Consider the following 57,671-nt stretch of genomic DNA (forward strand, 5'->3'; position numbering starts at 1 on the left):
GGCCATCTTATCGCCGACCTGAATCTTCCGCTTTTGGGTAATGTAGACACGAACCATCATGTTGACACCAGGAGACAACTCATCGCCCGCTTCACGAGTGAAGATCTTGACGTCCTGAATGATCCCGCCGCCGCCATGAGGTACCCGCAATGAAGTGTCGCGGACTTCACGAGCCTTTTCACCGAAAATAGCGTGTAACAATCGCTCTTCAGCAGACAGCTCGGTAACCCCTTTAGGTGTCACCTTGCCGACCAAAATGTCGCCATCACGAACCTCGGCGCCGACACGAACAACACCGAACTCGTCAAGATCCTTGAGGGCTTCTTCACCGACGTTTGGAATTTCACGAGTCACTTCTTCAGGCCCAAGTTTGGTATCACGTGCTTCGGATTCATATTCTTCAATATGAATGGACGTGTAAACATCGTCTTTAACCAACCGTTCAGACAGCACAATCGCGTCTTCGTAGTTGTACATGTTCCAAGTCATGAAGGCAATAATTGGGTTTTGACCCAATGCCAGTTCGCCGTTTTGCATGGCTGGCCCATCAGCGATGATTTCATCAACATCAACGTGATCGCCAATCGTGACAATCGGCCGCTGGTTGTAGTTCTTGCCGGCGTTACTACGCTTGAATTTCATTAAGTTGTAGGAATCCAAGGCACCATCTTCACGGCGAACCCGAATTTGCTTAGCGTCAACATATTCAACCGTCCCGGCATTCGTAGCCAGAACCGCTGTCCCGGAATCATGCGCTGCCTTATATTCCATCCCGGTCCCAACAAGTGGGGCGTGCGGATTGATCAACGGCACCGCCTGACGCTGCATGTTCGCACCCATCAAGGCACGGTTGGAGTCATCGTTTTCCAAGAATGGAATGCATGCCGTCGCAACCGCAACAACCTGCTTAGGCGAAACGTCCATGTAGTCAACTTTGTCTGGAGAAATTTCAATGTTGTTATCTTTGTGACGCGCCAAAACGGTATCGTCAACGAAAGAACCATCATCGTTCAATGGCGAGTTTGCCTGCGCAACGATGTAGTTATCTTCTTCATCGGCGGTCAGATAGTCAATCTTATCGGTAACCTTATGCGTATCCCAAGAAACACGGCGATACGGGGTTTCGATGAAGCCATAAGGATTAACCACCGCATAAGAAGCCAAGCTGTTAATCAACCCGATGTTCGGGCCTTCAGGTGTTTCAATCGGACACATCCGGCCATAATGGGTGTAATGAACATCTCGAACTTCATAACCCGCACGATCACGCGTCAAGCCACCGGGTCCAAGGGCAGAAAGACGACGCTTGTGGGTTAATTCGCCAAGCGGGTTGGTCTGATCCATGAACTGTGACAGCTGGGAACTGCCAAAGAATTCCTTGATCGAAGCAACAACCGGACGAATATTGATCAATTGTTGCGGCGTCACGGTGGCAGTATCTTGAATCGACATCCGCTCACGCACAACCCGTTCCATCCGGGAAAGCCCGATCCGGAACTGGTTTTGCAGCAATTCACCGACGGAACGAATCCGGCGATTGCCCAAGTGATCGATATCATCGACTGAGCCAAGGCCTTCTTGCAAGTTAAGGAAATAGTTCATGGATGCCAAAACATCAGCCGGAACAATATGCTTAACTTTCTTGCCAATGTGGCCGTTGCCGATTAAATTGATTTCTTTATCCGGTGTTACTTGTGAGTAGACCTTAATGCTTTGCAGCACAATCGGATCCGTCACAACGCCTTGATCGGAAGGTTGATAGGTGACGGTCTTGAAATCATCGCGATCCAAATAAGCCCCTAATTTGTCCATCACTTGACGGTCAACTTTGGTTCCCTTTTGGGCAATAACTTCACCGGTATCCGGATCAGCCAACGTTTCAGCCAAAACCTGATTCAACAGGCGCGTCTTCAAGCTCAACTTCTTGTTAACCTTATAGCGGCCAACTGAAGCCAAATCGTAGCGCTTCGGATCAAAGAAGCGCGCATACAAAAGTGACCGTGACGAATCAGCGGTTTTAGGTTCGCCTGGGCGTAGGCGTTCGTAAATATCCTTCAAGGCTTCATCGGTACGGGAATCATCCGTGTTCTTATGCACATCTTTTTCAAGTGTGAGCATCAGCGAATCGTTATCGCCGAACATGTTGATAATATCTTGATCAGACCCGAAGCCCAAAGCACGAACCAGTTCAGTCAACGGGATCTTCCGCGTCCGGTCGATCCGGACATAAGCAATATCCTTGGCGTCTGTTTCATATTCCAACCAAGCACCACGGTTAGGGATGACAGTTGTGCCATAGGTAACCCGTGAGTTCTTATCGGTTTCGCTATGGAAATAAACACCAGGTGAACGAACCAGCTGGGAAACAATAACCCGTTCCGCCCCGTTGATGATGAAAGTCCCTTGTTTGGTCATCAGTGGAAAATCGCCAAAGAAAACATCCTGGCTCTTGATTTCACCGGTTTCATGATTCGTTAAACGTAAGGTTACATGCAAAGGTGCGGAGTAGTTCGCATCGTGTTGGCGTGCTTCCTCGACAGTATATTTCGGTTCCAGCAGTTGATAGCCGACAAATTCCAGTGACAGTTTCCCTTGAAAGTCATCGATCGGCATAATATCGTCGAACATTTCTTTAAGACCTTCATCGAGGAACCATTGGTAAGAATTCGTTTGGATCTCGATCAGATTAGGAAGATCCAAAACTTCCTTGATCCGGGCATAAGACCGGCGTGTCCGGTGCTTACCATAATTCACTAAGTGTCCTGCCAAATTATTCACCCCTTGTAAGATTTTCCGGCTTGGTCGATTGTAAAAATAATGTAAAAATTGTTAAATTTACATGACAATGACGATCTCGCAGACATTTTGAGCAAAAAAAAACCAAAAACAGATCAGCCTTCAACCAGCCTGCTGTTTTTGCTTTTTCCATTAGCCAGAACGGACAATAGATCGTCCTGACAGCCTGTCCAAACCGAAATGCGATTGATTTAATAATACGCGGTGGTGTCAAGAAAGTCAAGCAGTAAAATTTCTTGTACCTGTGCAAAATTTTCGTCGCGTCTGTGCGACCACATCACCATTGCCATCCAATTTAGATCAAATCAACCGCCACATCAAGATGACTGACGCGGCGATTTTCTCTTTCTACTGTACAACTCTCAGCGACTCAAAACGGTAGCCCGATTATCATCCATATACCGTACCGCACGCTGATACTGATCTTCGTTATAAAAGAATCCCGGTCGCCATAAGGTACTTAGGTAGGCGCCCATCTCTTCAATACTAGGCTGACAGTCCTGATTGAGCCAAGTTTTAATAATGCTGACATATGAGGCTGCTAACAGATTCTCCTGAAACGCTAACCAGGGATTCGGTTCTGGTTCCAAGTGCCAGAACCGCAAAGTGTCATGTCGAGTCTTCGCAATGGCCCGCGAGAAGCGATTGGTAAAATCATCCCCCATCCGCGCCGAGAAAAGAATAGTGAAGACTTCCTGATGTTGTTTGATATACGTGAAATACTCCGTGTATATCGGGTAATTACGATGCGTAATGCCTTCATAAAAATAGCCAACCGAATGTTGCCGAACTTTCTTCATGATGCTCACAAAACCGGCAATCAGATCATCTTCGATTTCTTGCAACAACTCATATTTATCCGAGTAATAGCTGTAAAAACAGGATCGACTCACATCAGCTTTTTGAACCAACTGGCGAATGGACACGCTATGCAGATCATTCTCCTTCAGAAGATCCAGAAAAGCGCGCTTGATATATTTTTGCTGCTTGCCCATGGTTAACCTCCCCTAACGACTCGTTTCGCAGCATGAATCGGCATCATAGCAGGCTGCTTATGATATCCAACCGAAGCAGCCGAAAAAATCGCCATAGCATTAAGCGCGTTGCTATGTACAGTTCGCCCATAAGTGTCCAAATTCGCACATTTAGCGTAACACTGGTATTAAAAAATGTAAACCCTTACATTACTATCATAATAGACTTTCCGTTAACAAGTTAAGATTGATCGTTGTGCATAGTTGAGCAATAACCCAATTAATTGGGACAAAAATACAGGAGGATACGTAACTATGGATACATTAAAGATCGCCATTTACGGTGCCGGTTCAATCGGAACCATTTCCGGTGCCTACTTGTCTGCGGCGTATGGTAAAGATCACGTCACCTTGATTGATACTTGGCCAGCAAATGTTGCTGCCTTAAATGCAGAGGGCGCACATGTTATCGGAACAACAGACTTCACCACACCTGTTACCGCCGTAATGGCAGATGAAGTGGTCGATCAATTCGATCTCATCCTGTTGCATACCAAACAAGTCGACAATGCGAAAGTCATTCCAGCGGTCAAGCAGCTTTTGAAGCCTGATGGCACTTTAGTTTCCTTACAAAATGGCGTTCCGGAAAGATATGTTTTGACGCATATTCCGGCTAAAAATCTGATCGCCGGGTCGGTTGTCTTCGGTGCGACGGGAGCAGGCCCAGGTGTGACCGAACTGACAACCGCCTACGATAGCTTTAAAGCCCATGCCTATCAGATTGGTGAAATTGACGGCACCATAACGCAGCGCACGGAGTTGGTCCAAACGATTCTCTCTCACGTCGGAATGACCCTGATTTCAAATGAGCTTATGGGGACGAAGTGGTCGAAGTTACTTGTCAACGCTGCCTTTAGTGGCTTATCAACTATCATGAATCGAACTTTTGGCGAAGTCGCTCAAGATGACATCGGTGTGAAAAGTGCTTTGCACATCCTCAATGAAGGTCTCAACGTCGGGCAAGCAGATGGCATCACCTTCACCCCATTATCGGGGGTCGATTTGGCGGCCACTTTTGGCTTAACCGGTGACGACTTTACTGATACGCAGATTGCAACCCTCCGTTTGATGACCGGCGCTAGCGCTAAACTCAAAGCCAGTATGCTACAGGACTTATACAAACAGCGCAAAACCGAAGTTGATTATATCAACGGTTTAATCACCGCGACGGCTCGCGATCACGGGATTGCAACACCATTTAATGATCTAGTGGTCAAATTGATTACCGAAGCTGAAAGAACACACACAATTCCGACATTCGAAGTAGCTAAAGCCGAACTGCAACAGCTGCTCGATCATCGCGCCGTTGTTTCCTGATCGATGCCAGATTTTGTGAAACACTGATTTTAAACACACAGAAAAAGCAAATGTCCATTTTTGGACACCCATTTTGGTTTGTCATTCCATCGCTAAAGCCTTTTCAATATGCTAACCATGGAAATAAGAAAGCAAGCTTTTTTTAGAAAGGAGTCTCGTTATGGCTGTCGAAACAAAAACAGATAAGTTGATGTGGCCAATTGAAGCCATTCAACCAGTTAAAGACGGCGATACTGTCGTCCTCGGCGGATTCGGACCGCTGGGTTATCCGGCTCAGCTGGTGAAAGCGCTGTATCTTTTCAGCGATGCCAAAGATTTGCATATTGCTTTAAACGCACCTAATGGCATGTATCTGCCGACGCTGGATCGGTTAATTGCAGAACGAGCAAGCCACTTAACCACCACTTTTGTCCGCACAAGTCGCGCAGCAACCAAGTTCTTTAAAGAAGGCAAGTTAACGCTAACGCCACAAGGAACATTTGCAGAGCGTCTGCGCGCAGCCGGTGCTGGTATTCCCGGATTCTATACCCCCGTCGGCATCGGAACGATGGTGGCAGAAGGCAAAGAGGTCAAAGAATTCAACGGCCGCCAGTATTTACTGGAAGAAGCTTTAAATGCTGATGTAGGTTTCATGCAAGCCACCAAAGTCGACTACGACGGCAACTGTTATATCGAAGGTGCCATGAAGAGCTTTGGCGCACTTGTTCCGGCCGCATCGAAGTATACCGTGGTCGAAGCAGAAGAAATTGTTCCGGTGGGCGATATTCCATCTGAGCTCATCACGGTTTCAGGAATCTACATCGATGGCATTGTGAAAGTGGGGATGCGTCATGATCAGTAGAACTTATATCGCCAAACGCGTTGCCGATGAGTTAGAAGATGGTCAGATTGTCAATTTAGGCATTGGCATTCCGACCTTGATACCAAAATTCATCAGTGATGACAAACACATTATCTTCCAAAGCGAAAACGGCATCATTAATATCGGTCCGGCACCAAAACCAGGCGAACCGGAAAATCCCAATATTTTTGATGCTGGCGGTTCGCCGGCAACGATCAAGCCAGGCGGCCAATTCATCGACAGTGCCAAAGCATTCGGTTTGATCCGCAGTGGCAAGGTAGACGTCACAGTTCTCGGCGCAGTGCAAGTCGACGCCCAAGGTAACATCGCCAACTGGATCATCCCGAACAAGATGTTGGTGGGCTTCGGCGGTGCGATGGATTTGGTCACTTGCGCGAAGGAAGTCATCGTCGCGATGGAACACACCGCCAAAGGTCAAATTAAAATCTTAGACGAATGTACCTTCCCATTAACCGGCGCACATTGCGTCAGCAAGATCATCACGGAACTGGCTGTTTTCCATATTACGGATCACGGAATGGTTCTGACCGAAATTTCACCTAAAACAACACTAGATGAAGTGCGGGCCAGAACAGGAGCACACTTTAACGTTGCAGATAATCTGAAAGTCAGCCAAATTGCTGATGAAGCTGTTGAAGTTTAATTGGAGTGCATCTATTTATAACGCGCTCACCAGCGCAGAAGCCAGCCTAAACCTGGCCATGGCCGCTTACGCTCCGGCTTCTACCCGCGCCAGTTCACGCTCACTCAAGGAGGATGTTAACAGCACTCAAATATGACGAACAATATGGAATCAAGTGGTACAACATGGACAGAATAATTAAGTGGAAGCTGTCCGTGTGTTCAAACCAAGCTAATCTGCGAAATATATTGACAAGAGCCTGAATCGGTACTGTATGATGGTTCTTACCAAAGTTCCGCTAGCTAGTATTGGTTTGAACGTCTACTTCAAGCTCCCTCTCGAGCGGCGTTTAACCAGCTAATTGAGAGGAGGTGACAACTTTTGATTAAAACGCATAAGATTAAACTCTATCCCAACGCAACCATGCGGTGTGAACTGGAGCGATTGTTTAACTATCGCCGGTTTTGCTGGAATCAAGCCTTAGAAACGTGGAACGTCATGTACGACGCGTCTCTGGTAATGGCGGATAAAACGCTGCGACCTAATGAGCGCAAGGTTCGCGATGAACTGGTTTGGAACAAAACCGACTGGCAGTACGAACAGTCAGCCCGAGTTTTGCAGCTCGCGGTAAACGATTTAGGTAAGGCTTGGAAGAACTACTTCAATTCGAAGATGCCAGATCATGATAAGCCCAACTGGAAATCTAAGAAGCGATCTCGCAAAACATTCAAAACGGATCGCGCGCGACTTGTGAATGGCAAGTTACGTTTAGATAAACTTCATAGTGCTGGTGCCTGGTATGACATCAAACTAGCCGAGCACCCGCGCTGGCAAGGAGAACTGAAACAAGTTTGCGTCGTTCAAGACGCGGATGGTTACTACGCTTCGTTTTCGATTGAGGTTCAGACTTCTGTTGAAAAGCGTCCGGTTCTAACGGTTACTGGGGTTGATGCCAACATCGGCAAGTTTGACTATCAAACAGCAACTGGCTATGCCACTCAACCCACCTTACCTGAGCGTCTGCCAATACTTTATGCCCGCATTGCTCATTATCAGCGTCAATTAGCCCGCAAACGGAAAGTAAATCCCAAGCATTTTAACTCTAAGGCTTATCGTACAACGAGAACCAAGTTGAAGCGTCAATACCAACGAGTTGAACGGATTCAAGTGGATTTGCTGCAAAAGTTTACGACGAAGCTTATCACTGATTATGACCTAATTGGGATTGAGGATCTGGATAATCACCATATGCGCATGAATAAACGTCTCGCCAAGAATCTGCATCGATCCCTGTTTGGCAAGTTCAAAGTGATCATGCAGTACAAGGCTGACTGGTATGGGAATACGTTAGTGCTAGCGGATCGTTTTTATCCCAGTACGCAACGTTGTTCCAATTGCGGTTATGTGAAGACTGCTGATGAACGGGTCACGCTAAGCGGCAACTTGAAACATCAGACTGGTCACGATGACTATCATTGTTACCAGTGCGGGGTGAAGTTGCGGCGAGACGAAAATGCGGTTGAAAATCTAATTGCTTATGCAAAATCAAAAGTTACGGGGTAGGCTATACCCTTAAAGTTCAAGAGGCGGTCACTGTCGGGCTGATTTATTTCAGTGTGGGAATACCGTTGTTGACGGGACTAAATGAAATGTAGGATTGTCAATCAAGAAAGGAAATATATAAAACCTTTATTGGTGTCAAAGAGACATTCTTCCACGTTTTATATAGCAGGAAAATAAAATGCCTGAAACAAAAGATGCTGTCATTGTCGCTTATGGTCGCTCTGCCGTAGGGCGCTCATTGAAAGGTGCTTTGACGAATGAACACCCGGTTGATTATGCCGCAGAAGTTTTGACTGGAGTTTTGAATAAAGTTCCCCAACTAGACGTCAACGATATTGATGATGTTATGGTCGGTTGTGCATTACCTGAAGATGTTCAAGGACTCAATGTAGCCCGAATGATCTCTCAACGCGCCAACCTGCCAGACTCGGTACCCGCTCAAACCATTAATCGTTTCTGTTCATCAGGAATTCAAACTATCGCAACCGGGGCCAACGCCATTATGGCTAATCAAGCTGATATCATTGTTGCGGGCGGGGTTGAATCCATGAGCCAGGTACCAATGTCCTTTGATATGGCCGGTATCAATCCGACATTACGAGCTGAAAAGCCTCAAGACTATATGCCAATGGGGCTAACCGCCGAAGTAGTTGCCGAAAAATTCCAGGTGCCACGCGAAAAAATGGACGAATTTGCTATGCACAGTCATCATAAAGCTGCAGCGGCTCAGGAAGCTCATGCTTTTGATGATCAGATTATTCCTGTTCACTATGGCGACATCGAAGGTCACACTAAAGTCTTCGACAAAGATGAAGGGGTCCGTGGCAATCTAACGATGGATCAACTAGCCGCTTTGCCGCCCGCTTTTAAAGAAGATGGTGGTCAGGTCACAGCCGGTACTTCTTCACCATTAAGTGATGGGACCGCCTTTGTCATCTTGATGTCAGCAGACAAAGCTGCCGAGTTAGGGGTTAAGCCAATTGCCCGTTTTGTCGGTTATGCCGTAGCTGGCGTCAATCCGGCCGTTATGGGACTTGGCCCGATCTATGCGGTGCCAAAAGTGATGGCCCGGACAGGCTTAACCATTGATGACATGGACAGTATCGAATTAAACGAAGCGTTTGCCTCTCAGTCGCTTGTCTGCATTGATAAGCTCAATCTGCCTGTCGACAAAGTCAACCCACGAGGCGGTGCCTTGGCACTTGGCCATCCGTTGGGAGCAACCGGTGCGATTTTGACCTGCAAGATTCTTTCCTACTTGCAGGCCACCGGCGGCCGTTATGGGTTGGTCACGATGTGTATTGGTGGCGGCATGGGAGCAGCCGGCATTTATGAGATGATTCCAGACGAAGAAACTGCAGAGGCGACTGCGTAATGTTTGACTGCTGGTTCGCGGTTATCCAAGTAAGCTCATTTCGCTAAAGGGGGTGCATTTTGACTGATCGCCAAGTGATTCAGACCCGCTTGGTGTTGCCTGGCGACACCAATGCTCATAACACCTTGTTCGGCGGTAAGTTGTTAAGTTATATTGATGATGTTTCCGCAATTGCGGCGGTTAAATACAGTCAGCGAATTGTGGTTACGGCTTCGACTGACTCGGTAGATTTTCGCCATCCAATTGCTGCCAATGATAGCGTCACACTGACAGCATTCGTCTCCGGAGTCGGTACCAGATCAATTGAGGTTTTCTGTCGAGTCATGGGAGAAACGTTAACGACCGGAAAGACTTATTTGGCAACCACAGCTTTTAGCACCTATGTGGTCGTTGATGGTCAAACAACACCGCTGCCGAGTTTCACTCCGGTAACTGCAGAAGAACGACTCTTATTCAGTGGCTACCCTGAGCGTCGTACCGCTCGCAAAGCGCGCCGTGATCGTAATCGTGCGTTCATCAGCCAGCTAGAGACAGCGGAAGACGACCCACAATCGCTAACCCAGAAAAATTAAAAAGAGGCTCCAAGATCCCGTTAGTATTCAGGATCTTGGAGCCTCTTGCTTTTTTACTTAATTGTTGGCCAGTTTCAGTGTTACGAAAGGTCAATGACCTATCGCTTACGCCTTAACCGGTTCCTTCGAAGCACCGTTTTCTTTATGCTTACCTTTGTTTTCCTTTACGGTAAAAGTCAACTTGCCTTTTTTGGCACCGATTTGGATCAAATCACCGGTCTTAGCTTGGCCTGTCAACAAAAGCTCGCTCAGTTGATCTTCAACATCGGTCTGCAAAGCCCGACGAATCGGACGTGCACCGTATTCAGGATCGAATCCGGCAGCCGCGATGGCATCAATGCCTGCTGGCGTAATTTTGACATCGATTCCCTGATCCTTAATGCGACTGAGCACGGTCTTGGTCATGATCTTGACGATCTCATGCAGTTCTTCCTTGTTCAGGCTGTGGAAGACAACCGTTTCATCAATTCGGTTCAGGAATTCAGGACGGAAACTCTTCTTCAATTCATCTAACATCCGACTCTTCATGGCTTTGAAGTCTGCGGTTGGATCTTTGGCGCCAAACCCAACCGTTTTATCGTCGCGAATGGCAGTTGCCCCGATGTTACTGGTCATGATCAAAATCGTATTACGGAAATCAACCCGACGACCCTTTGCATCGGTCAAGTAACCATCATCTAAGACTTGGAGCAAAATGTTGAAGACATCCGGATGCGCCTTTTCGACTTCATCCAGCAGCACAACGGAATATGGCTTGTTGCGAACCTTTTCCGTCAACTGGCCGCCTTCATCGTAACCGACATAACCTGGTGCCGCGCCAATCAGACGACTGGTGCTGAATTTCTCCATGTATTCGGACATATCAACCCGAATCATGGCATCCTCTGATCCAAACATCGCTTCAGCTAGGGCCTTCGCCAGCTCGGTTTTCCCGACACCGGTTGGCCCAAGGAACATGAAGGAACCAATTGGGCGGGTAGGATCTTTCAATCCAGAACGTGCCCGGCGGATGGCCCGTGCAACTGCGGAAACAGCTTCATCCTGACCAACAACCCGTTGATGGAGAATCTTCTCCAGGTTGACCAAACGTTCGGATTCCTTCTTTTGCAACTGGGTAACCGGCACACCGGTCCATTGTGACACAACTTCTGCTACATCGGCGCCTGTCACTTTGATATCGGTTCGAACGCCACTTTCGTTCACGGGTTCCGGCGTATCGGCAAGTTTGGCCTTAACGTCCGCCTCTTTGGTGCGAATGGTAGCCGCTGTTTCGAAGTCTTGATGATCAATCGCGTCTTCTTTGTCCGCGACTAACTTGGCCAGCTCGTCCTGAAGCTTGTCGGATTTGGTCTCGACATTAGCTTTATCTAATCGTACCTTGGCAGCACTTTCGTCAACTAAGTCGATCGCCTTGTCAGGCAGGAAGCGCGTTGTAATGTAACGTGAGGACAAAACAACTGCTTCATGCAAAGCTTCATCAGTAATCGTGACGCCATGATGCGCCTCATACCGTGGACGCAGCCCTTTCAAAATCTGTTCTGCTTCTTCTTCCGTTGGTTCATCGACTTGGATGGTCGCAAACCGCCGTTCCAAAGCAGCATCTTTTTCAATATACTTTTGATATTCGTCTAAGGTTGTTGCCCCGATCAACTGCAACTCGCCACGAGCTAAGGCCGGCTTGAGAATGTTGGAAGCGTCAATGGCACCTTCAGCACCCCCCGCACCGATTAGCGTATGCAATTCATCAATGAACAAAATGACATTGCCATCTTTATAAATCTCATCAATGATTTTCTTCAGGCGATCTTCAAATTCACCACGATACTTCGTGCCAGCAACCAGTGAGCCCATATCCAGCATCATCAGTCGCTTATTCAGCATGTCATCCGGGACTTTGCCAGCGACAATCTTTTCGGCAAAGCCTTCCGCAATCGCGGTTTTCCCGACACCTGGCTCACCAATCAACACTGGGTTGTTCTTGGTGCGCCGAGCCAGAATCTGAATCAGACGCCGAACTTCCTTTTCGCGGCCGACCACCGGATCCATCCGGTTTTCCCGCGCCATTTGGGTTAAATCGCGCGCAAGGCCATCAAGTGTCGGGGTCCCTTGACTATCTTGGCGCGCACCGCCACGCGCCATTGGCCGGCGTTTGGCAGCGGTGTCCGCAATGCCCATTTTCTTAAACACCATTTGTCGTGTCTTCGAAAGACTGAGGCCCAGATTCTGGAGAATCCGCGCGGCTAGAATATCGTCTTCACGAAGCAACCCCAGCAGAATATGCTCGGTGCCGATCTTCAAAGCACCTAAGCGCTTTGCTTCGTCGCCGGCAAACGCCAGAATTTCCTTACCCTTTGGTGAATAAGGCAAATAACTATCGCTAGCTTGACCGGCGGCATCAACAGTTCCATACCCTGTGAAGCGCTCGATCTCGTCATGGACATCATTCTCTGTGACCCCTAACTGACGCAGCGTCTTACCAGCGATTCCATCTTTTTCCATAACCAACGCCATAAGCAAATGTTCAGTGCCTACAGCATGATGATGGAAATACTTCGCTTGTTCCTGGGCTAAAAGCAAAACATTTTTAGCACTAGGGGTAAATAAGTTGTCCATAAGCACGCTCCTTTTTAGAAAACTAATTATAAACTGTTCTATCTTTCATACCGCAAACGATCCAAAAATGCAAGGAACATGCGCGACCGTAAATGCTCTTCTGTCCCTTGATCAAGAATGCCCAAAGTCTCATGATTCATGACCGCCAACAACAAATTACCTGATTGCTGGGAAATAAGGCCATTGTCAAACAGTTCCTGAATCAAATCACGTGCATCGCGTAACCGCAAGCGCTTGGGAATGTGCTGCCGCATGATTTGAATGAAATCCTGATCATCTGTCAATTTGACCTTCACGATGCGAATGTAGCCCCCGCCACCACGTTTACTCTCAACAATGTAGCCGCGAGCCGGTGTAAACCGGGTCTTAATGACATAATTGATTTGCGAAGGAACGCAATTAAAACGACGCGCAATCTCGGCTCGCCGTATTTCAACGGCGGCCTCCTGTGCCAGTATCGTTTTTAGATAAGCCTCAATAATGTCCGAAATATTCTCACGCTGCATGTCGTTCAATCCTTTTTGACTTTGACCAATCTTGACTATTACACATTATACTGGCATTGGTCAGTTTATACAAATTTCTGCATTTGAAAACGAAAAAAGGACCACGATTTTTCGTGATCCAAGAATCGGGAAGACAAGATTCGAACTTGCGACCCCTACGTCCCGAACGTAGTGCTCTACCAAGCTGAGCTACTTCCCGGTAAAGCGGAAGACGGGATTCGAACCCGCGACCCCCACCATGGCAAGGTGATGTTCTACCACTGAACTACTTCCGCATACCGCATATTAAATTGATCGGCGCCAGCTTAGCTTCATAGGCGATCGACGATGCACCCAGTAGGAGTCGAACCTACAACCTTCTGATTCGTAGTCAGACACTCTATCCAGTTGCGCTATGGGTGCTTCAACAAAATGCCGAGGACCGGGATCGAACCGGTACGGTCATCACTGACCGCAGGATTTTAAGTCCTGTGCGTCTGCCAATTCCGCCACCCCGGCATAAAGTGAAAAGCGGAAGACGGGATTCGAACCCGCGACCCCCACCATGGCAAGGTGATGTTCTACCACTGAACTACTTCCGCATATCAAACCTATTCAATTATGACCGAGGAGCGGCCTTCAAAGACCCGAGCATTCCGTTCAAGATACGATGCGGGTGAAGGGACTCGAACCCCCACGGTCAAAAACCACTAGAACCTAAATCTAGCGCGTCTGCCAGTTCCGCCACACCCGCAAAAGGTGGGTTAAATGAGCCGTGACAGGCTCGAACTGTCGACCCACTGATTAAAAGTCAGTTGCTCTACCAACTGAGCTAACGGCTCAATGGAGGATACAGGGCTCGAACCTGTGACCCTCTGCTTGTAAGGCAGACGCTCTCCCAACTGAGCTAATCCTCCATATGTAAGCGTGGCAGCTTCCTACCCTCGCAGGCAGTTTCCCACCAACTACTCTCGGCGTGAAGAAGCTTAACTTCTGTGTTCGGCATGGGAACAGGTGTATCCTTCTTGCTATCGCCACCACACTTATGAGAACTTTGCGCTCTCAAAACTGGCTATCATTGTTGTTTTTGTGTTGTCGGGAACCAGTGTATTTCATCGAAACGCGTTCGCAGTCGCAGAAACCTCCACATAAGGACCCTGAGTCCATTGGCCAAAACCCGGCCAACGAACTCAGGCCCGCTTATGCTCCGGTTTCTAAGCGCTCCTGCTCACGCTCTACTTGGTTAAGTCCTCGACCGATTAGTACTGGTCCGCTCCATGCATCGCTGCACTTCCACTTCCAGCCTATCTACCTGATCATCTCTCAGGGGTCTTACTTCCATATAGGAATGGGAAATCTCATCTCGAGGGGGGCTTCACACTTAGATGCTTTCAGCGTTTATCCCTTCCGTTCATAGCTACCCAGCGATGCGCCTGGCGGCACAACTGGTACACCAGCGGAACGTCCATCCCGGTCCTCTCGTACTAAGGACAGCTCCTCTCAAATTTCCTGCGCCCGCGACGGATAGGGACCGAACTGTCTCACGACGTTCTGAACCCAGCTCGCGTACCGCTTTAATGGGCGAACAGCCCAACCCTTGGGACCGACTACAGCCCCAGGATGCGATGAGCCGACATCGAGGTGCCAAACCTCCCCGTCGATGTGGACTCTTGGGGGAGATAAGCCTGTTATCCCCAGGGTAGCTTTTATCCGTTGAGCGATGGCCCTTCCATACGGAACCACCGGATCACTAAGCCCGACTTTCGTCCCTGCTCGACTTGTCAGTCTCGCAGTCAAGCTCCCTTCTACCTTTACACTCTGCGAATGATTTCCAACCATTCTGAGGGAACCTTTGGGCGCCTCCGTTACATTTTAGGAGGCGACCGCCCCAGTCAAACTGCCTACCTGACACTGTCTCCCGCCACGATTAGTGGCGCGGGTTAGAGTGTTCATACAGCTAGGGTAGTATCCCACCAACGCCTCCATCGAAACTAGCGTTCCGATCTCTACGGCTCCTACCTATCCTGTACAAGCGGTACCAACACTCAATATCAAGCTACAGTAAAGCTCCATGGGGTCTTTCCGTCCTGTCGCGGGTAACCCGCATCTTCACGGGTACTATAATTTCACCGAGTCTCTCGTTGAGACAGTGCCCAAATCATTACGCCTTTCGTGCGGGTCGGAACTTACCCGACAAGGAATTTCGCTACCTTAGGACCGTTATAGTTACGGCCGCCGTTTACTGGGGCTTCAATTCTGGGCTTCGCTTGCGCTAACTCATCCTCTTAACCTTCCAGCACCGGGCAGGCGTCAGCCCCTATACATCATCTTTCGATTTAGCAGAGACCTGTGTTTTTGATAAACAGTTGTTTGGGCCTATTCACTGCGGCTGACCTTGCGGTCAGCACCCCTTCTTCCGAAGTTACGGGGTCATTTTGCCGAGTTCCTTAACGAGAGTTCGCTCGCTCACCTGAGGATACTCTCCTCGACTACCTGTGTCGGTTTGCGGTACGGGTAGTTTATTTCTCACTAGAAGCTTTTCTTGGCAGTGTGACATCAGGAACTTCGCTACTTTAATTTCGCTCCCCATCACCGCTTGTCCTTATGGTCGCAAGCATTTCACTCGCCACCAGACTTGCGGCTTGGACGCACTTTTCCAGCCGTGCGCTTTCCTTAGCCTCCTGCGTCCCTCCATCGCTTAAACAAAATAAACTAGTGCAGGAATCTCAACCTGCTTGTCATCGGCTACGCCTTGCGGCCTCGCCTTAGATCCCGACTAACCCTGGGAGGACGAGCCTTCCCCAGGAAACCTTAGTCATACGGTGGATCAGATTCTCACTGATCTTTCGCTACTCATGCCGGCATTCTCACTTCTAAGCGCTCCAGCCGTCCTCACGATCGACCTTCAACGCCCTTAGAACGCTCTCCTACCGCGCACCCTGACGGGTGCACCCACAGTTTCGGTATTATGCTTAGCCCCGGTATATTTTCGGCGCAGTGCCACTCGACTAGTGAGCTATTACGCACTCTTTAAATGGTGGCTGCTTCTGAGCCAACATCCTAGTTGTCTGTGCAACGCCACATCCTTTTCCACTTAGCATAAATTTAGGGACCTTAACTGGTGATCTGGGCTGTTCCCCTTTCGACAATGGACCTTATCGCTCACTGTCTGACTCCCGGAGTAAGATCGATGGTATTCGGAGTTTATCTGAATTCAGTAACCCTTGATGGGCCCCTAGTTCAAACAGTGCTCTACCTCCATGATCCATCCTCCGAGGCTAACCCTAAAGCTATTTCGGAGAGAACCAGCTATCTCCAAGTTCGTTTGGAATTTCACCGCTACCCACAACTCATCCCAGCATTTTTCAACATACATGGGTTCGGTCCTCCAGTGTGTTTCACCACACCTTCAACCTGGTCATGGGTAGGTCACTTGGTTTCGGGTCTACATCTGCCTACTCATTCGCCCTGTTCAGACTCGCTTTCGCTCCGGCTCCGACTTTTCATCTTAACCTCGCAGGCAAACGTAACTCGCCGGTTCATTCTACAAAAGGCACGCCATTACCCCTTAACGGGCTTTGACTAATTGTAGGCACACGGTTTCAGGAACTGTTTCACTCCCCTTCCGGGGTGCTTTTCACCTTTCCCTCACGGTACTGGTTCACTATCGGTCACTAGGGAGTATTTAGCCTTGGGAGATGGTCCTCCCGGATTCCGACGGAATTTCACGTGTTCCGCCGTACTCAGGATCCTGGACGGAGGGTCCGCCGTTTCGCTTACAGGGCTTTCACCTTCTATGGCGCAGCTTTCCAGCTGACTTCGACTACGTCGAACTTTGGTAACTCCAATGTCCAGTCCTACAACCCCGAGAAGCAAGCTTCTCGGTTTGGGCTCTTCCCACTTCGCTCGCCGCTACTATGGGAATCGAGTTTTCTTTCTCTTCCTGCGGGTACTGAGATGTTTCAGTTCCCCGCGTCTGCCGCCAACAAGCTATGAATTCACTTGCAGGCAATACACTGATGTGTACTGGGTTCCCCCATTCGGAAATCTCCGGATCAAAGCTTACTTATAGCTCCCCGAAGCATATCGGTATTAGTTCCGTCCTTCATCGGCTCCTAGTGCCAAGGCATCCACCGTGCGCCCTTTGTAACTTAACCTGTACTGACTTGCGTCAGCGGTTATGCGATGCGAATTTCTATATTAGAAACTCATACAAATACGCTGTGTTCTCGGCAATTTAAAACATTTACAACAATGATATCCAGTTTTCAAAGAACAAAGTCGCCGACTTGCGTCGGTGAATTGGCCTGACGGCCAATGGAGGATAACGGGATCGAACCGATGACCTCCTGCTTGCAAAGCAGGCGCTCTCCCAGCTGAGCTAATCCCCCATAAGGGTTGTTCAATTAACAAGCGAACGCTTGATGGGCCTAGATGGACTTGAACCATCGACCTCACGCTTATCAAGCGTGCGCTCTAACCAACTGAGCTATAGGCCCGATAGGCGTAAAAAGAGAGGTCGTCCCCTCAAAACTAAACAAAGTTTCGTGTGTGCAGGTTTCCGTCAGACTTAAAGTCTGTTTCCTTAGAAAGGAGGTGATCCAGCCGCAGGTTCTCCTACGGCTACCTTGTTACGACTTCACCCTAATCATTTGTCCCACCTTAGACGGCTCGCTCCCTAAAAGGGTTACGCCACCGGCTTCGGGTGTTACAAACTCTCATGGTGTGACGGGCGGTGTGTACAAGGCCCGGGAACGTATTCACCGCGGCGTGCTGATCCGCGATTACTAGCGATTCCGACTTCGTGTAGGCGAGTTGCAGCCTACAGTCCGAACTGAGAATGGCTTTAAGAGATTAGCTTGACCTCGCGGTCTCGCAACTCGTTGTACCATCCATTGTAGCACGTGTGTAGCCCAGGTCATAAGGGGCATGATGATTTGACGTCATCCCCACCTTCCTCCGGTTTGTCACCGGCAGTCTTACTAGAGTGCCCAACTGAATGCTGGCAACTAGTCATAAGGGTTGCGCTCGTTGCGGGACTTAACCCAACATCTCACGACACGAGCTGACGACAACCATGCACCACCTGTCATTTTGCCCCCGAAGGGGAAACCTGATCTCTCAGGTGATCAAAAGATGTCAAGACCTGGTAAGGTTCTTCGCGTTGCTTCGAATTAAACCACATGCTCCACCGCTTGTGCGGGCCCCCGTCAATTCCTTTGAGTTTCAACCTTGCGGTCGTACTCCCCAGGCGGAATGCTTAATGCGTTAGCTGCGGCACTGAAGGGCGGAAACCCTCCAACACCTAGCATTCATCGTTTACGGCATGGACTACCAGGGTATCTAATCCTGTTCGCTACCCATGCTTTCGAGCCTCAGCGTCAGTTACAGACCAGACAGCCGCCTTCGCCACTGGTGTTCTTCCATATATCTACGCATTTCACCGCTACACATGGAGTTCCACTGTCCTCTTCTGCACTCAAGTTTCCCAGTTTCCGATGCGCTTCCTCGGTTAAGCCGAGGGCTTTCACATCAGACTTAAAAAACCGCCTGCGCTCGCTTTACGCCCAATAAATCCGGATAACGCTTGCCACCTACGTATTACCGCGGCTGCTGGCACGTAGTTAGCCGTGGCTTTCTGGTTGGATACCGTCACGCCGACAACAGTTACTCTGCCGACCATTCTTCTCCAACAACAGAGTTTTACGACCCGAAAGCCTTCTTCACTCACGCGGCGTTGCTCCATCAGACTTGCGTCCATTGTGGAAGATTCCCTACTGCTGCCTCCCGTAGGAGTTTGGGCCGTGTCTCAGTCCCAATGTGGCCGATCAACCTCTCAGTTCGGCTACGTATCATCGCCTTGGTGAGCTGTTACCTCACCAACTAGCTAATACGCCGCGGGTCCATCCAAAAGCGATAGCTTACGCCATCTTTCAGCCAAGAACCATGCGGTTCTTGGATTTATGCGGTATTAGCATCTGTTTCCAAATGTTATCCCCCACTTAAGGGCAGGTTACCCACGTGTTACTCACCCGTCCGCCACTCGTTTTAAGTTGAATCACAGTGCAAGCACCGTTCATCGACCAAAACTCGTTCGACTTGCATGTATTAGGCACGCCGCCAGCGTTCATCCTGAGCCAGGATCAAACTCTCATATAAATATGAGCTGTTCGAATAGCTCGATTTGTTGTTCTAGCGAATTGACTTCGCAAATGTTACTTTTTGCCTCGATACCGGAGTATCAAGGACCCTGCACATTTAAACGAAACTTTGTTCAGTTTTCAAAGGACGACCTTGTCAAAAGACAACTTTGATATATTATCACAGGCAAGCAATACCTGTCAATAACTTTTTCTGATGCTTTGAAGCACATCAGCGTTGCTCATTTACGACGCTTATTATCATACCAACGGTTTGCGCCATCGTCAACAACTTTTTTAAATAAAAATACTATCCGTATATTATGTGTGCCATTGGGGATTTTCATTCGTGAATAAGCCTATAATAAACTTACTCACAGCGCAATCTTTCGGAAAACAAAAAGTGCCGCCAAAATGGCGACACATAAGTTTAGGTTATGGGCGCAATGTCGGGAACAAAAGGACATCGCGAATTGAAGGCGCATCTGTCAACAGCATGACAAGACGATCGATACCGATGCCTAAGCCACCAGTTGGCGGCATGCCGTATTCCAATGCCTCAACATAATCATCATCGATACCTTGCGCTTCCTCATTGCCTGCGCTCTTTTCTGCTGCCTGGGCTTCAAACCGTTGGCGCTGGTCAATTGGATCGTTCAATTCAGTGAAGGCATTGGCGTATTCCCCACCGCCGACAAAAAGTTCGAACCGTTCGACAAAACGAGGATCCTTAGGGTTTTTCTTTGCAAGAGGGGACACTTCGATTGGATGTCCGGTAATGAAAGTCGGTTGAATCAGTGTTGATTCAACAAACTGGTCAAAGAAGGCACTGATAATGTGACCGACCTTCCAATAAGGCTCGTAATGGACATCATGTTCGTCTGCCAACTTGCGCGCATCATCAACGCTCATTTCCGGCCAAAAGTCCACGCCGGTTTTATCTTTAATGGCGTCGACCATGTTAATGCGGGCAAACGGCGCATCTAGGTCGATGTCCATGCCTTGATAGGTTAATTTACCGGAATCAAGAACCTTATGAGCAGCAAAACGGAAAATGCCCTCGGTTTCAGTCATGACGTCGGTCAGATCCCAGTAAGCTGCGTAGGTTTCAAGCTCGGTGAATTCCGGATTATGTTTGGTATCAATGCCTTCATTACGGAAAACCCGACCAATTTCGTAAACTCGTTCCATCCCACCGACAATGAGCCGCTTCAGATGTAGTTCAAGCGCGATTCGTAGATAAAGATCGATATCCAGTGCATTGTGATGCGTGATGAACGGACGGGCATTGGCGCCACCGGCTTGGTTATGCAACACCGGCGTCTCGACTTCAAGGAAGCCGTGGTTATCTAAATATTCACGAACAGCACTCACAATTTTGGTCCGTTTAACAAACCGGTCAAAACTGTCAGGGTTGGAAATAAGATCCAAATAACGTTTGCGGTACTTCTGCTCAACGTCCGTCAAGCCATGCCACTTGTCCGGTAATGGCCGTAATGCCTTAGCCAAGTGGGTAACATGGTTGGCTTTGACCGTCAGCTCGCCGGAATCGGTTTTCATGACTTCGCCACTGATACCAAGAATGTCGCCAAGATCGGCCTTCTTGAAAATCATGTAGTTCTCATCGCCGACAACATCTTTACGAACGTAGATCTGCATTTTGCCACTACGATCACGGATATCTGCAAATCCGACTTTACCCTTGCCACGTTTGGACATCATGCGTCCTGCGATCGTCACTTTCGGTTTTTCTTCAAGCAACGTTTCCTTGTCGTCTTCACCGAAGTCTTCGCGCACTTGCGCTGCCGAGTGGGTTCGATCAAACCGATGACCGAATGGATCAATCCCTGCTTCGCGCAAGGCTTCCATCTTTTCCCGCCGCGCAATCATCTGATCGTTCATTTCTGGTTGCTGTCCGTTTTCCTTAGCCAACACATGTTCCTCCGTTCCAATTTATAGCACTCTTTGATGATGACAATTTTACTGCGAAAAAGCAACCTTCTAAGCATTAAAAGACGCTCTCAATGATTGATTAGCCAACAAATCATCGCAGAACGTCTTTTTCGTCTAAAGCTCTAGTAAGTTAATGACTGCGCTGACGCTCGCGGGCGCGCGCTTCGGTCTGCTCAACAAAATCGTCAAAAATATGATTTACTTCAGCTTGCGTATCAACCATGTTAACGGCTGCTTTGGTCTTCGCTGAACGCGGGATGCCTTTCAAATAATAAGCTGCCTGCATCCGGAATTCGCGCACGGCCTGATGCTCACCGTGTAAGTCAACCAGCCGTTGTAGCTGTAACTTGGCAGTTGCAATTTTTTCCCGTGGTGTCGGTTCCGGAATCAACTCGCCGTCATCCAGATATGCTGCCATCTGTTTCAAGACCCAAGGATTCCCTAACGCTGCGCGACCGACCATCACGGCATCGGCACCGACTTCTTCAAGCATGCGTTTGGCATCTTGCGGTGTCCGTACATCACCGTTGCCCATAAACGGGATCGTCAGATGTTGCTTAACTTCTTTTAAAATATTCCAATCCGCATGTCCGGAATAAAGCTGCTTACGCGTACGGCCATGCATCGCCAGCGCTGCTGCACCACCACGCTCGGCCGCCAGCGCATTTTGAACCGCATAAATGTGGTCTTCATCCCAGCCGGTTCGCATCTTGACGGTGACCGGCTTGGAAACGGCATCGGTGACTGCCGCAACCATTTCATAAACCTTTTCCGGGTCCAGCAACCAATGAGCACCTGCGTCAGTTTTAGTGACTTTAGGAACCGGGCAGCCCATATTGATATCAATAATATCTGCCGCGGTATTTTGGTCGATGAATTTCGCCGCATTAACTAAGGTTTCTTTGGTCCCGCCAAAAATCTGAATTGAAATTGGATGTTCCCGCGGATCCACAAACATCATACTCAACGTTTTCTTATTCTTGTACATAATTCCACGGTCACTGATCATTTCGCACACGACCAGACCCGCACCGAATTCTTTGGCGGTTACCCGAAAGGCCGCATTGGTAACCCCGGCCATCGGGGCAACAACGAGTCGATTGGGAATTTCAACATTGGCAATATGCCACATACAAGCCACCTCTTTCTTGCTTTCGCGATGCTAACTTTACTTAAAATAAGCAAAAATCGCAACTATTCGTGTCGGGCTATTAATGCTTCAAGATCCGCAACGCTGTAATGATACTGATTACCGCAAAACTTGCAGGTCGTCTCCGCACCGCCATCTTCATCAATCATTTCCTGTAATTGTTCATGCGGCAAGGTTGCCATGATATCGCCAAAATGGGCTTTAGAACAATTACATGCAAACCGCAGTGACTGGGTATCCAGGAATTGCACCGGTGCATCCCCAGCGATACGTTGAATAATTTGCTCTGGTGTCAGGCCGCTTTTTAAAAGTTCCGACACAAGCGGCAATGTTTTGACGTTGGCTTCCAGTGCGGACAATTCTGCATCATCGGCCCCCGGCAACGCCTGTAGCATGAAGCCGCCAGCGACCTGAACCGAGTTGTCGGCGTTGACGAAAACGGATAATCCCACTGCGGCAGGAATTTGTTCGGATTTTGCCAGATAATACGTGAAATCCTCGGCTAATTCGCCTGATACCAGCGGCACTTGGCCGGTAAATGGTTCACCGATCCCGATATCTTTGGTGACTGCAAGCATGCCATGTTTACCGACAGCACGGGCGACGTCGATTTTTCCGACAAGGTTGAGCGGCAAATTGACGTGCGGCTCTTGCACATAGCCGCGAACCGTGCCGATCTCTGTGCCATCGGTGATGATAGAACCAACCGGGCCATCTCCCTTAATGCGCACCGTCAGCATGTCATCACGGTTTTTTAATCCTGAAGCGGACAATAACGCCGTTGCAACCAGCGTCCGTCCCAGTGCCGCCGACGCCGCACTCCAAGTATCATGACGGCGTTGCGCCTCGCGTACTGTCTCCGTCGCATCGACAGCAAAAATTCGAAAATGCGTATCACGCGACAATGCGCTCGCGATATAGTCACTCATGTTGGGTCCTCTTTTCTGAAAGTTAAACGTGGCTATTCTACCAAAAATGTGCGCTATTGAAAAGTCAGTGTACTCATCAGTATGCCCGATTGAAGCCCAACGGCACCATTTAAGTCAAAGTAGGTTTCGGGTTTACACGTTTTTCCCCATTGGCGATGCCTATGCGCACTATGTCAATCTTCATCACGAAAATTGCGCCGAATGCCTTCTTGATTTCGAAAAACGCGTAAAATAAAATTATTAATTAACCTTGAAAGGACTTGGTATTTTTGATCAGTCATATCGGCGTTATCCTAGGTACAACCCGAAAAAATGCGCTAGGTGCACGCATTTTCAATTATTTAAAACAAGCATTTCCCGACACATCAGAGGTTCATTACACGTGGCTTGATCTTCGGGATTATCCGTTGCCACTTTATGACCATCCCGAAACGCCACTCGAAGATCCGATTCAAGAGCCAACCCCAATCGAAACAAAATGGTTAACTGCGGTGGCCAACCAGGATGGTTACGTGATATTAACGCCAGAATACGATCACGCGCTACCCGGCGGTTTAAAAAATGCCTTGGATCTAATCGGTCCGGAAGTTGAACATAAACCTGTTCAAATCATTGGGTATTCGCATTTTTCTGATGGCGGTATGCTGGCAGCAGCCAGTTTAGTGCCGATTTTACAAATGCTGAAAATGATCGTCCTCCCCACGCCGACGTTACTTTGGTCGGCCGATCCGTGTTTTGACGAAAACGGGCAGATCAATTTCGCTGCCGCGAACAGCCAGCATTTTGCCCGGCGCTTGCACGAGACGATGCACGATATTGGCTTTTACACACGCTTACTTAAGGAACACCCGTACCAACCACTAGTTAGCGATACTGCAGCTAACCAAACCTCGGCGACAAAGTGACTCAAACCACAGCTGACCTCTGAAATTTTTCATGATAATGCGTAACAAAAAAACACCGCCCAAGTTGGTGGTGTTTTTTTGTTACGCTTGCGGATCCTGATGTTCATTGTTGTCTGAAGAACCACTGTCAGCCGACGTATCATCTGGCTTTTCGAGGCCGCCTGTATCATCATCCTGGCTGGCATGATCTTGGCTGGCCTGGGAATCAGATTCGGACTTAGCATTGGCTTCTTCATCCGCTTGCTTCTCTTTATCTTTGTGTTCAAGCGCTGCTTTGGATTCTTCGAAAGTAGCGGCCTTTTCGCTTGGGAATTCGTCTTGATCGCGTTCTGGCATCTTGCCATCGTTGAACAAGCTGAGGATTTCCTTTTCGTTTAAGGTTTCGTACTTGAGTAAAGCTTCAGCAATCAGCTTATGCTGCTGACGGTGGGCCTGAATAATCTCGTAAGCCTGCTTATGGGCTTCGTCAATGATCCGCCGCACTTCATCATCAATCGCCGTTGCTGTCGTCTCAGAATAAGGTGGTGTCTGGCCATACTGAGCACCAAGGAATGGCTGGCCCTCGGTTTCGAGTTGAACCGTTCCCAGGCGATCGGACATCCCGTACTGAGTGACCATGCTCCGGGCAATTTGGGTTGCCTGTTCAAAGTCATTGGACGCTCCGGTGGATTCGACCCCGAAGATAATTTCTTCGGCTGTCCGACCACCAAGTAAGCCGACAATCTGTTCGGTCAATTCCTTCTTGGTCAGCAAGAATTGATCATCTTTTGGCAGCATAATCGCATACCCACCTGCACGACCACGCGGAATAATCGTAACCTTACGCACAGTTCGCGAGTCGCTTAAGACCAGACCGACAATCGCGTGTCCGGCTTCGTGGAAGGCCACCATATTGCGTTCTTTTGGACTGATGACCCGGTCTTTCTTCGCCGGACCGGCAATAACCCGATCTTCCGCTTCATCCACATCGGCAGCATCAATGGCTTTCTTGCTTCGTCTTGCAGCAACCAAGGCCGCTTCATTCAGCAGGTTTTCCAAATCAGCCCCGACAAAACCAGGCGTTTGCCGCGCAATTTCTTTAAGGTCAACATTCGGTGCAAGCGGCTTGTTCTTCGCGTGCACTTTCAAAATCGCTTCACGGCCCTTAACATCCGGACGGCCAACCAGAATCTTCCGGTCAAATCGGCCTGGACGTAGCAACGCCGGATCAAGGACATCAGAACGGTTGGTTGCGGCAATGACAATAACGCCTTCATTACCGGTAAACCCGTCCATTTCAACCAGCAACTGGTTCAATGTCTGCTCACGTTCGTCATGGCCGCCGCCCATTCCGGCACCACGCTGACGACCAACCGCATCAATTTCATCGATGAAGATGATCGAAGGCGCTGCTTTTTTGGCTTGGTCAAAAAGATCACGAACACGGGAAGCCCCGACACCCACGAACATTTCAACGAAGTCAGAACCGGAAATCGAGAAGAACGGTACACCGGCTTCACCGGCAACCGCCTTGGCTAGCAAGGTTTTACCAGTACCAGGAGGACCCTCAAGCAGCACACCGGCTGGGATGCGGGCACCCAATGCCGAGAACTTCCGCGGATCCTTCAGGAACTCAACCACTTCAACCAGTTCCTGCTTCTCTTCTTCGGCACCGGCAACATCGGAGAACCGCACTTTGTTGGCATTTTTATCTGCCTGCTTAGCGCGTGACTTGCCAAAACTCATGACCCGACCAGAACCGCCGCCTTGGCCAGCCTGATTCATCATCATATAGAAGAAGATCATCATGATGACAATCGGCACAACCGTGATCAGTAAGCTAAACCAGACCCCAGACTGTGATTCTTCCTGGGTATCCGTTTTAACATTGTTAGCACTGGTCATCTTCTGAATCTGGCTCAAAGTCGCGTCGTTCGTCGGAATATAGGTGGAGAACTTCGTCACCTTGGTCGTCTGATTGCCAAATAAACTCAGTGAATTATTCGCACCGGAAGACTTCTGGGCCTTCTTATATTCACCGCTGACTTTGTAAACGCCGCCAGATGGCTGGAGCGAATAACTCTTGACATTGTCCTTCTTTAATTCGGACATGAAGGTGCTTGTTTCAATTTCTTGGGACGATGTTGTCCCATTATCGCGCATATAATACGCAAAACCGGTGACCAGCAGCACAAAAATGATGATATACGTTAGTGTGCTACTGAACAGGCCGTTTTGTTTTTTCTTCATTTAGAACCTCCGGCAACATTCAATTAGTACCTTATATACTACCACAAACCCGGCGCACAGATTAAGATTTTGCCGCGTAGACTTCTGGTTTTAATACCCCAATATAAGGCAAATTACGATAACGTTCTGCGTAATCCAAACCATAACCGACCACAAACTCATTAGGCACCGTGGTTCCCACGTAATCTGCCTGAACATCGACCACGCGTCCCTCCGGCTTGTCCATCAAGGCGCAAATCCGCACAGACTTCGCTTTACGGGTTTTAAAGATATCGGTTAAGTATTTCAGGGTTCGACCGGTATCGACAATATCTTCTACGATCAAAACGTTCCGATCCTTCACACTTGCATCAAGATCCTTGATAATCTTGACTTCGCCGCTAGATTCGGTCGCGTCACCGTAGCTAGACACATCCATAAAGTCAAGTTCCATATAGTCATCAATCTCACGGACAAGATCAGTCATGAACATAATGGCACCTTTTAAGATGCACACCACTAAGGGATTCTTCCCTGCGTAATCGTGCTTGAGTTCAGCGCCGAGCCGCGCCGTGATGGCATGGATGTCGTCTTGAGAGTACAACACCTTTAAAATATCGGGATTCATCATCTATCCTCACTTCTGTCAACATCTGGCGAGTGCACCAGTACAACATGGAGTATATCAGTTTGAGCTGGGGGCGACAATCGTTCTAAAGGCTGACCTTCAATCCAAAAAACCTGATGGTCCTGCGCCAATAAAAGTAATTGATCACGTTGACTTGCCGGAACTTTTTCATTAATAAAAAAACGCCGCAATTTCTGGGTCACCCCATTTGGCAGCCGAACTTGATCACCGGCTTGACGGGTACGCAATGTCACCGGCAACCGCACCTGTACCGGCACGCCTTTGCAATGCAATGCCTCTGTTTGTAAACTAAACGTTCCACGCGGGGTTTTCACAGTCTGCCCAATCTGCGTAAACGTCACTGGGGTCATTGCCGGTTGTAAAACCAGTTTCCTGATCCGGCCGTTCTGAACGGCAATGATGACACCGATGCCAAGATCAAAGCGGTGTTCGCTTTGAGCAAACAAATGGTGCATAACCTCTGGCAGTAGTTTTTCGTCAACTTCGGGCTGCCACTGCCGCAACATCCTTTTTAAAAGCACAAACTGCACCGCTTTTGGCAGACGCGTTGCTGCTTGCCAGTCAATCGTCACCGGATCCACTTGCAACCGCTGCTGCCATCGACTGACTTCAGCATCTGCCAGTGCCAGCATCCCTGCTTGCTCCACCGTAAACCGTTGAATGTGCGCCAACAATTGCGGATTTTGCCTTTTATAGGCGGGAATGACCTCGTGGCGCAATTGATTGCGAGCATAACGGGTATCGTTATTCGAGGCATCATCACGAAATTCAATGTCGTGCGCCTGAGCATATGCACGAAGCGCGGCCTTACTATAACCTAATAAGGGGCGAACCAACCGTTTCCCATGCCACGACTGATCCGCCCGAATGCCAACCAACACGGCCGGATCACCGGAACGCCCCAGCCGAAACAAGACTGTTTCAAGTTGGTCATCGGCATGATGGGCAGTCATGACCACGGTCGCATGCTGTGTCTCGGCACTTGCAGCCAAAAACTCATAGCGTGCCTGACGCGCCGCCGCTTCGCTCGCAGTATCCGTCGACTCGCGGTGCCAAACACCGGTGACAACGGGAACATGATACCGCGCTGCAGCCGCCACCACAAATGCTTGTTCCTGGCGACTTTCCGGCCGCAAGCGGTGATCAAAAGTGGCCACAATTACATCCAGATCCGGTGCCCGAACCGCCAGATCCAACAGCACCATTGAGTCAACGCCGCCGGAAACGGCCACAAGCACACGGGTATGCGGTGCGAAACCGAATGTTTGAAAAAGTTTCGGGCTCATACGTCTCCTCCACGTTAACCTCGTCTCAGCATTAAGTCAGTCAAAAAAGACAATCCAAGAAAATAGGCCCAGAACAAATCATAATTTGTCCCAGACCCGATTTCTAACTGCGCCGACCGCCTCGGCCGCCGCGTTTGCCTTCGGTATTACGACGAAGAACACTTAACCGATCTTCGCTTTCTTTCAAATAACCGGACATCATCGCGTCAAAATCACCTTTAGCCGGTTGTTGAGCTTTATGACCAAAGTGATTGCCACCATTGCGGGCACCACCCTGGAACCGATTATTGCCCGGATGCGCTGATGGCGCGTGCCGGCCTTCATGATGATTGTTCTCATGTTCACGCTGTTGCGGCTTATCAACCGCTTTCCGGATAGACAGGCCAATCTTACCATCTTGGATCGAAAGAACTTTAACCGTCACCGGTTCGCCAACATGCAACACATCATGAATGTCTTTGACATAAGCATCAGAGACCTCGCTGATATGCACCAATCCGGTTTTCCCATCGCCTAACTCAACGAATGCACCGAATTTCGTGATCCCGGTGACCTTACCAGTCACTTTCGTACCAACTTCAACTGCCATAAAAAAAGAAGTCCTCCTAATTAAATGTGTCTATAAGTATAGCATGGGTAACAAGACACGCAAGCAGCGCGTGAACCTGTCACAATCAAAACTGTATGCCACTCGCGCACGCTTCAAGCATACCACTCAATCACAAACCAACAAACTACCGAAACATGACAAGATCCATTCGCCGACACAAAAACTGCGCCAATCAGGGTCAAAAAGCTCATTGACTGACGTTCAGATTCGGAATCTTATTGGCTTTATCCGGCAAGTTGAAAATCACCTCACCGGGTTTTGAATACAGATATTTCTCCCGAATCAATTTGGCCGTGTAGTCATCATTGTGGAGCTGATCAACCTGGACTTTAAGTGCGGCTTTGTTGGCCTTTAGTTTATCCAAGTTAGCCTTGGCTTTCGTCACGGCATGATTGGTTTCACCCAGTGTCATTTGCGTCCGAACCACACTAAAGCCCCCCAGACCTAAAATTACCACCATCAGAATCAGCAAATTCCGAATGCGTTTCATATGTACCGCGTGTGCCCGGGACTTGGGCGCACGCTGCTTTTTTGCTGTGTGCTCACGCGTATACGCATTATTTAATTGACTGATATTATTCTTTGCCATCTGATCGCACCCTCGTTTTCACCAGCCACGTGTTACGACTTCAGTAAATCAAGTATAACAAATCAAAGGGGCTACAGACCAACAAATCCGCATTAAAATGTTTCTTTATAATTTTCTTTCAGCACCGTGTACATGTCTGCCGCATCGTTTTTCTTGGTTGTTTCGACCAAATCATCGGCGCGCACCGTCAGTGTTTTGTTGCCAAAGTTAATGACCAGCGTGTCGCCTACACTCACGTCGCTACTGGATTTGGCCACTTTACCATTGATCGTGATGCGTCCTTTGTCGGCAATCTCTTTTGCCGCGGTGCGTCGTTTGATAATTCGGGAAACTTTGAGAAACTTGTCTAACCGCATATCTTTACCTCGCTTTTATTTTTCGTACAAATTTTAAATACTTTTTACCGCCGGGCAGATCAAGCATTTCGCGCAACGTCAAAAGTTTGAACCAGGTACCTGTCAGCAAAAAGACGATGACGCCGAGAACCACGCCTAATATGGTAACGCCAAGCGCAACCAGCCGTGAGCTCAACGGAATCCACCCCACTGCCAGGTAAACCGTCAACACCATGAGACCGGTTACCACAAGCAATTTTGGCACAAACAGCCGCAGCGCACTTCTGCCTTTGATCGTCTCAGGAACGGCATAATAAATCAAGCAAAGGATCACGCCCAATGCCAGAATGGTCGCACCACTGGCGCCGGCCGTCCCAAACCGGGCAACCAGCGGCTGGTTAATCCCGGCCTTGATCAAAATACCGATCAGCAGCGCCACGCTAATGCCCTTATACCGATCCAAGCTCTGCAAGATGGCGTTATACGCATTAATCATGGCAACAACGGCAATCGCAATGGCATACAGTTGTAAGACAAACGCGCCGGCGGTATCGCCAAAAAGCAGTAAATCAATTGCCGGCATCAAAACAGCCAACCCAGAAGTCGCCGCAAGCGCAAAGGCTAGATTAAAATGCACCAATTCTGCGCCACGTTGAATGAATTGCCGACGTTGCTGTAGCTGGCGCGCCTGGGTCAGACTAGGCAGCAAAGTTGTGGACAGTGAAGCCGCCACCACAAGCCCTAGCTGGACAAGGGGTTGGCCACGGTCATAGATCCCTTTTAAACTTTTGGCCGTTGCCATAGCAATACCGGAACTGGTCAAGCCTTTTGTCACTGTGAAGCTGTCAACCAGTTGTAACAAAATCAGCAGCGCGGCATACAGTGTAATCGCGCCGCCTTCCCTGACGAAGCGACTAATCAGGTGGGCATATGCCTGAACGCCAGGAAAACGAAAGCGGCGACGACCAAATACCCGGTGATACGGCCGCCACAATGTCAGCACTGCTGCCAAGCCGCCAAAAAAGGCCCCGCTCATGGCAATAGCACCCATCTGGTAGACACTCCAATGATATTGGACGAACCACCATGCGGCTAGTAAAATCACGCCAACCCGAACAATCTGCTCAACCACTTGGCTCGTGGCCGTTTTCACCATATCAAAAGTGCCTTGAAAATAACCGCGTCCTGTCGCCAAAACCGGCATCGTCAGGAACATAAACGCCACGATTTGGATTAACGGTAACAATTCGGGATCAGCCATCGCGCGGGCAATTTCCTGACCAAAAAATTCAAGGCCCAAAAACAACGCCCACGAAACCCAGTTCAAAATCACGTTGCTCTGGTGAGCCACCGTTAACTTTGCTTCGTCACCGTCAGCTTCCGCGACAAGTTTGGAAATATAAACCGGAAATCCGGACAACGCAAACGTCATCCCTAGCCCGTAGATAGGGTAGATTTGCTGATAAGCGTAAAATCCCGTGTCGCCAACCATATTCTGAAATGGCACCCGGTAAACTGCGCTGAGGATCTTGGCAATCAGTGAGCTGAGGCTCAAGATCCAGGCACCGCGCATTAAATACTTCATTTGTTGATTATGCATGGTGGTCTCCTGTTAACGTGGTTACAGCTGACCGCTCGATTCGCGAAACCCCTGCTGGTCAATCATAAGGCATTAAGCTGCCGGCTTTTTCTCCGGCTGGGGATTGACAACGTTCACCAATCCCTGCATAAAAGCTGTCAGTTGCGCCAACCAGGTCCCGGCCTGCATGGTTTTAGGAATTGTCAACGTCACGGTCAGCTTACCATCAGCAATCGCAACCTGAGCTTTAAGCGTGGTTGCGGCCAACGCCTTAAAAATAGGTTCGCCTTGCGCTTTAGTGGTTGCTTGCGGCGATAACACAACCGCAATTTTTTGATCCGTCTTTTGCACGCTATTGACCCATGCCAAGTCGGCAAACCGTTTGAGATGCGCGATCGCCAGCAGGTTGGTCACCGGCTGCGGATAGTCACCAAACCGATCAATCAAGTCTTCGCTGATTTCCGTTTCGGCTTCATCGCTATTGGCTTCACGAATCCGTTTATACAGTTCGATCTTTTGCCGCGAATCAGCCACATAGTCGGTCGGCAGATAAGCTTCCAAGCCAAGATCGATTTCGGCATCGGTCTTCTGCGCCGTTTTAATCCCGCGCCGTTTGTTCACCGCTTCTTGGAGCATCTGGGTGTACAGATCGTAACCAACCGAATCGATGAAGCCATGTTGCTGCTTGCCCAACAGATTGCCGGCTCCGCGAATCGACAGGTCACGCATGGCAATTTTGAAGCCACTGCCTAATTCCGTAAAATCTTTAATCGCCTGCAGTCGTTTTTCCGCCTCCTCATTAAGCACCTTCATCGGCTGATACATGAAGTAGGCATACGCTATCCGACTCGAACGACCGATCCGTCCCCGCAGTTGATACAACTGAGATAAGCCGTAATGATCGGCATTTTCGATAATTAACGTATTTGCATTCGGCATATCGACGCCGGTTTCGATGATCGTCGTTGTGACCAGCACATCATAGGCACCGTGCAGAAAATCATAAATGACGTTTTCCAGCTGCGTTTCGGTCATCTGCCCATGCGCGTAGCCGATACTGGCATCTGGCACCAGCTCTTCCAACTGACTCACGGTGCGCTCCATATCTTCCACCCGATTATGCAGGTAAAAGACCTGGCCACCGCGCTCCATTTCGCGTTCAATTGCCTCGCGAATCACCCCGGGATTTTGTTCCATGACAAATGTCTGGATCGGGTAACGATTGGTCGGTGGTGTCTCGATGACACTCAGATCGCGCACGCCCAGCATCGACATATTCAAGGTACGCGGAATCGGGGTCGCCGTCAGCGTCAAAACATCTACGTTGCTTTTTAGCTGTTTGATGCGTTCTTTATGCTTAACACCAAAACGCTGCTCTTCATCGATGACCAGCAAACCAAGATCACGAAAAGCCACATCTTTTGACAACAACCGGTGTGTCCCGACGACAATGTCAATCGTGCCATTCTTCAAGCCTTTGATGGTCTCTTTATTTTGGTGCGGCGTCTGAAAACGGGACAGCAACCCGACTTTAATCGGAAAATCGGCAAAGCGTTCTTTCATGGTGTCAAAATGTTGCTGCGCTAAAATCGTCGTGGGCACCAAAATGGCCACCTGCTTGCCATAATCAATCGCTTTAAATGCTGCCCGCAACGCAACTTCGGTTTTACCAAAGCCGACATCCCCGACAAGCAAGCGATCCATTGGCTTCGGTTTTTCCATGTCGCGTTTGATTTCTTTGGCTGACCGCAACTGATCCGGCGTCTCCGGATAAGGAAACTCGTCTTCAAATTTTTGCTGCAAGTCATCATCCGGGCCAAATGCATAGCCCTTTTCTGCTTCACGTTTGGCGTATAAATCAATCAACTCATCCGCAATGTCTTCAATGCGGGCCGCCACTTTGCGTTTGGTCTTCTGCCATTCGGTGCCACCTAACTTATTGACGCTTGGCGCCTTGCCGTCAGCGGAGACATATTTTTGCACCAGATTCAGCTGATCAACCGGAATAAAAAGCTTGTCGTTATTGCGGTAGACGATGGTGATGTAGTCGCGGTGAACGCCGTCGACTTCCATCGTCTCCATCCCGGTATACTGCCCAATCCCGTGATTCACGTGCACCACATAATCGCCAGGCTTCAGCTCATTGTAGCTGCGTAACCGCTCCGTATTGGCCAATGTCTGGTGCCGTGCCCGCCGTCGCTGCCGTGCATTGAACAACTCGTGCTCGGTGACAACGACCAGCTTCATGTCCGGCAGTTCGAAGCCATTCTTCAAACTGCCTTCCGTCAATTGAACCTGACCCGGCAATAAATGATTGGGTTCGGTCAGAACATTGCTAATTTCAAAATCTTTCAACGTTCCGCTCAGCTTATCTAGCCGATTTTTGTCCGCAATCAGAAAAACCACGGTTTGCTTTTGTTTCACCCAACGATCGGTTTCTGTTTTAAGCAATGGCATTTGACTAAAGAATTGTTGAACATTGCGACTCGGCACATTGGTCAGGCTATCAAGCCGCAATTGTCCCATACCTTTTTGAAAAAGGCTTAAATACAGCCGTGGGTGCGGTTCGTGTTGGTTGAGTTCTTGAATTTTAGGATTAGGTGTCTTAGGCAGCAGCCGACCTTCCGTTTGCAATTGAGCGTACCACTCTGCGGTTTCCTGGACTAAATGGGTATCGCTATCCAGTAACCTGCTGTAATCGTCAAAGACAACGAGTGCATCCGGTGTGAGGTAGTCGGTGATGCGCTGATGTTCCGGATAAAGTTCCGGTGCATACAGAGCCAGATTCTCTGGCCGCTCCAGTGCCTGCAACTGCTGGCCGGTGGTTAAAAGTCCATCAGTGATTGCTTGCTTGGTATCCGCATCTTTGACCTTGGCCTTATAAGCCGTTGCCTGCTTCACAAGACGCTCACCGGTCGCACTCAGCACTTGATCTGACGCGATCATATCGGTCGCCGGGGAAATCACGATGCGCGTTAGTTTTTTCAAACTACGCTGCGTTGCAATGTCAAAAGTACGAATCGAATCGACGGCCGTATCAAATAATTCAATACGAATCGGATCATCCTGATTGAGTGGATAGATATCAATAATGCCACCGCGAATGGCGAATTGCCCTGGCGCGCTAACCAGTGAATCGCGGCGATACCCCATCGCAATCAATTGCTTGGTAATATCTTGTGGCTCAAGCTCTGAATCCATATCGATGACCAGCTCACTAGCCGCCCAAACCGCTGGCGCCGGCAAAATACGCTTGTACCCAGCCAGGCTGGTCACAATAATGCCAGGCTTACCGCTTTGCAAGAAAGTTAGTGCATTAATCCGATCATTGCGGGTCTCCGGTGAGCTCACTGCAACTTCGGCAGCCAGCACGTCTTCAACCGGAAAATCATAAACCAGCGCATCGCCTAACAAACTGCTCAAGTCTGCCGCTAATTCGTCAGCGTGAAAACGATTATTCTCGACAATCAGAAGCTGTTGCTGACGTTGTTGCAAGAGCGCGCCAAAAAAGACCGTCTTGGCGGAACCCGAAAGCCCTGTCACCAAATGACGGCCGGTTTTGAGTTTAGGCCATAATGCCGACAGTTCTGGATCTGCCTGCACCATGTCGATCAAATTCATCGCTTCACCTGCTTCTTTCCTCTACTTAAAGTTTACCTAATCGACCGCGTGCGATCACGATCAAGCCGCCGACTTTTAATTAAACTTATTCATCAGTTGCGGAAACGGCATGCCATTTAGCCAGTCTTCCAACGCATCATCTGCTCTGTTAATCGCATCATCGATCGTTGGCTGATCGGCTTGGGAAAAGGGCGTGAGCACCCAGTCAACAACCCGCTGTCGCTGAGGGTGTTGAATGCCGATTTTCAACCGGAAAAATTCATCGCTGCCAGTCGCGCTGATGATATCCTTAATCCCGTTATGGCCACCTGCTGATCCGCGTTGCCGCAGCCGCAATTTGCCTAGCGTCAGATCCATGTCATCATGAACCACCAGGATTTCATCTAACCGAATTTGATAGAACATCATCAGCTCACGCACGGCCCGCCCTGAAGCATTCATATAAGTCTGGGGCTTCACCAAAAACACTTTTTCATCATGAATCCGGGTAGTCGCCGTGGCAGCATCAAATTCAAGCTTATCAAGTTTGAGTCCCAAACGTTTAGCCAGTTCGTCAACGACCATAAAACCCATGTTGTGTTTGGTACCTGCATATTTTCGTCCGGGATTACCCAGACCAACGATCATTTTCATTTTGTCTCCTTAAATTAGTGCTTTTTTCAACAACCCCGGTTGCCTGTGGTTGGCACCCTTTTGGCAACAGTGACAAGCTACAGTTGCTTTTCTAACCGTGTGTATTCTTGCGTAACCAAGCCAAGCGAAGGACACCAAACACTAACCAACATCACAAGGTTAAGCGCTTGGTGTCACTTCGCTATACACCGTCATCCACATACTGGGACGTGAATTTCTATTAGTATGCAGTATAACACATCAGGACTGATTAACTGTACACATTCATTTTGTGAACTGTTAAGCTTTTGCTCCTCGTGAAAATCGCTCATGCAAGCGTTTTCGTTCCTGAAAGCGAGCTTGTCACAGGATTCACAAGCCTTGCTATTGTAAGGCTGAGCGCGACTTTTTAACCATGGCAAAATTATGAAAAAGTCTGTCAATTTTGTTTCGGCGAATTGATAATGTGTTATACTCACAATGAAATGCAGTTTGCATGCACATAAGAAAGGATGATATCACCGTGGCAAGTATTACGGATAAGGATCACCAAAAAGTTATTCTCGTTGGTGACGGCGCCGTTGGTTCAAGTTATGCCTATGCAATGGTATTGCAAGGTATTGCACAAGAAATCGGGATCGTTGACATTTTTAAGGACAAGACGAAGGGTGACGCGATTGATTTAAGCAACGCGCTGCCATTCACCAGCCCAAAGAAGATTTATTCTGCTGAATACAGCGATGCCAAGGATGCTGATCTGGTTGTTATCACTGCTGGTGCTCCTCAGAAGCCAGGCGAAACCCGCTTGGATCTGGTTAACAAGAACTTGAAGATCTTGAAGTCCATTGTTGATCCAATTGTGGATTCCGGCTTTAACGGTATCTTCTTGGTTGCTGCCAACCCAGTTGATATCTTGACCTATGCAACTTGGAAACTTTCGGGCTTCCCGAAGAACCGGGTTGTTGGTTCAGGTACTTCATTGGATACCGCACGTTTCCGTCAGTCCATTGCTGAAATGGTTAACGTTGACGCACGTTCGGTCCACGCTTATATCATGGGTGAACATGGTGACACTGAATTCCCTGTATGGTCACACGCTAACATCGGTGGCGTTACCATCGCCGAATGGGTTAAAGCACATCCGGAAATCAAGGAAGACAAGCTTGTTAAGATGTTTGAAGACGTTCGTGACGCTGCTTACGAAATCATCAAACTCAAGGGCGCAACCTTCTATGGTATCGCAACTGCTTTGGCACGCATCTCCAAGGCTATCCTGAATGATGAAAATGCTGTTCTGCCACTGTCTGTTTACATGGACGGTCAATATGGCTTGAACGACATCTACATTGGTACCCCAGCTGTGATCAACCGCAATGGTATCCAGAACATTCTGGAAATCCCATTGACCGACCACGAAGAGGAATCCATGCAGAAATCTGCTTCACAATTGAAGAAGGTTCTGACTGATGCCTTCGCGAAGAACGACATCGAAACCCGTCAGTAATCATCATCATGACTGAGTCTAGAACAGCCGGGCAACTGCCCGGTTGTTCTTTTTTAATCTCGAAAAACAATTAAGAACTTTTGGGGATTCCTTTCACTTGGCAGCAACGTAAAAGTATAATGTTTTTTTTAAGTTCCCAGATGCCGCTTCATTAAAGGGCGGTGCCCCCACAATGCCTGTAGCTGAACGAGGCGTGCCGCTTTTAATTCTTGGCTTGTTACCTTATAATAAGCAGAAACAATGTCATTTTTTGAGGAAGTGCTTGCTACGAAACAGGAACACACAAGGAGCAGGAGGCAGCGATCAGTGAATAAGAATAAACGGTGGCTCCTCGTTGTCGGCGCGCTAGTCGTTCTTCTAGGCGGATTTTATATCGTCCGGAGCATGCACTATCGCGATCATTTTTTGCCTAACACGGAAATTCTCGGAATTGACGTGTCTGGTCAATCGGTTAATGCGGCCAATAAGAAGCTGGTCAAGCAGTTCAATGAACGTCAATATACGTTTGTTGAAGACGATAAAAAAGTCATGAAGGTTAAAGGCCGCGCTTTGGGGCTAAGCCAGGATTTCAAAAAAGGTCTCAGTCAGGCACTGAATAAGCAAAATCCGTGGTTGTGGACCACTTCGATTTTTGCGGGTCAAAAGGCTCATGCTGATGAGGATCCTTCGATTAACAGTGTTGCCCTAAAACAGTTTGCGGACACCACTGCCAATAAACTGAACCAAGGACGCCAGGAACCGGTCAATGCCAAACTCGTTGCAGATGGCACCCAGTTCAAGATTCAAAAAGAAGTCAACGGTAATCAGATTGACGCTGATAAACTTGCTAAAACGGTAACGACCGCCTTGGATAATCATCGGCAAACCGTTAATTTAACGGATACGTACAAAAAGCCGACCGTTAAGGCGTCTGACAGTAGTCTGCAAACGACAGAACGGGATATGAATAAGCTTGCCGGAACCAAAGTGTCCTTGCAGATTCAGTCCAAGACTGTCACAGTTCCTCAAGCAACCGTGATGAGCTGGGTTACCAACGACAACGGCAAGGCAACAGTCTCCAGTCAGGCCATTACCAATTATGTCTCGACGCTATCACAGCAGTACAGCACCATTAATAAGACCCGTCAGTTTAACTCGCAACAGCAAGGGACAGTTTCGGTTCCTGCTGGCACGTATGGCTGGAGCATTAATGTCACCTCGACCGCAGCGATGATTCTTGCCAGCGTCAAAGCCGGACAGGATCTTAACAAGGAAGTCGTCCACAGCGGTTCCGGTTACGCAACTGACGGCGATATCGGCAATACCTACGTTGAAGTTTCAAAAGAGAAACAACACGAATGGTTCATTAAAGATGGGAAGGTCGTCATGGATTCCGATATCGTAACCGGTAAGCCGAGCCAGGAAACCCCATCTGGGGTCTTCTACATTTGGTCAAAACAACGCAATGCAACGTTGCGCGGCAAAAACGATGATGGTAGCTCCTATGCCAGCCCGGTTTCTTACTGGATGCCCATCGATTACACGGGTGTCGGTCTTCACGACAGCCCATGGCAACCTAAATACGGCGGCGACTGGTACAAAGAACACGGCTCCCATGGCTGTGTCAATAACCCGCCTGATTTCATGGCCAAGTTATATGCCGCAGTTGATGAAGGAACGCCGGTTATCGTTTATTAGTTTTCAGTCAGTAACATCTTAACCAACAAGAAATCGGCTCATAAGGCGAACCCGTCCCTTGAGCCGATTTTTTGTACCCAACTGTTAAGCAACATCCGGCGCTGACTTTTTACCCGGAAAGACCGTTACACCGTCAAAAAACTATGGTATCATAGGACAAGATTAGAACATTTTAATAAAGTGTGCACCTTTGATGGAGGAAAACGAATGTTAATTAAGTCGTTAGTATTAAAAAAGGAATTCCTGACCACTGTCAAGGAAACAGTCACCCTTGAAGAAGCATTGAAGATCCTTGAAGACTCCGGCTTTCGTTGTGTGCCGATCTTGGATGAAAGCGGCACGATCTTCCGCGGCAATATTTACAAGATGCATATCTATCGCCATAAGTCCCAAGGCGGCGATATGAGTCTGCCGGTTACTTATCTGCTGAAGAATGCGACCAAGACGATTCCGGTGAATGCCCCATTCTTCAAAGTCTTCTTCAACATCAAGGATCTGCCTTACATTGCGGTTTTGGATGAAAATGCTAATTTCTACGGGATCCTCACCCATGCCAAATTGCTTGGGATGCTGTCTGAAGCTTGGAACGTCGACGTTGGCTCCTATGTTTTGACCGTGATGTCCACCGGTGAACGTGGCGACTTGGCAAAAATGAGCAAGATTTTGGCTAAGTATGTTTCCATTTCCGGCTGTATCACCTTGGATGCCAAACGTGACGAATTCGTTCGCCGAACCTTGTTCACGTTGCCTGCAGGGACCGATGAAAATACGCTCAACGAAATCGTCTCGCGCTTAGAGAAAAAGAGTTTCCGCGTAGTTGAAATTGACGATCTACAATCCGGACAGCCGATTCGGGTAGACGAAGAATTGTAATCCGATTTTAAAAAGCTCGGCAACGTTATGACTACTGCCGAGCTTTTTTATATGATGAGCGTGAACTGGCGCGGTCAGAAGCCTATTAGCGTTGGCGCCAATTCGGTTTACTGGTTTAAGCGTTGCAGATCCTTTATAATACGTTGGCATAAGTAACCAGGTCTAATGATCGTGACACGGGGAGGAAAACCTCGCATGAAAACTCTGACGCATTTTTGGGATCGAATCGTCTTCACTGTTCGTTTCCTTCGTACCCATCATTTCAAACCAAAATTTCGAAAACAGCTGTTTTTCTTCGCTGTCTTGGTACCAGTCTGTTTGGTGACCATCATCACCGGCCAACAAGTAGAAAAACCGGTTCCTGCTGCCACCATTTTTCGCACCGGAACAACACTCGCCAAGGTGAGCCAGTCTTCACATCAGCCTACTAGCAAAGTCGCGCTTAACGTTACAAAGAAAATCGACTGGCAAGCTCCCTCTGAAAATCAGCCTTATCCCGACTTGACGCAACACCCGCACCTTTCGCTGGTTGTCAGTTTGAACAAGCAACGGGTATTCGTTAAAGATGGTGCTAAAACCCTTTACACCATGTATGCTTCAACTGGTATCGACGACTCGACACCGCATGGGCACTTTAAGATTCAGTCTGAACGCGGCTATGACTTTTTCAATCCTGAAGAACAAATGGGCGCGCATTATTACACGAGCTTTTACTTACACGGCACCTACTTATTCCACACCGTGCCGACTGACATCAATGGTCAATATATTGAATCTGAAGCGGCCAAGTTGGGCCAGAAGCCCGGTTCACATGGCTGTGTACGCCTCAGTATTCCAGATGCCAAGTGGATTTTCGAAACCGTCCCAACTGGTACGCCAGTTGTTATTGAATAAAGCAAAAACCGCACCTACCTCAGTTGAATTATCACTGAGATGGGTGCGGTTTTTTGCCAAAATGATGCGTTAATTTTTATTATATGTTTTTGGTTTGGGCAAACTAACGAGCCCTACTGAAATTGCCAACGCACGATCAACGGCCGCCATTTTTGCGCTTGATAAAGCTGTCACGCGCGCCTGTAATCGCTGCTTATCGATGGTGCGAATCTGTTCTAGCAAAATCACCGAGTTACGTTCAACCCCGTCTTGCTTTGCCCGTAAGCCAACATGAGTGGGCATCTTGGGTTTTTGGATCTTGGAGGTAATGGCCGCCACAATAACCGTAGGACTATAGTGGTTGCCAACGTTGTTTTGAATAATAAGTACAGGTCGATTGCCACCCTGTTCGGATCCGACAACCGGCGATAAATCGGCGAAGAAGACATCTCCGCGTTTTACGGTTACATCCATGCTTTTGCCCCCTCGTTGCTTATCGAATATGGGCGTATGCCTCACTTTCGCAGGCGGAGAAAGCATGACTGATCTCTGTATTGATCTGTCCCATGGCAACATAGCCGGAAATCAGCTGGTTGATATCGGGTGCTTGTGACTGCAAAAATTTGGCCACTGCTGTTGTGATCACATCTTGAGTATCCGTGTCATTCAACTCACAATAGGCATCTAACCGCGCCTTAATAGCAGCATCAAACGTTACCGTTACTGACGTTTGCTTCTTCATGACAACTTCCTCCAACTTCCCAAGTTCATGTTGCTACTTTATCACAAAATCGATTCAGGAGCTACCGCACTTAGCTGATCATCTGAAAAACTGTCAGCTTATTCGCCAATCGAATTGATACTTTGCCGTTTCAACCTTGGCGTCAAATTGCAGGCAATCTCATAATGAATCGTGTTGCTATACTTAGCGACATCTAAGAGCGTGATTTCCTGATCGCCGCTTTGCCCGATCAAAACCACCTTGGTCCCTGCTGGATAGGCTTTTGGCAGACGAATCATGAACTGATCCATGCAGATTCGGCCGACAATCTCACATGCATGGCCATCAACCAACACATGGAATCCTTGCAGTCGCCGCAGCCACCCATCGGCATACCCAATCGGAACGGTACCGATAAACTCGTCCCCCTTAGCGCGATAGGTGACACCATAGGAAATACCGTCACCAGCATGCACCTGTTTGCAATACGTCAATTCGCTCTCCAGCGACAAAGCAGGCTCGAGTGGAAAAGGCGTTGTCGGAATCGCATCACCGGATGGGTTCAGGCCATAAATCGCCACACCGTAGCGAATCATGTTGCCGTTACATGCCGCATGCCACAGACTGGTCGCCGAGTTCGAGACGTGCACGTAACGCGGTCGAGTTGGCAATAAGTCCACCATGTGATTAAACTTGGCCACTTGCTGTTTGAAATAGGCATCGTCCGGATCATCTGCTGTGGCAAAATGGGTGAAAATGCCTTCAACCGTGAACTGTTTGGGATGTTCCTGAATGAACCTCAGGGCATCCAAAAGTGCCTGATCTTCCGTAAAGCCAATCCGCCCCATTCCGGTATCCAACGCAAGATGAATGCGCAAAGGCGGCAACTCCGGTTGGGCTTCCAGCACCGGTAATGCCTGCTCGAGCCATTCGACACTGCTAATCGGTAACGAAATCGTTTGTGCCGCAGCAAGCGCAGCATACTGGCTTGGCACAATGCCTAAAACCAGAATCGGCTCGACAAAATTGGCGTCCCGTAAATCTAACGCTTCGTCAAGCAGCGCCACACAAAAGCCGCTTGCGCCAGCGGCTTTCGCAACCCGTGCCACACGCAACATGCCGTGACCATAAGCATCGGCTTTGACAACGGCAAAAAGTTGGGTCTTCTTTTTCAACCGCGCCACCTCATGCTGGACATTATGCAAAATAGCTGTTTCATCAATTAAAACTGTTGCTGGTCGGAAGTTACCGATCGTCACGTTCAGGACCTTCTTTTTCTAAAATTACCTCGGTGAACACCAAAGTCTCACTGTGAGAAATGGAAACAAACGCATTACCGGAAAATGGGTGTTTCGTCAGAATCGGTTTGCCAAGTTCGTTATTCAAAATTTCAACATCCTGCAAAGCAACCTTGCCCAGTCCGGTACCGAAAGCCTTGGAATAAGATTCCTTCGCTGAAAATCGCCCGGAAAGATACTCCACGGCACGGCGGCCATCCAATTGTTGATAGTTTGCTAATTCCACGGGTGTCAAAATTTTTGCGGCGAATCCATGGTTCTTTTCCTGGGCGGCTTGAATTCGTCCTAAATCAGTCACATCAACCCCGATGCCATAAATCATGGTTGGCCTCCAATAAACTTGATAAAATCATTTTAGCATGCTTTGATTAAAAATCGGCCATGTTCGGCAAATTGCCTGCTGCATCTGTTTGTTTAGCTACAAATAATCTGTCCCTCCGGCGCTACATATCGCCATGAAGAAAACCAACTTTCTTTCCATTAAAAAAGCACCGAGACGATATCAGCCCCGGTGTCTGTTTTATTTTAACCGTCAATTTTCGTGTTAGGAACTTTGACTCGTGAAAGCTTATTCGCCTGAACGAATTTTGAAGTTACGTTTGACATTCTTACGTTTGTCGCCGAAGTTGCGCTTCTTGTCATAGTTGCGCCGGCCGTCACGGTTGCCTTGATAGCCGCCTTCGCGCCGCTTACCTTTGTAGCCGCCTTTATAACCGCCACCACGATTGTTTCCGTGGCCGTGATTGTTGCGACCGCGATGTGGCAGTGGCCGTTCTGGTGTAATTTTGACCGGAACCGCACTGGCATCATCCGGGCTGACTGCTTTGAGGTAGGCAGAAACCAATTGTAGCGGGGTATAGTTTTCCAAAAGCGTTTCCGCCATGGCTTCATACTTTTCGGTGTCGTTGGCTTCGACTTGTTCTTTGATCGTGGATAAGCCGCTGGAAATCTGGCCCATCAACGCTTCTTCAGCGGTAGGCGGCTTCATCGGCAACATCCGCTTCTTCGTCAAGTCTTCGATCGTGTGCAGGTATTCAATTTCATTCGGTGTGACAAATGTTACCGAAACCCCTTTGTGCCCTGCACGACCGGTCCGGCCGATACGATGCACATATGAATCAGGATCTTGCGGAATGTCATAGTTATAAACATGCGTCACGCCGGAAATGTCTAATCCACGAGCCGCAACATCCGTCGCCACCAAAAAGTCCAATTGGCCACTCTTGAATTGGCGCAACACGCTCATACGCTTTTGCTGCGTCAAATCGCCATGAATCCCTTCAGCGCGATAACCACGTGCCTTCAAGCCGCGGGTTAATTCGTCAACGCGGCGTTTGGTCCGGCCAAAAATCAATGCCAGATCAGGATCCTGAACGTCGAACAAGCGCGTCATCACATCGAACTTTTCATAGTCCTTTGCGCGAACATAGTATTGTTCAACGGTGTCAGCAGTCAGTTCCTTGGCCTTAATCTTAACAACAACCGGGCTCTTCATGAACTTGTTGGTCAAGCGCATAATGGCTGCCGGCATGGTTGCAGAAAACAGCAATGTCTGCCGTTCTGTCGGCATCTGTTCAACAATCTTTTCAATGTCGTCAATGAAGCCCATGTCGAGCATTTCGTCGGCTTCATCTAATACCAAGGTATCAAGGTGTTCCAGTTTCAAGGTATGACGCCCGATATGATCAAGAATCCGTCCTGGGGTTCCGACCACGATTTGCGGGTGGTCAGCAAGCTGACGGATCTGGCGGCGAATATCAGCGCCACCATAAACAGCTTGCACCTTGATCTTCTTGTCGCGACCTAAACGATAAAGTTCTTCTTGGGTCTGAATCGCCAATTCCCGGGTTGGGGAAATGACCAGTGCTTGGATACTCCGGTCAGCTTTATCGATGTGTTGCAGAATCGGCAAGCCAAATGCTGCCGTTTTCCCGGTACCGGTCTGTGCTTGACCGATCACATCTTTGCCTTCCAGAACCAGTGGGATCGTCTCTGCTTGAATCGGGGTCGCTTCTTCAAAACCTGACTGTGCGATTGCCTTTAAGAGATCATGATCCAAACCTAGTTCTTTAAACTTCAAATGAGTTCCTCCTTGAGAATTCCTGCACGCGTTTACCCAAGCGTGTTTTCAAGGAATCCGCGGGCATCACGTGCATTTTCAGTAAATGACAAAAAAACATATCTCAACAACAATAGCACGTTCACAATTGAAAAACAAGAACGAGTGTCATTGCAGAATTGTGGCGGTAATGGACTCACAATTTCCGACCAAACGCGGCGGTGTCGCGATGATAGCGCTTTGATACTGAGGTACGGCTGTTTATTTTATGAAATTTACAAGATAATAAAAGACGAACACATTAGCTGCTGTTCGCCTTTGTTCAATGCAATTAAATTTTCATTTAGAAAACGCACCCGTGTCAGGCGTGACCCCCAGCGATCAGCGCTCCCAAAACCGTTTCCAGATGCAAGCCGTGACTTGCCTTTAACAGCACCATGTCGTCATGGCCGACGTCATTTTGCAAATCGCGAATCATCTGGTCTTTGGCTGATAGCGGGTAATAATGCAGGTTATCGGGTGAATACTTGTCGGCCAAAGCATCGGCCAGTGCGTGCATCTCCGACCCATATAGGTAGACAACTTGCACTTCATGAGGATCAAGGGCATCGGCCAAGCCTGCATGCAGCGCCTGGCTTTGATCGCCAAGTTCCAGCATGTCGCCTAACACTGCGATGTGCCGGCCGGTTGCCGTAAATTCACTAAAATCACGGATCACCGCCCGCATCGCTGTTGGATTGGCGTTATAAACATCACTGAGAATTTGTTCGCCAGCATCACCGATCAGCCATTGCGTCCGATTGGCAGTCACCTGAAAATGCGCGAGTGCCTTTTGCATGACCTCGGGCTTAACATGAAATTGTCGGCCAACTAACAACGCCGCCAATGCATTCACCACGTTATATTCACCCATAATCGGAATCGAGAAAGTCAGATCCGGCCACTGTTCTACCGTAAACTCGGTATGATTGCGATGGCCGTTAATAGAATGTGCAAACAAGGTATTTTCCGGATGTAAACCAAATGTTTCCTGCTTTTGGGTAACTTTTTTGGCGCGTTCCACAAGTAATGGCTCATCACCGTTGTAGATAAAAGTACCGTCCTCTTTTAAGCCATCGATGATTTCCATTTTAGCATCAGCGATTTTAGCGCGGGTTTTAAAGAACTCGATATGCGCTTCGCCAATCATAGTGATGACCGCAACATCTGGTTCGGCTAAGGAGGACAACGCGTGCAACTGGCCCGGATGATCCATGCCCATCTCAAGGACCAGCACTTCGGTATTAGGCTCCATACTCAAAATCGTCATGGGCACGCCGATTTCGTTGTTATAATTATCCGGCGTTTTCACAACATGGTATTGCGTCGCCAAAATCGCCGCCGTCATATCTTTGGTCGTTGTTTTCCCGTTGCTGCCGGTAATGGCAACAACTTTGGGATTGACCTTCATCAACAAGTAATATTGGGCCAGCTGTTGCATGGCCGTCAGCGGATCCGAAACAACCAAGGCTGGCAGCTTAGTCTTGATCGGTGCATGATTTGCCGCAACAAACGTCGCCACTGCCCCCGCAGCAGCGGCAGCCGGAATAAACTCATGACCGTCACGTTCACCTTGTAAGGGAACAAATAACATCCCTGGCTTCAATCGACGCGAATCAAAGGTCAATCCGGTGACCACGCGCGAACCATCCGCCTCAGAAAGCGGCTGGGCTTTAACGACACGCGCAATCTCTGCCAATGTCATTTTCATCATTAACTCGACTCCAATTCTTAAACGTAGAGCGTGAGCTGGGCCGGTTAGAAACCGGAGCATAAGTGGCCTTGGGCGTAATGGCCCGGCCTTGGCCATTGCGACCAAGGTCCTTATGTGCAGGTTTCTGGCCCAGCGAACGCGTTTTCAACAGAGCGTGAACCGGCGCGCTTAGAAGCCGGAGTGTAAGTGGCCTCAGGCGTGATGGCCGCTCTTTGGCCATTGCGACCGAGGTCCTTACACGCAGGCTTCTGCGCCGGTGAACGCGTTTCAACAAGAGCGTGAGCTGGCGCGCTTAGGAGTCGAAGTGTAAGTGGCCTCGGGCGTGATGGCCTGATCTTGGCCATTGCGACCGAGGTCCTTACACGCAGACTCCTGCGCCAGCGAACGCGTTTCAACATACAGAAAAAAGGCCACATCAACCCTTTCCCAGTCAAACATATTCATTATAAGCAGGAAACTGCCCTTTTGCAGGCAGTCTCTTAAAGTTACGCTTTTTTGGCAGTTTCAGTCGGCACCATCTGCCACTGATTTTTCTGACGCATCAAAACCAGTTTGCCAAGCTTCCGAACGGTATTGTCAGGAAACGCGCTATCCGGGATAAACCGATTGCTTGGCTCAAGTAACGGAATTCTGATTTGTTCACGGGAAAACCGCACATTGCGAAAATCAAAAAGCACCCCATCCTCCATTAATGGAAACAGCTGGGTATAGGCTTCATCTGACAAAGGTGAAAAGTGCTGTTGCCGCAACCGTAACCAAAATGGTTGCTCGTTGGCAATGCGTCGCAAATATTTGTTAATTGCTGCGGCCAAAAAGGCTTCGAACAACGCCTCATGCCGCAAATACATGTTCACCATGCCATTACGCAACGGCAAGTAAACCAATTCATTTTGTAGTTTATAATAAAAAGGTGAACTGAGATGCGTTTTGACATGTCCTAAGTATAGCAGTTCTGCAATCTCGTTAGGGGTCAGTTCCTGCAAAAAACGCGGACGGGCATAATCTAACCAACAACGTGTTTGACCCTCTTTACTCCGCAGAAACTCGCGCACTTGATCCCGTCCGTTGATAATATTAAACCAAGTATGCGGATCAATCTGTTCCTGTTCGTTAACCGGTGGCAATAACAGCAGATGATTTGGGATTTTTTGCTGACTGTTCAGCAAATCACTTGCCGAAATACCATAAGTCAAAAATAAATGTGCCAACGGTTCGTGATGAACATAAATCATTGCGTTTCGCATGATTAAAACCCCTTATAACTCCCACAACCATTATACGACTTTCAGCGGCAATCTTGACCCTTCAATCAAAAAAGGAGTTCTGCGTATGTTACCCTGGCCAAACAAGATCCCACAACCTAATTTACCAACAGTTCCACATACTGACCTCATACCTTCGACTTATTTTTCCACAATTAAAACCGGCTACCTGCCAAAAAGATGGTGGCTGCCAACTTCTGAGCCGACCAGTGATGGCTTGGACGGTGTTGGCATTCACGCCTTCGCAACACCGGGAGCCGCCATCACCGCAGACGATCTGCCGGCGGACTTTTTGCCGTTTGCCCACACTGGTCATCAATATTTTGGCTTTGATTTAAGTCATGACCCGCGACGGATTCGCTACATTGATACCGAAGTCGACCAATGGCTCACGATCGCGCCAGATTTTGATACGTTTCTTAAACAATTGCAGCCACATCCGGTCCGTCTACCGGAACTGCCAGTCGATCCGCAAGTTTTTGGCCACATGGCGGTCATTGCTACCGCCGCCGATTGGCCTGCCTTATTCGATCACGCGCGGACGTTTATGACCGGCGCGGAGCTTGGCCCGTGGCTCGTTTGGCTGGCAACCTCGGATGAGTCAGCCAAACGTCAGGCCGCCGCCGAGGAATATCATTTTCTTAGCCGTTATCAGCCAAACTTTCTCACGCCGAATACAACAATCGAGTTGCGAAAATTGTTGTCCTGAGTTAGTTTCCATCATTGTCGCTTACCGCGATCTTCGGATTGGAATTTAAAAGTATCTAACCACCGCAAGTCGCGTTTAATGCCAAAATACCCAAACAACGCCAAGCCTAGCGAGCCAAAGAAGTCCATGAACAAATCACCCATGGTATCCATCAACGCGGCCCGGCCGCGCAACAACACCCCGCTTGCCGCCATGTACCGTTGCATATTCATGCCCAGCAAGCCGTCAAACGTAAATTCATAAAATTCCCACAATACGCCGATGGTTGTACCAAATGCGAGCGCAAATAACGCCATTAACAAAGGACTCGTCGTCGCTAACCGTTTTGCGGGCGTTAACGCTGCAAAAATGGCAAAGCCCAACCCAGCTAACATAGCCGCGCTGAAGAGATGCTCGAACTTGTCCCAATATGGCACGCTGTAGCACTGCAACCCCGTGCCTAACAAAACGCTCAACAAAATAAAAATTTCAAATAAGTAAATCAAGAGCGGCGGAAACCGGAAATGCCACCAGTGTTCCATTAACCTAGGCAGACTGACAATTAAGATCCCTGACGCAACTTGCGCCAGTAACATTGCCTGTCCATGGAATAACGGCCGCCCACTTATGAAAAGCCCGCCGACAATCAGCAGGTACAGCAAGTCGCCACCGATATTTAACCAATATAAAAAATTCGATCGTTTAGTCATGACGTTTCCTCTTTTCCTCAAAGGTTCCAGGCACCGATGCAATTAATATGTTTTTGTAAGCGCTTGGTGTAGACTCAGCTTTAGGAGGTGGTCCCATGCCAATCAAAACGTTGCCTGAAGATCAACTGGTCGCCATGAGTCAGTCCGTCGTCAAAGAAGTCGCCCAAGCGTTTGCCTTCCCTTATTATGTCAATGATTTAACGCATGACGCAAATTTTGACACCGATCACACTGCAACCAAGCTCGAATTCGAACTCACGCTGCTAAATGATCCCGACCCTGATCGCACGATTAGTTTTTACAGCGATGCGGATGCTGACCCGATTATGGGCGGTGCCGCATCAGCGCAAGTCGTTGTAACAGCCGGCATCACATTTATTTATCTGAATGACGGATATAAAGATTCTTATCTCATTATTATTCACGATGGCAAAGTCGTTCAAAACCTCAAGCTAGAACAACAAATTCTCTCGGGTCCTGAAGTCGAAGACTTGATCGAGCACGTCATCCCAAACGCCAAATAAGTCTAAGAATAAAAATCGAAAGCGGCCAAGTCTGGCTGCTTTTTATTATTTCTTACTAATATTGGCGGACTGAGGCATCGCTGGGCACAAGACCAGACATCGGGTTGCGCCATTTTTTCCAATAAAAAAACCACCATAACGGTGGAAAAGTTTGGGGGAACTTTTTTGGGAGTGTAAGTTAATGTGTAAGCCTAAGGCAGAAATACCTCCGCCTCATTGACATCAGTATAACAAGTTCTTAACGACTCCGTGATTCCATTTTCGACAAGTTATCCCTTTAATTAATAAATCGACTTATATTATTATAAGTTATTGCTAACAAAAAAGCAGCCCAACCGGACTGCTTTTTGTTATTATTTCTTATCCAAACCGTACTTCTTGTTGAACCGGTCAACCCGTCCATCGGCTTGCGTGAACTTCTGCTTGCCGGTGTAGAACGGATGAGAATCAGACGAAATTTCTACCCGAACCAATGGATATTCTTTGCCGTCTTCCCACTTGATGGTTTCTTTGGAAGTCTTGGTGGAGCCGGAAATAAATTTAAAACCAGTTGCTGAATCCATGAAAACAACTGGATGATAATCTGGATGGATGCCTTGCTTCATAATCAATTACTCCTTTTGCCCTAAATCATTGCCTGATCTAGAGATACTATGACTACAACTCTAATAGTCTATCACGCGCAACCTATAAACGCAATCTCAATCAACCAATTCGACATCAGCGCCTAAACCGCGCAGTTTCATCACGACTCGATCATAGCCACGTAGGATATTATCGACTTTGGTGATCGTTGTTGTCCCTTCAGCCATCAATCCGGCAATCATGAGACAGGCGCCGGCACGAATTTCCTCAGCCGCGACCTCGGTTCCTTGCAGATGATCGCAGTGATGCAGGATGATCACATCATTTTCAATCGTAATGTCCGCGCCCATCCGCAATAATTCCGGAATATGGCGGACACGCTTAGGGTAAATTGTATCAATGATGAGTCCTTCACCATGAGCTTTTAACATCAACGGTGTAATTGGCTGTTGCAAGTCGGTCGCAAATCCCGGATACGGCATCGTTTTGATTTGCACCATTTTCAAATCGCCTGACGGATAGACAAAAATGCTGTCCTCACCGACGTCCATGACGACGCCCATTTCTTCCAATTTAGCCAAAAAGGCGTCTAAATGTTCTGAAATAATGTTCTTAACTTTAACGCCTTCGCCAACCGCTGCGGCCATGGCCAAATAAGTACCGGCTTCAATGCGATCGGGGATGATGGTGTGCGAGTTGTGTGCTTGAAGCGTCGGCACACCGCTGATCCGGATCACATCCGTGCCAGCACCCCGCACCTTGGCGCCCATGTTGTTTAAGTAAGTCGCTAAGTCGATGATTTCCGGCTCTTTGGCAGCATTTTCGATCACTGTGCGGCCTTTCGCCGTCACTGCCGCCAAAATCACGTTAATCGTGGCGCCGACAGAAACCATATCCAAGAAAATCCGGGCGCCGTGTAAGCCTTCAGCAGGTGCTTTAATCGCCATGGCACCATGTTCATTACTCACGGAAGCACCTAACGCTTCAAACCCCTTAATATGTTGATCAATCGGCCGTGGACCGATATCATCGCCACCAGGCAATCCAACAATGGCTTTTCCAAACCGCCCTAATAACGCCCCCATAAAATAATAGGAAGCGCGCAGACTCTTAATCTTACCGTTTGGCAACGGTACATCGTGAATTTCTGTTGGATCAATCGTCAAAACATTTTCGGTAAAATCAGATTTGACGTTCATATCATCCAAAATGGCCATCAAATTATAGACATCCTGGATGTGCGGCACTGAATCGAGTGTCACCGGGGTGCGCGACAAAATTGCAGCCGGAATTAAAGCAACCGTGCTGTTCTTCGCACCGCCGATCACAACTTCACCGGACAATTTCTTTCCGCCGTGGATCAGCATTTTTTCCATTTGACTTAAATCCTCGCTTAAGGTCGTTCATTTCAAGTAGGCTGAAGCTGACCTGCATCTTTTGCTTCAAATATAAAACGCGATTTCTGGTAGGCAAGCCCATGACTCATCCGCCATGCACTCAATAAACAAGTTTAATGAATCCCAGAGGAAAAAACAAGGAGTAAAAAGATGAGAGCGTGAACTGGCGCGTTTAGAAGTCGGAGTGTAAGTGGCCTCAGGCGTGATGGCCCGGTCTTGGTCATTGCGACTGAGGTCCTTACACGCAGACTTCTGCGCCAGTGAACGCGTTTGGAGAGAGCGTGAACCGGCGCGCTTAGGAGCCGGAGTGTAAGTGGCCTTGGGCGTGATGGCTGGTCTTTGGCCATTGCGACCAAGGTCCTTACACGCAGGCTCCTGCGCCGGTGAACGCGTTTGAGAGAAGTTGCAGAGAACTTTAACGACCTCAGTCTTTTGGTATTTAGGCTTGAGGCCCTTACACGCAAACTTCTGCGCCATGCTTTGACCAAGCCATCGCAACAAAAAAGCCGCCCCAAAGCATCCCGCTTCAAGGCAGCAATGATCAACGATTAATTTTTAAAATCGCCAGCCGATTGGATAAAGGCCTTAAACAAGCCTTCAGGTTTATTCGGACGTGACTGGAATTCCGGGTGATACTGGGAAGCAACAAAGAATTTGTTCTTCGGATATTCAATGATTTCCATCAAGCGGTTGTCCGGGCTAACACCGGAAAATACTAAGCCTTTGTCTTCCATCGGCTTGCGATACTTGGTGTTGAACTCATAACGATGACGATGACGCTTCTGGATTTCATGAACGTTGTCGTACGCCTTAGCTGCAACGGAACCTGGCTTAAGCACGCATGGATAAAGGCCAAGCCGCAGCGTCCCGCCGAGATTCTTCACGCCAACCTGGTCGCGCATCAAGTCAATGACCGGATCCTTGACATCAGGATGGGTTTCGGTCGTGCCGGCACCTTTAAGTCCCAAAACATTCCGGGCAAATTCGATTGATGCCATCTGCATGCCGAGGCAAATGCCCAAGAATGGAATATCATTTTCGCGTGCGTAACGAATGGCTGCAATTTTGCCTTCTAAGCCGCGATCACCGAAGCCGCCAGGAACCAAGATGCCATCAAAGCCTTGCAACAGGCTTTCGACGTTATCATCATTGACATCTTCTGCTTGAAACATTTCCAAATCAATATCGGAATCCCAGTAATAGCCGGCATGTTTAAGCGCTTCGGCAACGGAAATATAGGCATCCTTTAAGGCGACATATTTACCGACCAACGCAATTTTGGTGTGGTGGGTCAAATGCTGAACCTTATGCTCAAGCTTCATCCACTCGGCCATATCGGCAGCCGGCACATCAAAGCCAAAATGGTCAACAACGATCTGATCCATTTTTTGCGCCTGCAATGCTAATGGCACGGAGTAAAGCGTCTTGGCGTCACGGGATTCAATCACGGCGTTTTCCGGCACATCGGTAAACAACGCGATTTTCTTCTTCATGTCTTCGGTGATCGGCTTTTCGGTCCGAACAACAAGCATGTTCGGCTGGATACCGATGCTGCGCAGCTCTTTGACACTGTGCTGGGTCGGCTTGGTCTTCATTTCGTCGGCTGCCCGCAAATAAGGCACCAGACTGGCATGGATGTAGAAAACATTATCCGAGCCGACATCGCGCTTCATCTGCCGAATTGCTTCGAGGAACGGCAAGGATTCGATATCGCCAACCGTTCCGCCGATTTCCGTGATGATCACATCGGAATCACTGTGTTTAGCGGCACGCATGATTTTTTCTTTAATCATGTTGGTGATGTGGGGGATTACCTGAACGGTCGCACCAAGGTATTCACCGCGGCGTTCACGTTGCAAGACTTCAGAATAAATTTTCCCGGTTGTGACGTTGCTATACTTGTTCAGGTTAATATCAATGAACCGTTCATAATGGCCAAGGTCGAGGTCAGTCTCGGCGCCATCATCGGTGACGAACACTTCACCATGCTGATAAGGATTCATGGTGCCTGGGTCAACATTGATGTACGGATCGAATTTTTGAATCGTGATCTTCAAACCACGATTCTTCAACAAACGACCTAGGGATGCGGCAACGATCCCTTTACCTAATGACGATACGACCCCACCGGTAACAAAAATATACTTGGTCATAGTCAATCTCCTTTTTTAATAATCGGGAAAAAACAAAAACAAGCTCCCTATTCATATGAACAGGGAGCTTGAACCGTATTGGCTTTACACTTTTGTAAAGCGCCCAAAACGTATATTAACCAATTGTAAGGGGCTCGTCAAGTATTAAAGTGAATTGAGTAAAATCAAGATTGGTGCGATCGATTGAGTGTTGCCGAATCACGCTTCACCATAACGCGCCAGCTCGCGCTCACCAAAACAAAAAGCCGCACCTGTTTAAAAGGCGCGGCCTAACCGACTAGTGCTTGTCGCTGTCACTATCGTCATCATCACTATCATCGTCATCGCTGTCATCATCACCGGAGAAGTCAGCCGTGATGTCGTCGTTATCGTCATCATCGTCGCTGTCATTGTCTCCGAACTCGGCTAGCTGGCCTTCAATGCCATCTGGCAACCCATCGTCAGGGTCGTCGTCGCTGTCATCGTCAGTTGCAGCAGCTTTGCCGATCTTATCATGAAAGCCGGTATGATCATCGTCGTCAAAATCATCGTCATCGTTGTCGGCGTCGAGATCTTCATCTTCGGGATCATCGTCGTTGTAATCAATGACATCATCGTCATCGGCTACGTCAGCCAAGAAGGCATTAACCTTCTTGCGCTTCTTGCGACGTGGTACTTCTTCTTCATCTTCCGGATGGTTAACTTCTTCATCGACGGAATCGTATGGATACCAAGCGCGCAGGCCCCAAACGTTATCGCCTAAAGAAATGAAACTGCCATCCACGTTCAGATCCGTGTAAAATTGCGGCAAACGTTCACGAATTTCTTCGTCACTCTTACCGAGATAAGTCTGGATCTCGTTGGCCAGATCAACGAACGCCATGGTATCCCCTTTTTCTTCGAGGATCTCATGGGCTACTTCGATCATTGATAATTCTGATTTATCGGCATTGGCAAATGCTTTGAGTTTCAACCGATACACGCCCTTTCCAAGTCTTTACAGTCTGTTTCTTATAGTACACGCTCATGCCTTGAATTGCAATCTTAACCGATAATTTCCCAGATGTTGGTGATTTGCGAACAACTCATACTCAACGTAAATCTCCCCTGCTACCGGATCGGTTGTCATGCGGGCATCAATACGCGGGGTGACTGTTTCCACCGGAATAATCCCATATGGTGTTCGATAGCGCGTCAAAACCCGCTTTTCGTTGGCAAAGAAAAGCTTCAATTGCGTATCGCCATTGCTGCTGCCGCGCGAAAGCTGAATGTCGCCGTCATCGCGCAGCTTCATCGTCACCGGCATACTGGTTCCAGCGTCTTCATCGACTTCTTGATACCGAATGTAAAGCGCGTTACCCATTTGAACCAACGTCCCGGGTTCATCAAAAACATGTGTCTCAGTATCATCACCTTGCGTGACAAACGTCTCAAGGTGAATTTGAATCGGCACTCCTTGTGAAAGATCCATAATGTCAATCCTTTCTATAACGTATTGTACGCTCACGGGTCAACTCGGTCGAGTTTAAGCAGGGAAAATGTCTTTGTGACTGACGTGCCCTGTCACCTTCGTTATAATATAGGTAATCTACTATTAAGAAAGAGGGCGCACGATGGACCTGACGTCGCTGGCTGGACAACAAGCCGCCATTTTCCAGCAGGATTTCACCAAAGAAGAAGCTCCACTCAGCTTTGCCCATACCAATGCCCTGTTAGCACATCCCGAGTTGCACCCACCGTTAATGTTGCACTTTTGGACGGCAGAACAGACCGTGATTCTTGGGATGCAGGATTTAAAATTACCGCAATTCGGACATGCCTTGCCGGTTCTGGCCAGCGATCATTACGGCGTCTTTGTTCGTAATTCCGGCGGCTTGGCAGTGATTGCTGACAGCGGCGTCTTGAATGTCTCGCTTTTTTTACCTAATGAAGACAATCTCTCCATCGATACTGCCTACAATATGATGACCGCCCTTTTTCGAACGGCATTCCCAAGTTTGCCCATAGCCACTAGCGAAATTATTCATTCGTATTGTCCTGGCAAATACGACCTCAGTGTTCACGGGCGAAAGTTTGCCGGGATGGCCCAGCGACGCAATCATGCTGGTGTCGTCGTCATGCTGTATTGCAGCATCTTCGGTGATCAAAATGCCCGGTGTGAGTTGTTGCGCCGCTTCTATCGGGCAGGACATGCTAGCACCAGTACGCACTTCAAGTTTCCGATTATCCGCTCTGAAACCATGACCACGCTCAGCGATTTGCTGGGTCGTCCGCTGACCCGCAACGAAGCCATTTTAGCTCTGTTAAATGCTTTGGCTGCTAATGGCATTGCCGCAGATATGAACTCGATGCCGGCGATTTTACGCGATCCTGCCTACCACAAGGCACTCGCTGCGGCCACTGCGGATCTGCGCAATCGCAATCGTCATTTATCATAACGCGCTCCCCGGCGCAGAAGTATCTTGGTCGCAATGGCCTAAACCCGGGTCATCACGCCCAAGGCCACTTACACTTCGACTTCCAACCGCGCCGGCTCACGCTCACTTAAGGAAAATGGGGGAACACCATGCAATTTGAAAAATTACCGCGCGAAAAAGTCTTTCGCGATCCGGTTCATAATTATATTCACGTGCAGCATCGCGTGATTCTTGATTTGATCAATACGCCGGAGTTTCAGCGTTTGCGCCGGATTAAGCAGTTAGGCGTTTCGGACTATGTATTCCAAGGGGCCGAGCATACCCGGTTTGCGCATTCGTTAGGGGTTTATGAAATTGCCCGTGAAATGTGCGACAATTTTGTCACGAATTACCCTAGCAAAACGCCGGAAGACGGCCTTTGGGATGATCGGGAGCGCCCGGTGGTTCTGTGTGCCGCGTTGTTGCATGATATCGGCCACGGCGCCTATTCCCACACTTTTGAGCATATCTTCAATACTGATCACGAAGCCATTACCCGCGCCATTCTTACGGATCCGCATACCAACGTCAACCGTATTTTGCGCAGTGTTAGTTCCGATTTTCCAGAGCGAGTGGCTTCGGTCATCAACCATACTTATCCAAATCCGCAAGTTGTTCAGATGATTTCCAGTCAAATCGATGCCGACCGGATGGATTATCTGTTACATGATGCTTACTATACCGGAACTAAATATGGTTTGTTCGATTTGTCTCGCATTTTGCGGGTCATGCGGCCTTATTCGGACGGAATTGCTTACGAAGCCAATGGGATGCATGCGGTTGAAGACTATGTTGTCAGTCGCTTTCAAATGTATCAGCAAGTGTATTTTCACCCAGTATCACGCGGAATGGAAGTTATCTTGTCCCACCTGCTGAAACGCGCCAAGTTTCTTTATGAGTCCGGCCAGTTTGAACCAGGCTTTTCGCCGCGCTTATTAGTGCCGTTTTTTGAACAGTCATTTTCCTTAAGCGATTATCTCAAGCTGGATGACGGCGTGCTCAATACCTATTTCACTTACTGGCTTGATTATCCAGACAGCATTCTGAGCGACTTTGCCGATCGCTTCCTGAACCGGCGGCCGCTTAAGTCGGTCACCTTCACCGATCAAACGGCTGAACTGCTGCCGAAACTGCGCCACCTAGTGACAGAAGCCGGCTTTGATGCCCAATACTACACAGCGGAAAATGACAGCTTCGATTTGCCATACGATCAATATGATCCGGCCTCCGCCAATCCGAAAACGCAAATCGAAATCATGCAAAAAGACGGCACCCTTGAGGAGTTGTCGACTTTGTCTCCATTAGTTGCGGCGCTTAGTGGTCGGGCTACCGGTGATAAACGATTCTATTTTCC

44 protein-coding genes, 10 tRNA genes and 3 rRNA genes (2 of these 57 cut by a window edge) are annotated in these 57,671 nt (G+C 48.6%); 15 read left to right on the forward strand and 42 right to left on the reverse strand.

Annotation, left to right across the window (positions count from 1 at the left end; all coding sequences use genetic code 11):
- Positions 1-2,769: the 5' portion of a DNA-directed RNA polymerase subunit beta gene (gene rpoB / locus LHUE1_RS03075; RefSeq protein WP_010492660.1), read on the reverse strand. Its footprint begins 834 nt before the window's first position; the window shows 2,769 of its 3,603 coding nt (coding positions 1-2,769); its start codon is at positions 2,767-2,769; the stop codon falls past the left edge of the window.
- A gap of 389 nt (positions 2,770-3,158) precedes the next feature.
- Complete coding sequence (locus LHUE1_RS03080; RefSeq protein WP_053091151.1) at positions 3,159-3,791, reverse strand: TetR/AcrR family transcriptional regulator; 633 nt, start codon at positions 3,789-3,791, stop codon at positions 3,159-3,161.
- A 294-nt stretch (positions 3,792-4,085) separates the two neighbouring features.
- Between LHUE1_RS03080 and LHUE1_RS03085 the strand changes: the two genes are divergently transcribed.
- The 6 genes from LHUE1_RS03085 to LHUE1_RS03110 all read left to right on the forward strand — a co-directional run bounded on the left by LHUE1_RS03085 (position 4,086) and on the right by LHUE1_RS03110 (position 10,141).
- The gene (locus tag LHUE1_RS03085) at positions 4,086-5,147 is read left to right on the forward strand and encodes a ketopantoate reductase family protein (RefSeq protein ID WP_277848231.1); all 1,062 of its coding nucleotides are present in this window, start codon (positions 4,086-4,088) and stop codon (positions 5,145-5,147) included.
- Between the two features lie 160 nt (positions 5,148-5,307).
- Entirely contained in the window at positions 5,308-5,988 is a 681-nt protein-coding gene (locus tag LHUE1_RS03090; protein ID WP_047105389.1) for a CoA transferase subunit A, read from the forward strand.
- On the forward strand, positions 5,978-6,652 hold the full coding sequence (locus tag LHUE1_RS03095; RefSeq protein WP_049170316.1) for a 3-oxoacid CoA-transferase subunit B: 675 nt from the start codon (positions 5,978-5,980) through the stop codon (positions 6,650-6,652). The genes LHUE1_RS03090 and LHUE1_RS03095 overlap by 11 nt, the downstream gene beginning before the upstream one ends.
- A gap of 360 nt (positions 6,653-7,012) precedes the next feature.
- Positions 7,013-8,194, forward strand: a complete 1,182-nt coding sequence (locus tag LHUE1_RS03100; protein WP_213291499.1) for an RNA-guided endonuclease InsQ/TnpB family protein — start codon at positions 7,013-7,015, stop codon at positions 8,192-8,194.
- A gap of 178 nt (positions 8,195-8,372) precedes the next feature.
- Entirely contained in the window at positions 8,373-9,569 is a 1,197-nt protein-coding gene (locus LHUE1_RS03105; protein ID WP_049170419.1) for a thiolase family protein, read from the forward strand.
- Positions 9,570-9,628: 59 nt separating this feature from the next.
- Positions 9,629-10,141 carry an acyl-CoA thioesterase gene (locus LHUE1_RS03110; RefSeq protein ID WP_160312068.1) on the forward strand — a complete coding sequence of 171 codons (513 nt, stop codon included), beginning with the start codon at positions 9,629-9,631 and terminating at the stop codon, positions 10,139-10,141.
- Positions 10,142-10,246: 105 nt separating this feature from the next.
- Here the strand turns inward: LHUE1_RS03110 and LHUE1_RS03115 are convergent, their stop codons facing one another.
- From LHUE1_RS03115 to hslO, 18 genes are all read right to left on the reverse strand, one after another.
- Complete coding sequence (locus LHUE1_RS03115; protein ID WP_047105387.1) at positions 10,247-12,754, reverse strand: ATP-dependent Clp protease ATP-binding subunit; 2,508 nt, start codon at positions 12,752-12,754, stop codon at positions 10,247-10,249.
- A gap of 38 nt (positions 12,755-12,792) precedes the next feature.
- The gene (locus LHUE1_RS03120) at positions 12,793-13,260 is read right to left on the reverse strand and encodes a CtsR family transcriptional regulator (RefSeq protein WP_049170416.1); all 468 of its coding nucleotides are present in this window, start codon (positions 13,258-13,260) and stop codon (positions 12,793-12,795) included.
- Positions 13,261-13,385: 125 nt separating this feature from the next.
- Positions 13,386-13,459: transfer RNA gene (locus LHUE1_RS03125), tRNA-Pro, on the reverse strand.
- 4 nt (positions 13,460-13,463) lie between these two features.
- Positions 13,464-13,535: transfer RNA gene (locus LHUE1_RS03130), tRNA-Gly, on the reverse strand.
- A gap of 53 nt (positions 13,536-13,588) precedes the next feature.
- Positions 13,589-13,662 (reverse strand) — tRNA-Arg (locus tag LHUE1_RS03135).
- A 10-nt stretch (positions 13,663-13,672) separates the two neighbouring features.
- Positions 13,673-13,758 (reverse strand) — tRNA-Leu (locus LHUE1_RS03140).
- Between the two features lie 11 nt (positions 13,759-13,769).
- Positions 13,770-13,841: transfer RNA gene (locus LHUE1_RS03145), tRNA-Gly, on the reverse strand.
- Positions 13,842-13,910: 69 nt separating this feature from the next.
- Positions 13,911-13,993: transfer RNA gene (locus LHUE1_RS03150), tRNA-Leu, on the reverse strand.
- 15 nt (positions 13,994-14,008) lie between these two features.
- Positions 14,009-14,081: transfer RNA gene (locus LHUE1_RS03155), tRNA-Lys, on the reverse strand.
- Between the two features lie 2 nt (positions 14,082-14,083).
- Positions 14,084-14,156 (reverse strand) — tRNA-Val (locus tag LHUE1_RS03160).
- 8 nt (positions 14,157-14,164) lie between these two features.
- Positions 14,165-14,281: ribosomal RNA gene (gene rrf, locus LHUE1_RS03165) — 5S ribosomal RNA — on the reverse strand.
- Positions 14,282-14,478: 197 nt separating this feature from the next.
- A 23S ribosomal RNA gene (locus tag LHUE1_RS03170) occupies positions 14,479-17,396 on the reverse strand.
- Between the two features lie 161 nt (positions 17,397-17,557).
- Positions 17,558-17,630, reverse strand: a tRNA-Ala gene (locus LHUE1_RS03175).
- Between the two features lie 34 nt (positions 17,631-17,664).
- Positions 17,665-17,738: transfer RNA gene (locus LHUE1_RS03180), tRNA-Ile, on the reverse strand.
- Positions 17,739-17,828: 90 nt separating this feature from the next.
- Positions 17,829-19,398: ribosomal RNA gene (locus LHUE1_RS03185) — 16S ribosomal RNA — on the reverse strand.
- The 16S, 23S and 5S rRNA genes sit together here with 10 tRNA genes alongside, the layout of an rRNA operon.
- Positions 19,399-19,814: 416 nt before the next feature.
- Positions 19,815-21,314: a lysine--tRNA ligase gene (gene lysS, locus LHUE1_RS03190; RefSeq protein WP_025013390.1), complete on the reverse strand. Its 1,500-nt coding sequence runs from the start codon at positions 21,312-21,314 to the stop codon at positions 19,815-19,817.
- 148 nt (positions 21,315-21,462) lie between these two features.
- Positions 21,463-22,464, reverse strand: coding sequence for a tRNA dihydrouridine synthase DusB (gene dusB / locus LHUE1_RS03195; RefSeq protein ID WP_049170387.1), 1,002 nt, complete (start codon positions 22,462-22,464; stop codon positions 21,463-21,465).
- Between the two features lie 62 nt (positions 22,465-22,526).
- Positions 22,527-23,411, reverse strand: a complete 885-nt coding sequence (gene hslO / locus LHUE1_RS03200) for an Hsp33 family molecular chaperone HslO (RefSeq protein WP_049170386.1) — start codon at positions 23,409-23,411, stop codon at positions 22,527-22,529.
- Between the two features lie 269 nt (positions 23,412-23,680).
- Between hslO and LHUE1_RS03205 the strand changes: the two genes are divergently transcribed.
- The gene (locus LHUE1_RS03205; protein WP_049170383.1) at positions 23,681-24,316 is read left to right on the forward strand and encodes an NADPH-dependent FMN reductase; all 636 of its coding nucleotides are present in this window, start codon (positions 23,681-23,683) and stop codon (positions 24,314-24,316) included.
- An 81-nt stretch (positions 24,317-24,397) separates the two neighbouring features.
- Here LHUE1_RS03205 and ftsH read toward each other — a convergent pair whose 3' ends face one another.
- The 9 genes from ftsH to pth all read right to left on the reverse strand — a co-directional run bounded on the left by ftsH (position 24,398) and on the right by pth (position 35,826).
- Positions 24,398-26,545 (reverse strand): ATP-dependent zinc metalloprotease FtsH, encoded by a 2,148-nt coding sequence (ftsH, locus tag LHUE1_RS03210; protein WP_049170380.1) that lies wholly within the window; start codon positions 26,543-26,545, stop codon positions 24,398-24,400.
- 61 nt (positions 26,546-26,606) lie between these two features.
- Positions 26,607-27,152, reverse strand: a complete 546-nt coding sequence (gene hpt, locus LHUE1_RS03215; RefSeq protein WP_049170394.1) for a hypoxanthine phosphoribosyltransferase — start codon at positions 27,150-27,152, stop codon at positions 26,607-26,609.
- Entirely contained in the window at positions 27,152-28,459 is a 1,308-nt protein-coding gene (tilS, locus tag LHUE1_RS03220; protein ID WP_049170377.1) for a tRNA lysidine(34) synthetase TilS, read from the reverse strand. The genes hpt and tilS overlap by 1 nt, the downstream gene beginning before the upstream one ends.
- Positions 28,460-28,562: 103 nt before the next feature.
- Complete coding sequence (locus LHUE1_RS03225) at positions 28,563-29,048, reverse strand: S1 domain-containing RNA-binding protein (protein WP_010491293.1); 486 nt, start codon at positions 29,046-29,048, stop codon at positions 28,563-28,565.
- Between the two features lie 208 nt (positions 29,049-29,256).
- On the reverse strand, positions 29,257-29,658 hold the full coding sequence (locus LHUE1_RS03230) for an FtsB family cell division protein (protein ID WP_025013382.1): 402 nt from the start codon (positions 29,656-29,658) through the stop codon (positions 29,257-29,259).
- A 92-nt stretch (positions 29,659-29,750) separates the two neighbouring features.
- Positions 29,751-30,014 (reverse strand): RNA-binding S4 domain-containing protein, encoded by a 264-nt coding sequence (locus LHUE1_RS03235; protein ID WP_049170376.1) that lies wholly within the window; start codon positions 30,012-30,014, stop codon positions 29,751-29,753.
- Between the two features lie 4 nt (positions 30,015-30,018).
- The gene (locus LHUE1_RS03240) at positions 30,019-31,593 is read right to left on the reverse strand and encodes a putative polysaccharide biosynthesis protein (RefSeq protein WP_213291498.1); all 1,575 of its coding nucleotides are present in this window, start codon (positions 31,591-31,593) and stop codon (positions 30,019-30,021) included.
- Positions 31,594-31,665: 72 nt separating this feature from the next.
- Positions 31,666-35,193 (reverse strand): transcription-repair coupling factor, encoded by a 3,528-nt coding sequence (mfd, locus tag LHUE1_RS03245; RefSeq protein ID WP_049170372.1) that lies wholly within the window; start codon positions 35,191-35,193, stop codon positions 31,666-31,668.
- Between the two features lie 75 nt (positions 35,194-35,268).
- The gene (gene pth, locus LHUE1_RS03250; RefSeq protein ID WP_049170370.1) at positions 35,269-35,826 is read right to left on the reverse strand and encodes an aminoacyl-tRNA hydrolase; all 558 of its coding nucleotides are present in this window, start codon (positions 35,824-35,826) and stop codon (positions 35,269-35,271) included.
- 475 nt (positions 35,827-36,301) lie between these two features.
- Between pth and LHUE1_RS03255 the strand changes: the two genes are divergently transcribed.
- The 4 genes from LHUE1_RS03255 to LHUE1_RS03270 all read left to right on the forward strand — a co-directional run bounded on the left by LHUE1_RS03255 (position 36,302) and on the right by LHUE1_RS03270 (position 40,753).
- Positions 36,302-37,309 (forward strand): L-lactate dehydrogenase, encoded by a 1,008-nt coding sequence (locus LHUE1_RS03255; protein ID WP_003662706.1) that lies wholly within the window; start codon positions 36,302-36,304, stop codon positions 37,307-37,309.
- A 306-nt stretch (positions 37,310-37,615) separates the two neighbouring features.
- Positions 37,616-38,986, forward strand: coding sequence for a L,D-transpeptidase family protein (locus tag LHUE1_RS03260; RefSeq protein ID WP_049170368.1), 1,371 nt, complete (start codon positions 37,616-37,618; stop codon positions 38,984-38,986).
- Between the two features lie 207 nt (positions 38,987-39,193).
- Complete coding sequence (gene cbpA / locus LHUE1_RS03265; RefSeq protein WP_010491258.1) at positions 39,194-39,859, forward strand: cyclic di-AMP binding protein CbpA; 666 nt, start codon at positions 39,194-39,196, stop codon at positions 39,857-39,859.
- A 195-nt stretch (positions 39,860-40,054) separates the two neighbouring features.
- Positions 40,055-40,753, forward strand: a complete 699-nt coding sequence (locus tag LHUE1_RS03270) for a L,D-transpeptidase (RefSeq protein WP_049170367.1) — start codon at positions 40,055-40,057, stop codon at positions 40,751-40,753.
- 69 nt (positions 40,754-40,822) lie between these two features.
- On the opposite strand, the gene LHUE1_RS03275 is transcribed toward LHUE1_RS03270, so the two are convergent.
- From LHUE1_RS03275 to LHUE1_RS03305, 7 genes are all read right to left on the reverse strand, one after another.
- Positions 40,823-41,206: a type II toxin-antitoxin system PemK/MazF family toxin gene (locus LHUE1_RS03275; RefSeq protein ID WP_005686631.1), complete on the reverse strand. Its 384-nt coding sequence runs from the start codon at positions 41,204-41,206 to the stop codon at positions 40,823-40,825.
- 19 nt (positions 41,207-41,225) lie between these two features.
- Positions 41,226-41,474: an antitoxin gene (locus LHUE1_RS03280; protein WP_010491246.1), complete on the reverse strand. Its 249-nt coding sequence runs from the start codon at positions 41,472-41,474 to the stop codon at positions 41,226-41,228.
- A gap of 98 nt (positions 41,475-41,572) precedes the next feature.
- Positions 41,573-42,712, reverse strand: a complete 1,140-nt coding sequence (gene alr / locus LHUE1_RS03285) for an alanine racemase (protein ID WP_049170365.1) — start codon at positions 42,710-42,712, stop codon at positions 41,573-41,575.
- A complete protein-coding gene (acpS, locus tag LHUE1_RS03290) occupies positions 42,699-43,073 on the reverse strand; it encodes a holo-ACP synthase (protein ID WP_049170363.1) in 375 nt (124 codons plus the stop codon). Before acpS ends, alr begins: the two co-directional genes overlap by 14 nt.
- Positions 43,074-43,319: 246 nt before the next feature.
- Positions 43,320-44,831 (reverse strand): DEAD/DEAH box helicase, encoded by a 1,512-nt coding sequence (locus LHUE1_RS03295; RefSeq protein ID WP_049170360.1) that lies wholly within the window; start codon positions 44,829-44,831, stop codon positions 43,320-43,322.
- Positions 44,832-45,171: 340 nt separating this feature from the next.
- On the reverse strand, positions 45,172-46,560 hold the full coding sequence (locus LHUE1_RS03300) for a UDP-N-acetylmuramoyl-tripeptide--D-alanyl-D-alanine ligase (protein WP_049170391.1): 1,389 nt from the start codon (positions 46,558-46,560) through the stop codon (positions 45,172-45,174).
- Between the two features lie 488 nt (positions 46,561-47,048).
- Positions 47,049-47,807 (reverse strand): hypothetical protein, encoded by a 759-nt coding sequence (locus LHUE1_RS03305; RefSeq protein WP_049168993.1) that lies wholly within the window; start codon positions 47,805-47,807, stop codon positions 47,049-47,051.
- An 85-nt stretch (positions 47,808-47,892) separates the two neighbouring features.
- Between LHUE1_RS03305 and LHUE1_RS03310 the strand changes: the two genes are divergently transcribed.
- Positions 47,893-48,534, forward strand: coding sequence for an SMI1/KNR4 family protein (locus LHUE1_RS03310; protein ID WP_049168992.1), 642 nt, complete (start codon positions 47,893-47,895; stop codon positions 48,532-48,534).
- Between the two features lie 11 nt (positions 48,535-48,545).
- On the opposite strand, the gene LHUE1_RS03315 is transcribed toward LHUE1_RS03310, so the two are convergent.
- Entirely contained in the window at positions 48,546-49,223 is a 678-nt protein-coding gene (locus LHUE1_RS03315; RefSeq protein ID WP_049168991.1) for a hypothetical protein, read from the reverse strand.
- Between the two features lie 95 nt (positions 49,224-49,318).
- Here LHUE1_RS03315 and LHUE1_RS03320 point away from each other — a divergent pair, with 95 nt between their 5' ends.
- Complete coding sequence (locus tag LHUE1_RS03320; RefSeq protein WP_049168990.1) at positions 49,319-49,747, forward strand: hypothetical protein; 429 nt, start codon at positions 49,319-49,321, stop codon at positions 49,745-49,747.
- A 353-nt stretch (positions 49,748-50,100) separates the two neighbouring features.
- On the opposite strand, the gene LHUE1_RS03325 is transcribed toward LHUE1_RS03320, so the two are convergent.
- From LHUE1_RS03325 to LHUE1_RS03345, 5 genes are all read right to left on the reverse strand, one after another.
- A complete protein-coding gene (locus LHUE1_RS03325) occupies positions 50,101-50,352 on the reverse strand; it encodes a type B 50S ribosomal protein L31 (protein WP_025013790.1) in 252 nt (83 codons plus the stop codon).
- A 96-nt stretch (positions 50,353-50,448) separates the two neighbouring features.
- The gene (locus LHUE1_RS03330; protein ID WP_049169015.1) at positions 50,449-51,708 is read right to left on the reverse strand and encodes a UDP-N-acetylglucosamine 1-carboxyvinyltransferase; all 1,260 of its coding nucleotides are present in this window, start codon (positions 51,706-51,708) and stop codon (positions 50,449-50,451) included.
- A 569-nt stretch (positions 51,709-52,277) separates the two neighbouring features.
- Positions 52,278-53,882: a CTP synthase gene (locus tag LHUE1_RS03335; RefSeq protein ID WP_049169014.1), complete on the reverse strand. Its 1,605-nt coding sequence runs from the start codon at positions 53,880-53,882 to the stop codon at positions 52,278-52,280.
- Positions 53,883-54,159: 277 nt separating this feature from the next.
- On the reverse strand, positions 54,160-54,834 hold the full coding sequence (gene rpoE, locus LHUE1_RS03340; protein WP_087912853.1) for a DNA-directed RNA polymerase subunit delta: 675 nt from the start codon (positions 54,832-54,834) through the stop codon (positions 54,160-54,162).
- Between the two features lie 51 nt (positions 54,835-54,885).
- A complete protein-coding gene (locus LHUE1_RS03345) occupies positions 54,886-55,332 on the reverse strand; it encodes a DUF1934 domain-containing protein (protein ID WP_010490984.1) in 447 nt (148 codons plus the stop codon).
- A 142-nt stretch (positions 55,333-55,474) separates the two neighbouring features.
- On the opposite strand from LHUE1_RS03345, the gene LHUE1_RS03350 reads away from it, so the two are divergent.
- Both LHUE1_RS03350 and LHUE1_RS03355 read left to right on the forward strand, forming a co-directional pair.
- Positions 55,475-56,299 (forward strand): lipoate--protein ligase family protein, encoded by an 825-nt coding sequence (locus tag LHUE1_RS03350; RefSeq protein WP_049169012.1) that lies wholly within the window; start codon positions 55,475-55,477, stop codon positions 56,297-56,299.
- A 128-nt stretch (positions 56,300-56,427) separates the two neighbouring features.
- Positions 56,428-57,671 carry the 5' portion of an HD domain-containing protein gene (locus LHUE1_RS03355; RefSeq protein ID WP_049169011.1) on the forward strand. It continues 109 nt past the right edge of the window, so 1,244 of the gene's 1,353 nt are visible here — the first part of the coding sequence; the start codon lies at positions 56,428-56,430; its stop codon lies beyond the right edge, outside the window.

The sequence above is a fragment of the Lacticaseibacillus huelsenbergensis genome, from assembly GCF_029726355.1.
GTDB lineage: Bacteria > Bacillota > Bacilli > Lactobacillales > Lactobacillaceae > Lacticaseibacillus > Lacticaseibacillus casei.

Bases quoted from the DNA above. Each gene is read 5' to 3' on its own strand.
- LHUE1_RS03080 (WP_053091151.1), bottom strand. From the start codon at position 3,791: ATGGGCAAGCAGCAAAAATATATCAAGCGCGCTTTTCTGGATCTTCTG.
- LHUE1_RS03085 (WP_277848231.1), top strand. From the start codon at position 4,086: ATGGATACATTAAAGATCGCCATTTACGGTGCCGGTTCAATCGGAACC.
- LHUE1_RS03090 (WP_047105389.1), top strand. From the start codon at position 5,308: ATGGCTGTCGAAACAAAAACAGATAAGTTGATGTGGCCAATTGAAGCC.
- LHUE1_RS03095 (WP_049170316.1), top strand. From the start codon at position 5,978: ATGATCAGTAGAACTTATATCGCCAAACGCGTTGCCGATGAGTTAGAA.
- LHUE1_RS03105 (WP_049170419.1), top strand. From the start codon at position 8,373: ATGCCTGAAACAAAAGATGCTGTCATTGTCGCTTATGGTCGCTCTGCC.
- LHUE1_RS03115 (WP_047105387.1), bottom strand. From the start codon at position 12,754: ATGGACAACTTATTTACCCCTAGTGCTAAAAATGTTTTGCTTTTAGCC.
- LHUE1_RS03120 (WP_049170416.1), bottom strand. From the start codon at position 13,260: ATGCAGCGTGAGAATATTTCGGACATTATTGAGGCTTATCTAAAAACG.
- dusB (WP_049170387.1), bottom strand. From the start codon at position 22,464: ATGTGGCATATTGCCAATGTTGAAATTCCCAATCGACTCGTTGTTGCC.
- hslO (WP_049170386.1), bottom strand. From the start codon at position 23,411: ATGAGTGACTATATCGCGAGCGCATTGTCGCGTGATACGCATTTTCGA.
- ftsH (WP_049170380.1), bottom strand. From the start codon at position 26,545: ATGAAGAAAAAACAAAACGGCCTGTTCAGTAGCACACTAACGTATATC.
- hpt (WP_049170394.1), bottom strand. From the start codon at position 27,152: ATGAATCCCGATATTTTAAAGGTGTTGTACTCTCAAGACGACATCCAT.
- tilS (WP_049170377.1), bottom strand. From the start codon at position 28,459: ATGAGCCCGAAACTTTTTCAAACATTCGGTTTCGCACCGCATACCCGT.
- LHUE1_RS03225 (WP_010491293.1), bottom strand. From the start codon at position 29,048: ATGGCAGTTGAAGTTGGTACGAAAGTGACTGGTAAGGTCACCGGGATC.
- LHUE1_RS03230 (WP_025013382.1), bottom strand. From the start codon at position 29,658: ATGGCAAAGAATAATATCAGTCAATTAAATAATGCGTATACGCGTGAG.
- LHUE1_RS03235 (WP_049170376.1), bottom strand. From the start codon at position 30,014: ATGCGGTTAGACAAGTTTCTCAAAGTTTCCCGAATTATCAAACGACGC.
- LHUE1_RS03240 (WP_213291498.1), bottom strand. From the start codon at position 31,593: ATGCATAATCAACAAATGAAGTATTTAATGCGCGGTGCCTGGATCTTG.
- mfd (WP_049170372.1), bottom strand. From the start codon at position 35,193: ATGAATTTGATCGACATGGTGCAGGCAGATCCAGAACTGTCGGCATTA.
- pth (WP_049170370.1), bottom strand. From the start codon at position 35,826: ATGAAAATGATCGTTGGTCTGGGTAATCCCGGACGAAAATATGCAGGT.
- LHUE1_RS03255 (WP_003662706.1), top strand. From the start codon at position 36,302: ATGCACATAAGAAAGGATGATATCACCGTGGCAAGTATTACGGATAAG.
- cbpA (WP_010491258.1), top strand. From the start codon at position 39,194: ATGTTAATTAAGTCGTTAGTATTAAAAAAGGAATTCCTGACCACTGTC.
- LHUE1_RS03270 (WP_049170367.1), top strand. From the start codon at position 40,055: ATGAAAACTCTGACGCATTTTTGGGATCGAATCGTCTTCACTGTTCGT.
- LHUE1_RS03275 (WP_005686631.1), bottom strand. From the start codon at position 41,206: ATGGATGTAACCGTAAAACGCGGAGATGTCTTCTTCGCCGATTTATCG.
- LHUE1_RS03280 (WP_010491246.1), bottom strand. From the start codon at position 41,474: ATGAAGAAGCAAACGTCAGTAACGGTAACGTTTGATGCTGCTATTAAG.
- acpS (WP_049170363.1), bottom strand. From the start codon at position 43,073: ATGATTTATGGCATCGGGGTTGATGTGACTGATTTAGGACGAATTCAA.
- LHUE1_RS03300 (WP_049170391.1), bottom strand. From the start codon at position 46,560: ATGAAAATGACATTGGCAGAGATTGCGCGTGTCGTTAAAGCCCAGCCG.
- LHUE1_RS03305 (WP_049168993.1), bottom strand. From the start codon at position 47,807: ATGCGAAACGCAATGATTTATGTTCATCACGAACCGTTGGCACATTTA.
- LHUE1_RS03310 (WP_049168992.1), top strand. From the start codon at position 47,893: ATGTTACCCTGGCCAAACAAGATCCCACAACCTAATTTACCAACAGTT.
- LHUE1_RS03315 (WP_049168991.1), bottom strand. From the start codon at position 49,223: ATGACTAAACGATCGAATTTTTTATATTGGTTAAATATCGGTGGCGAC.
- LHUE1_RS03320 (WP_049168990.1), top strand. From the start codon at position 49,319: ATGCCAATCAAAACGTTGCCTGAAGATCAACTGGTCGCCATGAGTCAG.
- LHUE1_RS03325 (WP_025013790.1), bottom strand. From the start codon at position 50,352: ATGAAGCAAGGCATCCATCCAGATTATCATCCAGTTGTTTTCATGGAT.
- LHUE1_RS03330 (WP_049169015.1), bottom strand. From the start codon at position 51,708: ATGGAAAAAATGCTGATCCACGGCGGAAAGAAATTGTCCGGTGAAGTT.
- LHUE1_RS03335 (WP_049169014.1), bottom strand. From the start codon at position 53,882: ATGACCAAGTATATTTTTGTTACCGGTGGGGTCGTATCGTCATTAGGT.
- LHUE1_RS03345 (WP_010490984.1), bottom strand. From the start codon at position 55,332: ATGGATCTTTCACAAGGAGTGCCGATTCAAATTCACCTTGAGACGTTT.
- LHUE1_RS03350 (WP_049169012.1), top strand. From the start codon at position 55,475: ATGGACCTGACGTCGCTGGCTGGACAACAAGCCGCCATTTTCCAGCAG.